The sequence below is a fragment of the Streptosporangium minutum genome, assembly GCF_002149035.1.
Lineage (GTDB): Bacteria > Actinomycetota > Actinomycetes > Streptosporangiales > Streptosporangiaceae > Streptosporangium > Streptosporangium minutum.
This window is the reverse complement of sequence record NZ_NGFP01000047.1, coordinates 1-42,557: the sequence shown is the minus strand read 5'-3', so window position 1 is coordinate 42,557 and position 42,557 is coordinate 1. Positions and strand designations below refer to the sequence as shown.

The window sequence follows — 42,557 nt, the reverse complement described above, 5'->3', positions numbered from 1 at the left end:
GGCTGGCCGTGGTGGGCGTGACCGCGACCGTGGGCGCGCTGCTGCTCACCGCCTGACCGCCTCCAGCAGGTCCTCCTGGAGCCCCACCCGGCTCGCGACGAAGTCGTGCCCGTCCCCGGAGAGCGGGGCGCAGTCGAAGGGGGTGCCGTCGAAGGCGCTGACCACCGCTCCGGCCTCCCGCGCGATCAGCAGGCCGCCGGGCAGGTCGACGATCCCGGTCCGATAGCCGATGATCCCGTCGATGTCCCCCCGGGCGAGCATCACCCAGGCCAGCAGCGGCGCCCAGAGCCTCAGCACCCGCCGGGCACGCCTGTCCAGCCCCGCCTTCAGCGCGCAGGCCACGGCGTCGCCGCGCCGCACGCCGTACCCCTGGATCCAGGCCAGCACGGGACCGCTGCCGGTCGGCCGGTACGGCGGGGCGGTCAGCGGGCCGCCCGGACCGAGCGCGCCCCGGCCCCGGACGGCCGACCAGGTCCTGCCGGTCACCGGTTCGTGCACGACCCCCAGCTCGGGCCGCCCGTTCCGGCACAGGGCCAGGCCCACGGCGTACAGGGGCAGGCCGATCGCGACGTTGTTGGTGCCGTCGAGGGGGTCGATGAGCCAGGTCCACTCCGAGTCCGCCCCGCCCAGCTCGCCCGACTCCTCGGCGATCACCGAGTGGTCCGGGAAGGCGGTCAGCACCCGCCGCAGCAGCAGCCGCTCCGAGGCCAGGTCGAGGTCGGTGACCACGTCGCCGTCGTCGCCCTTGGGGCTGACCTCGACGACCCCCCGGGTGCCCGCGGCGATCAGCCGTCCGGCCGCCCGCGCGGCGTCGACGGCGATCCGGCGGGCGTGCTCGAGATCCGTCTCCTGAACCATGCGGTCCTCCTCGGTCGTGTCGTAGAGCGGCCACCCGGCCGGGCCGGACGGTCCGGACGTGCGGTCAGGGCAGCCGCCCCGCGAGGCGCCCGGCGGCGTGCAGCGCGGCCCGCGCGGTCTCCCGCGCGTCGCAGCGGTGGCGGGGGACGAGGTGGACGCCGAGGCCGGGCGGGCCGAGCGACAGGTCGCTGCGGCCGGGACGCCCCCGGCCCAGGGCGATCGTCGCGGCCTCCCCGCCGGGGATCACGCTGGCGTGGAACACCCCGGCGGGCAGCGTGTAGGTCTGGCCGGGGCCGTACACCTCGCTCACTCCCGGCGCGCACCGGACGGTGCGCGGGGTCGGCAGGATACGGTCGCCCTCGGCGTCGCTGAGAACCTCGAAGACCCGGTGGGTGACGCCGCCGGTGGCGTCGCCGACGTCGGCGCGCACGTTCTCCACCCGGCCGTACAGCACGTGGCTGACCAGGTCCCAGCTGTGGCAGTGGATCTGGGAGGTGGTGGTGGCGGCGCGGGGGAGCGTGCCGGACCAGATGTGCACGCACACGCCGTGCTCCTCGGTCCGCTCCAGCGGCAGGCAGAGGAAGCCGAGCGGATGACGGACACCGACGACGGGCGAGGCGCCCGAACCGATGGCCTCCAGGACCTCCCCCGCCCAGCCGGGCAGGGAGCCGCGCGGCGTGCCGCAGGTCATCTCGTCGTACAGATCCTGGTATCGCATCACAGGTACGGGTTCTTGGCCCGGAGCGCCTTTCGCGTGAGGTCGGCGACGTCCCTGTCGGTGTAGGAACGGGGGAGCGGCAGGCCGAGGGTCTCGAACAGCCTGCGCACCTCCTCGATGGTGGGCTCCTCGCTGAGCGGTACGGACCTGGCCAGCTCCACCGGGACCCGCCTGGCCTGCTCCAGGCTGGCCAGCAGTTCGGTGGTGCAGCTGTCGTAGTAGAACGAACCCCTGCGGGCGATGAGCGCCCGCCTGGGGTCCTCCCCGGTGATGATCAGCGACGACGCCGAAAGGTCCCAGCGGAACGTCGTCATCGTGGCCGACAGCCCGATGTGGATCTCCAGCAGGCCGAACCGCTGGTGGTACCAGCAGCCGGCGAGGATGGTCCCGAAGGCCTCCTTGCGGGTGCGCTCGGGCGTCCAGACCTCCCCGGTGCCGTCCGGCTCCTGCGACATCGACCGGCGGAAGCGGGCGTAGGCCTCGCAGACCCGTTCGTCGCCGGGGTCGATGATCTCCAGGCGCATCACCAGCGCGCGCCGCTCCCTGCGGGCGGCCGCCACGCACTCGGGCAGCGTCACCGCGCGCAGGTAGGTGCCGGTGCCGCCCTTGAAGATCCAGCGGTCGGTGCCGCCGCGCGCCTCGGTGTGCGCCTTGGCGATCTCCTCGGCGCCGTTGAGCACGTTCACGACCGACAGGTCCTGCAAGGCCCGCCCGGCCCCGGAGACCACGCCCTCCAGCCGCTCCAGCCGCTCCGGCAGCGCCGAGGTCATGGCGAAGCTCTCCCGCGTCGCCGTCTCGACCGGCTCCTGGCGCCAGCGGTCACGCAGGATGGCGGTGGTCAGCAGGGCCAGCACCAGCAGGGTCCCGGACTCGATGACCTGGTCCCGCAGAGCCTTGTCGATCGAGTCGTCCAGCAGGCCGACCACGCCGACGCCCGCCGCGAGCAGCAGGGCGATGAAACCGTCGGCGTTCTTACCCAGCCATGTCCCGAACCGTGCCATCCGCCCCATGCGCGCTCCGCCCGCCAGTCAGCCCCGCCGTCATGGTAGGGCCATACCCGGGTCGCACTCCAGACTCCGGCCCCGGCCCCGGCCCCGGCCGATGGCGGCGACCGGGGCGTCGGCCGTACGGGGGACGGGTCAGAACCAGCCGCGCTTCTGCGCCATCGCGTGAAGACCGGCGCGGAGCGACTGCTCGACCTGGCCCGGGTGGTCGTTGTAGCGGACCGTGAAGCGGTTGTAGGTGTCATGGCTGGAGCTCATGAAGCCGCCGCGCTTGTCGGCCTCCAGGATGACGTCCATCGCCTGCGGGCCGGCGATGAAGGTCAGTTCGAGCTCGTTGAAGTGCCGGGCGTACTCGTGGCCCGCGTAGTACTCGATCTCCTGGAAGAACGGCATCTGCGAGCCGTGCAGGGTGCCGCGCTCCAGGTCGGCCTTCTTGAAGCGGAACCCCAGGTTGTCCAGCGCGCCGAGCACGTGGTCCTGGGCGGGCAGCGGGTTGACGAACAGCGGGTCGAGGTCGCCCTTGTCCAGCGCGCCGGCCAGGGCGAGCTCGGTGGAGACGCCGAGCTGCATGCCGCGCAGCGGGTGGCCGCCGATGGCGCTGATCGGGGTCTCSCACGGGACGGGGATCTCGAAGGGGGCCGACTGGGGGGCGCCCGCYGCGAGGTGGAACGGGCCGGTGATCTGCTTGCGCAGGAAACTGTAGGTCGACTTGTACTCGTTGTCGCCGCTCTCGACCTCCACCACCGCGGTGAAGTCGATGAAGATGCCCTCGACCTTGTAGTCGGAGCCGCCGCCGCGGAAGTTGACCTGCCCGCGCAGGACCTCGCCGGGGCGGACGTTGGAGTTTTGCAGGATCGTGTCGACCTCGACGCCCGCGCCGAACGCGGCCATCAGCTTGCGGAACACCATTGGGGGACTCCTGGGGTAGAAGGTTTCAGTTGGGTTCAACGACTCGCTTGACCTGGCCGTTCCCGCTGCCGAGCTGCGGCAGGATCTGGGCCAGGAGCATGGTGGACAGCACGGAGGACTCGCCGCCCGCGCCGTCGGTGCGCACGACGACCGGGCGCGGGGCGTTCTCGGCCAGCTTGGCCCCCACGTCCAGGCGGCGGCGGGCCAGTTCGTACTGGAGCACCGCCCGGTTGTCGCGGTAGGCGTCGGCCAGCCGGCGCAGCCCCTTGGCCTCGTTCTCCGCGGAGGTGAGCTGGGCCCGGCCCTTGGCCTCGATCTCCCAGCGCACCCGCTGGGCCTCGGTCTCGTGCTCCTCCAGCATGCGGGCGACGTCCTTGCGCGCGGTGTTGGCGGCGGCCCGGACCTCGACGATGCGGGCGTCCCGCGTCTTCTTGGAGCGCTCGATCTCCATCAGCAGGGTGTCGATGCGCCGCTTGCGGGTGAGCTCCCACTCCCGCTCGAAGGCCGACAGCTCCTTGGCGACCTTCTCGCGGGTGGCCAGGTGCTGCTGGTACTGGTCGGGCAGCTGCACGTCGGGGATGTTGGCGCCGGTGATCCGCACGCCGTAGCGGCCGAGCTGGCGGGTCAGGAGCTCCTGCATGTCGCCGACGTCGGATCCGCGCAGGTCGTAGGCCCGCTCGGTGTGCACGAGGCGGCTGCGCTGGCGGATGGCGTCCTGTACGGCGCTGCTGAGCACGAGGTCGAAGTTGCCGGCGCCGATCGTCCGGACGAAGGCCACCGGGTCGATGATGCGGAACTTCAGGAAGAACTCGATCGACTTCAGCGGCACGTTCTCCGCGGTCGGGCAGGCCACGATCGGCGCGGAGTAGGGGATCTCGGTGGAGGTGTCCACGACCGCGTCCACCCGGTCCCACGGCAGCCACAGGTAGTGACGGCCCGGGGGCAGGGTGCCCACGATCGCGCCCCACCGGCTGCGCACGCCGGTGGTGCCCTCCTCGATCTCGATGATCGCCCGGCGCCACAGCCAGACCAGTGCCACGGCCAGGGACAGCACCGCGCCGAGCGCGGCCAGCCCGGAGAACACCCCGCTGGACAGCAGGGCCGTACCGGCGAGGTAGAGGGCCAGGAAGACCAGCGTCAGCCAGGCGAAGCCCCGGCGGTCCTTGGGGATGACCACCGGGACGAGCTGACCGGACTCGCCGCCGCGCAGCAGCTGGCGGATCTCCGACCAGGAGGCCAGGGATTCCTTGATCTTGGAGAACTCACTGCTCATCTCTGGCCTCTTCCTGTGCGATGGGCGCCGCGGTCTCCCGTACGGCGGGCGCCGCGGTCTCCGCGACCGGGTTGAGCAGGGCGGTGATCTCCGCCTCGCGGCCCTCGACCCGCCTGCCGATCTCGGTGATCCGTTCCCTGATCGCCGTCATGTCCGCCGCGGAGAACAGCTGCGCCTCCCGGCTGCCGACCAGCTGCCCGGCCAGGGCGAGCAGGTCGATGTCGGTCGCCTCGCCGACCTGCACCACGCGGGGCAGGTGGGAGGCCACGGACTCCAGCTTGTCGAGCAGGTCCTGCTGGAACCGGTACTCCAGGATCTCCGGCGCCTCGGCCGCGCTCAGCGCGCGGATGTCCAGCGCCTGCGCCTCCAGCAGCGCGGCGTTGGCCTTGGCGGTGGACTCCGCCTCCACCAGCCGCTGGCCCGCCTGCGCCTTCGCCTGGTGGGACGCGCGCTCCAGCGCGGTGTCCATCCGGGCCTGGTATCCGGCGATCTCGGCGTGGATGGCCGAGAGCTGCTCCTGCAGCCCGGCGAGCTCCTTGATCAGGTCGCCCTCGTTCTGCTCCTTGCGCAGCTGGAGCTCGTACTCGTAGGTGTAGGCCTCCTTGGCGACCCTGATCATCTCCGGGGCGGCCAGGTCCATCCGGTACTCCTGGCTGGACGGCTCGGCGTGGGTGATGTTGACGTCGGTGAGCCGTACGGCGGGCAGGAACTGCTGGTTGAGGTTGTCCAGCATGCCCATGGTGCTCTCCCCGACCAGGTCGTAGATGTCCTCGGCGCGCTGGGCGTAGATGAGGGAGCGGGTGACCTCGCTGATGGCGTTCTGCAGCTTGGCCTGGAAGCCGCTGACCGAGCCGAGGACGAAGATGAACTCGGCCGGGTCCTCGATCCGGAACTGCAGGAACAGGTCCACACTGGCCTTGACGCCCTGCTGGGTCGGCGCCTCGCGGATGGGGGCGTTGAAGGGGTATTCGCGGGTGGTGTTGACGATGTAGCTGACCCGCTTCCACGGGTTGAGCAGTGTCACCCTGCCCGGCTCGGCGATCTGCACGAGCTTGCCGAACTTGGTGATCAGAGCCTTGCAGCCCTCGGGCACCATCACCACGCTCCGCCGCCACCACAGGAACGCGGCGGCCAGCACCAGCACGGCCCAGTAGTGCGGGCCGAACAGCACCCGCGCGCCCTCGGGGAGGCCGGTGGCGATCAGACCGGCCAGGCCGAGCACCGCCAGCACGATCAGGGGGACGACCACCCGGGCCGTGGTGCTCTTGGGGATCACCACCGGCGAGATCACGTGGACCGCCTGGCCGTCCGGGCCGTTGCCGGTGAAGCTGCGGTTGACGATCTCGCCGGCCTCGTTCAGCGACGCGCCGCGGGCCTCGATGACCGTGCCCAGGGACGCGCCCTGGTCGCGGGCGGCCAGGAAGTCGGAGGGGTTGAGCGCGAAACCCTTCTCACCGCCCGCCTGCCCCAGCGCCTGGTTGGCCAGCTGGCCCACCACCTGCCGCGGGTCGCCTCCCTGCCCTATCGCCTGCGCGGCGGCCATCGCCGACTGCATGGCCTCTCTTGGCCGGGCCATCAAACCTCCGAGGTAGATATGTGTGGAAAGCCCGATATATCACGCTTGGTAGGCGGGCGCACGCGGAAAAGTAAAGAGCATCCGGGTTGCGATCCGCTTGCCGCCCGATTGAAACCGCCTGGCGTGACGCGGCCGGCGGAGGAATGTCGGTGGCTCCGCCTACAGTGGGTGGAGTGAGGCCGGTAACTGATTTGCAGCGCAAGGTGGCGCCCTTCGAGGTCGTCACCGACATGACCCCTTCGGGCGACCAGCCCACCGCGATCGCCGAGCTCGAACGGCGCGTCAAGGCGGGTGACAAGGACAACGTCCTGCTGGGTGCCACGGGCACCGGCAAGACCGCCACGGTCGCCTGGCTGATCGAGCGGCTGCAGCGGCCGACCCTGGTCATCCAGCCCAACAAGACGCTCGCCGCGCAGTTCGCCAACGAGCTGCGCGAGATGATGCCCAACAACGCGATCGAATACTTCGTCTCCTACTACGACTACTACCAGCCCGAGGCCTACGTCCCGCAGAGCGACACCTACATCGAGAAGGACTCCTCGATCAACGACGAGGTCGAGCGGCTGCGCCACTCGGCGACCAACTCGCTGCTGACCCGCCGCGACACGATCGTGGTGGCGTCGGTGTCGTGCATCTACGGCCTGGGCACCCCGCAGGAGTACGTCGACCGCATGACCTCGCTCAAGGTCGGGCAGGAGATCGAGCGCGACCGCCTGCTGCGCCGCCTGGTCGACATGCAGTACACCCGTAACGACCTGGCCTTCACCCGGGGCACCTTCCGGGTGCGCGGCGACACGATCGAGATCATCCCGAAGTACGAGGAGCTCGCGGTCCGCATCGAGATGTTCGGCGACGAGATCGAGAAGCTCTCCACCATGCATCCGCTGACCGGCGAGGTGATCACGGAGGACCAGGAGCTCTACATCTTCCCCGCCTCCCACTACGTCGCGGGCACCGAGCGGATGGAGAAGGCCGTCCAGGGCATCGAGGCCGAGCTGGCCCAGACCCTGGAGACGATGGAGCGGCAGGGCAAGCTCCTGGAGGCCCAGCGGCTGCGCATGCGCACCACCTACGACCTGGAGATGATGCGCCAGATCGGCACCTGCTCCGGCATCGAGAACTACTCCCGTCACATGGACGGCCGTGCGCCGGGCAGCGCCCCCAACACGCTGCTCGACTACTTCCCCGAGGACTTCCTGCTCGTCCTGGACGAGTCGCACCAGACCGTGCCGCAGATCGGCGCGATGTACGAAGGCGACGCCTCCCGCAAGCGCACGCTCGTCGAGCACGGCTTCCGCCTGCCGTCGGCGATGGACAACCGCCCGCTCAAGTGGGAGGAGTTCCTGGAGCGGATCGACCAGACCGTCTACCTGTCGGCCACCCCGGGCACCTACGAGCTGGGCCGCTCCAAGGGCGACGTGGTGGAGCAGGTCATCCGGCCGACCGGCCTGGTCGACCCGGAGGTGATCGTCAAGCCCACGAAGTCCCAGATCGACGACCTGGTCCACGAGATCAGGACCCGGACCGAGAAGGACGAGCGGGTCCTGGTCACCACGCTGACCAAGAAGATGTCCGAGGACCTCACCGACTACCTCCTGGAGCTCGGCATCCGGGTCCGCTACCTGCACAGCGAGGTCGACACCCTGCGCCGCATCGAGCTCCTGCGGGAGCTGCGGATGGGCGAGTTCGACGTCCTGGTCGGCATCAACCTGCTCCGTGAGGGCCTGGACCTGCCCGAGGTGTCGCTGGTGGCCATCCTCGACGCCGACAAGGAGGGCTTCCTCCGTTCGGAGACCTCACTGATCCAGACCATCGGCCGCGCGGCCCGTAACGTCTCCGGCCAGGTGCACATGTACGCCGACCGGATCACCCCCTCCATGGAGCGGGCGATCGAGGAGACCAACCGGCGCCGGGCCAAGCAGACGGCCTACAACGAGGCGAACGGCATCGACCCGCAGCCGCTCCGCAAGAAGATCGCCGACATCCTCGACTCGCTCAACCGCGAGGACGCCGACACCGCCCAGCTCCTCGGCGGCAGCGGCCGCCAGCAGTCGCGCGGCAAGGCCCCGGTCCCCGGCTTCGCGGTCAAGCAGGTCGGCCAGCACGCCAAGGCGATCGCGGGGGAGATGCCCCGCGCCCAGCTGGAGGCGCTGGTCGAATCGCTCACCGACCAGATGCACCAGGCCGCCACGGACCTCCAGTTCGAGGTCGCGGCCCGGCTCCGCGACGAGATCAAGGAGCTCAAGCGGGAGGTCCGAGACATGCGGGAGGCCGGAGTCTCCTGAGCACCGGAGTCCCCTGAGCAGAGCTCTCCTAAGCGCCGAAGTCTCCTGGGCAGGGGTCTCCTGGGCAGAGGTCTTCTGAGCGGGGGTCTCTTGAGCACCCGGGTCTTCTGAGCAGGGGGCTCCTGGACAGGGGTCTCTTGAGCGCCGGGATCTTCTGAGCACCCGGGATCTTCTGAGCACCGGAGTCCCCTGAACAAGGGGTCTTCTGAAGCGGAGGTCTTCTTCCCGGGCAGCCGGGCCGGAGTCTCGACCGGTTGCCCGGTTGCCCGGGGATCGGTCCCCGGGCGACCGCCCCCGCTCCTTCGTCAGCTGACGCCTGTCGGCACACGACGGAGCGCGGACCAGGCCGGCGTGCGCCGAGACGGACTCCGGGCCCGGAGGCCGGGACGCGGGATCCGGCGGTTCAGCGCTGGTCGTCGGGGCGGGCGCGGTCGACCATCGTGCGGTTGTAGAGCTCGTCGATCTGGTCCAGAGGGTCGGGGGCGCGGCGGCGCGCCTCGATCTCCAGGTCGGTGCGGCTCCGGATCTCCTCGATGCCGCCGGCCGCGTGCGCCATCTGGTCGTTGAGCAGGTCGGCGCGGATCCGGGCACAGGCCGTGGTCAGCTTGGCATGGTGCTCACGCAGCCTGCCGAGCGCGGTGTGGTCGACGTAGGCGGACACGCGGCGCTCCTGGGCGTAGACGCCGAGCTGGGCGTCGAGCTGGTCGGCGTGCGCGCCGATCTCGGCCACGAGCTGCGGCAGGTCGCCGAGCCCCCATCCGTCGCGGAGCGCGTGCTCCACCGTCTGGCGGGTCAGGGAGACCTCGCGGCGCAGGTCCAGCCGCATCCGCTCGGTCTCGGCCGCGTCGCCGGTGCCCATCGCCGCCACGTGGGAGGCGACACGGGTGCTCACCTTGCGGGCCTTCTTGGTGGCCTTCTTGCCGACCTTGACCAGCAGGTAGATCCCGGCCGCTCCCATGAGAAGGAAGAACAGGAAGATCACCAGCATGATGGTGATGAAAGTGCCGATCGAAGCCACCTCCCGGCAGGAGAGGAACGGGGTGTTTCGAGCATAGCCCGCGTACCCAGGTGGGCGCGGCCGTCGTTCAGACCGGACTCCGTCGCAGCGCGCGCCGCCGCCGTACCTTGCGGATCGCCCACCAGGCGAACAGCGCCAGTACGGCCACCGCCACGATGACCAGGACCGGCAGGAAGATCGCGATCAGGCTCATGCCGAGCGCTCCGGCGTCCTCCACCGTGCTGACCACGGGCGCGCCCACCCCGGCGGTCGAGGCGTTGACCACGGGCCGGGCGGTCGTCTTCATCACGTGTACCGCCAGCGCGATCCCGATGCCCAGCACCCAGCTCAGCCAGGGGTTGTGGCTCATCCAGGTCGAGCCGTCGAGCCGGGCCGCCGCCTCGGTGGCGCTGAACACCACGCCGCCGGAGGCCGGGCGGACCACGGTCTGGATCATGTCATTGACGCTGTCCACCACCGGGACCTTGTCAAGCACGAACTCGGCGAGCAGCAGCACGCCGATGATCCCGAGCACCCACCCGTTGGACAGCCACGCGAACTCCTGTGGCAGCCGCAGCTGATCGGTGAAGTTGGCGATCAGGCCGACCACGAGCAGGGGGATGTAGGCGTTCAGCCCCGCCGCGGTCGAGAGCCCCAGGCCTGTCAGTGCCGCGAGCATCGTGCCTCCGTTGTGTCTCGTCCCCTTCTTCAACGATTCCCGGTCACCGATGGATCCCACCGGACCGCGGCGATTGCCGAGCGCGAGAGGGCCGGGCACCGGACCCGAGGAGACGGACACAAGGGGGCCGGACCCGAGGAGACGGACACAGGGCGACGGACACGGGGAGACGGACACAGGGCGACGGACACAGGGCGACGGACACAGGGGGCCGGACACAGGGCGACGGAAGCAGGACGATGGGAAACGAGGCGACGGGTACGGGGCGACCGGCAGGCGACGACGAGGGGCGCACCCCGTACGGGACGCGCCCCTCGTGTTCCCCCTGAGAGCTACTCCGGGACGGGGACCCGGAGCACCTCGCCCTTGCCGGGCACCATGGCCTTGTTGGCCACGTAAACGGCACCGTCGGGGCCGACGGCCACGCTGAGCGGGGTGACCAGCGTGCCGGGTTTGAGAAGTTCGGTGCGGGTGCCGTCGGCCTCGATCCGGTAGACGGCGCTCTTGGTCATGCCGTCGGCGGGGATCGGCCCGACCGAGCCGAGGACGACCAGCCGGCCGGCGGCGTCGAAGGTCACGTCGGCCACCGTGGTGAAGCCCTTCGCGGCGGTGGTGACCTTGCCCCGCTCCAGGCGGAGCACCCGGGCGGCGCCTTCCGGGTTCGGGAATCCGCCGTGCTCGGCGATGTAGTGGGCCCCGTCGGGGCCCAGGGCGATGCCCATCGGCACCGACTGCATCGGGATCTTGCTGCCCTTCGGCATCTTGAGCGCCGGCGGGGCGGCCACGGACCGGGCGTGGAAGACCGCCTCGGTGCTGACACCGCCCTTCTTGCTCACCCGCAGCACGGAGTTGCCCCCGGTGTCGGCGACCAGCGCGCCGCCGCCGGGCAGCGGGGCCACCCCGAACGGGTAGGAGTCGACCGCGCTGCCCTTGTCCTTGCCGTCGGGGTTGTGCCGGGTCTCGTGGGCGACCAGGTCGGCGATGGAGATCGTCCTGCCCTTCGCGGAGAGCGTCAGCAGCGTGCCCAGGGTCTTGCCCCCGGGGCCGAGCTTGGCGCGCAGGGCCGTGTCGCCGGAGAAGCCGACCGTCACCATCAGGTCGCCCTTGTCGTTGAGCGTCACGTCGTGCGGGCCGAGCGCGAACCCGCCGCTGGCCGCCGAGGGAAGGCCTCCGATGAGCACCGAGGTCTTGCCGTCCTTGAGCGTGCTCACCCGGCCGGTCAGGCCGAGGCACATCTTCTCCGCCTTCTCGCCCTTCGGGGCGGGAGGCGTGGTGCACTTGACCTTGCCGCCGTGGCCGGACTCGGCGATGTAAAGCGTGCCGTCGGGGCCGAAGAACAGCCCGCGCGGGCTGTCGAGGCCCTTGGCGACGACCTTGGCCGTATCCTCGGCCGCGTGCGCCGTCGCGACCGGCGCGACCGCCACGGCCAGCGCCGCGATTCCCCCCGAAGCCGCCGCCAGCAGCCGGCGACCAACACGAACTCCGCTCAACACGACCCCCTCCACAACCGCTCCGCCCATCCGTCGGCGGGAGCGAACAGGGAAGAAGTTATGAGCGGCGCTTACCTGCTCACAAGGGAAATCCACCCCGATCCACCGGCCGGCGAGACGATTTCCGTCCAGCGGGTGAGGGGGCGTCCCTCCTCAGGATGACGGGGGACGGCCCGGCTGGATCCCGCCGCCGGTGACGGCCTCCAGGCGCTCCACGGCGGCGGCGAACTCCTCGATCATGTCGTAGACGACCTGACGGGCCGGTCTGACCCGGTTCATCTGGCCGACGACCTGCCCGACGAAGTAGGTGACGAGCTCCCCGGCGCCGGGGTCGCCGCTGTCGGCCGCCCGGCCGATCCTGGCCATCGCCCCCTCGGCCAGCAGCATCTGCAGCGGCATCGGCAGCGGCCCCGGGCTCTCCTGCGCGCCTTCCCACTCCTCGGTCCAGGCGGACCTCAGCTGCCGGGCGGGCTTGCCGGTCCGCGACCGGGACCGGACGGTGTCGGAGGAGGTGGCGGCCAGCATCTTGCGTTTGACCGAGGGGAGGGTCTCGGCCTCCTCCGTGGTCAGCCAGACCGAGCCGCACCACACCCCCTCGGCGCCCAGCGCGAGCGCGGCGGCGGCCTGGCGGCCGCAGGCGATGCCGCCCGCCGCCAGCACCGGGACGTCCACGGCGTCCACGACCTGGGGAACCAGCACCATCGTGGAGATCTCGCCGGTGTGCCCGCCCGCCTCCGACCCCTGCGCCACGATCACATCGGCCCCCGCGGCCACCTGGCGCCGGGCGTGCTCGACCGTTCCGACCAGCGCGGCGACCGCGACCCCGGCCTCTCGCGCCTTGGCCGCCATCTCCGGCGGAGGCGGGCCGAGCGCGCTGGCGATGAGGCCGATCGGGTGCTTGAGCGCCACGTCGACGAGGCCGGTCGCGCCCTCGGCGGTCACCCGGCGCCCCACCTCGTCGGCGTAGGTCGACATGGCCCCGGTGAACGGCTCCGGCAGGTTCACCCCGTACTTGCCGAACAGGTACGTCACGAAGTCGCGGTGCCGTTCGGGGATGAGGTCGAGGAGCCGGGCGCTCCGGTCGGCCGCCGACGCGTCGACCCCGCCGGGGACGAGGACGTCCACGCCGTACGGCCGGCCGCCGACCCGCTCGTCGATCCAGTTCAGTTCCGCGTCGAGCTGCCGGGGGGAGTAGGCGATGGCGCCGAGCACGCCCATCCCGCCCGCGTTGGTCACCGCGGCGACCACGTCGCGGCAGTGGCTGAAGGCGAAGAGGGGGAACTCGACGCCGAATCTCTCACAGATCGCGGTGCGCATGCCGTGACCGTAAATCCCAGAACCTTGTTCGGTCCAGGGGGAGACGTCAGGCGCCGCCGACCGGCCCGGTTCCGGCGGCCCCGGCGGGGGCGACGCGCTGAACGGATCCGGCGGTCCCGGGAGGCGCGGGGCGCTCGGCGGGGCTCGGGGATCCGGCGTGCTCCACGTCTCCCGTGGTCCCGGTGTGCTCGGCGGCCCTCACGGTCTCGGCGGGTTCCGCGATCCCGGCGGTCCCCGCGGCCCTCACGGTCTCGACGGGTTCCGCGATCCCGGCGGCGCAGGGCGCGGCCTGTTCGGCGCGGGTGCCGTTGAGGTGGGGCGGCAGCCACCCGTCTCCGGGCACGTAACGGCGGACGACCTTGGCCGGCACGCCGGCGATCACGCTGTGGTCGGGGAACTCGCCGCGCACCACGGCTCCGCCCGCGACCACGCACTGCCTGCCGATCCGGGTGCCCGGCAGGATGATCGATCCGGTGCCCAGCCAGGAACCCGAACCGATGACCACGGGGGTGTTGCGCGGCCACTGGCGGCCGATCGGCGTCTCCGGGTCGTCGTAGACGTGGTTCTGGTCGGTGATGTAGACGTACGGGCCGGTGAACACGTGGTCGCCGATGTCGATCGACTGGTGGCCGACGATGTGGCTGCCCCGGCCGATCGAGCAGCTCCCGCCGATCCGCACGATCGAGTCCGGACCCAGGTCCACCCCCGGGCCCATGCCCGCGGAGATGGAGACGCGCTCGCCGACCAGGGTGTGCTCGCCTATCTCGATCCAGGCCTCGCCGAAGATCGCGCCGACGGGGAACGACAGGCAGGCGCCGTCGCCGAGGCGGCGGAAGCGGTACCCGGCGGGATTGGCCGGGCTCACCGCGCCGGCCGCCCGGATCGCGGCCCAGCCGCGGTGAATGAGGCCGCCGGCGGCACGCCGTACCACGCCACGAATCGACATAACCGCTTAAGTTACCGCTTGGTCAGTTTCCAATGGAATGCGGGGCGGGAGTCACCCGGACAGTTCGCAGGAACGGTTTGATATCCTGAGAGTCCGTGGACAGGTGGGCCGCTATCAGGGTGTGCCGACTGATCTATGACGACCACGGGAGACTTCTTGCGCAGCGCCGCACACACCAAGCATCTGTTCGTCACCGGCGGCGTCGCCTCCAGTCTCGGTAAGGGACTGACGGCGTCGAGCCTCGGACGCCTCCTCAAACTGCGTGGTCTGCGGGTCACCATGCAGAAACTCGACCCCTACCTCAACGTCGACCCCGGGACGATGAACCCGTTCCAGCACGGTGAGGTGTTCGTCACCGACGACGGAGCGGAGACCGACCTCGACGTCGGCCACTACGAGCGTTTCCTCGACACCGAGCTGCACGGCTCGGCGAACGTGACCACCGGCCAGGTCTACTCCAACGTCATCGCCAAGGAGCGCCGCGGCGAGTATCTCGGTGACACCGTGCAGGTCATCCCGCACATCACCAACGAGATCAAGGACCGCATCCGGTCCATGGCCGGTCCTGACGTGGACGTGGTCATCACCGAGGTCGGCGGCACCGTCGGCGACATCGAGTCGCTGCCCTTCCTGGAGGCCGTCCGCCAGGTCCGGCACGAGGTCGGCCGCGACAACGTGTTCTTCCTGCACGTCTCGCTGCTGCCGTACATCGGGCCGAGCGGCGAGCTGAAGACCAAGCCGACCCAGCACTCGGTCGCCGCGCTGCGCAGCATCGGCATCCAGCCCGACGCGATCGTCCTGCGCTCCGACCGCCCGGTCAGCACCTCGATCAAGCGCAAGATCAGCCTCATGTGCGACGTCGACGAGGACGCCGTGGTGTCCGCCGTCGACGCGGCGAGCATCTACGACATCCCCAAGGTGCTGCACTCCGAGGGGCTGGACGCCTACGTCGTCCGCCGCCTCGGCCTGCCCTTCCGCGACGTCGTCTGGCAGGAGTGGGAGCAGCTCCTGCGCCGGGTGCACCACCCGGCCAAGGAGGTCACGATCGCGCTGGTCGGCAAATACATCGACCTTCCCGACGCCTACCTGTCGGTCACCGAGGCGCTGCGCGCGGGCGGCTTCGCCAACGACGCCCGCGTCAACATCCGCTGGGTGAAGAGCGACGACTGCGAGACCCCCGAGGGCGCCGCCCGCGAGCTGGACGGGGTGGACGGCGTGCTCGTCCCCGGCGGCTTCGGCGTGCGCGGCATCGAGGGCAAGCTCGGCGCGATCCGGCACGTCCGGGAGAACAAGATCCCGCTGCTCGGCATCTGCCTGGGCATGCAGTGCATGGTCATCGAGGCCGCCCGCAACCTCGCGAACATCGAGGACGCCGGCAGCACCGAGTTCGACCCCGAGACCACCCACCCGGTCATCTCCACCATGGCCGACCAGGAGGACGTCGTCTCCGGCGAGCGCGACATGGGCGGCACCATGCGGCTGGGCCTCTACCCCGCCAAGCTCGCCGAGGGCTCCCTCGCGCGCCAGCTGTACGGCATGGCGAAGGTGGACGAGCGCCACCGCCACCGCTACGAGGTCAACAACTCCTACCGCGACGAGCTGGAGAAGGTCGGCATGGTCTTCTCCGGCCTGTCGCCCGACGGCCGCCTGGTGGAGTACGCCGAGCTGCCCGTCGACGTCCACCCCTTCTTCGTCGGCACCCAGGCGCACCCGGAGTTCCGCTCCCGGCCGACCCGCTCGCACCCCCTGTTCAAGGGGCTGGTCGGCGCCGCCCTGACCTACGCCGACGTCCGCGGCAGCTCGGCCAGGGCCGGGCGGGGAAAGTGAACGCCTCCGGGCTCGACGTCCAGGACGCCCCGGAGGAGTGGAAGGTCGTCTCCTCCGCCGAGCACTTCAGTGGGCGCGTCATCACCGCGGTGACCGACGCGGTCCTCATGCAGGGCGAGGAGGTCGTCAACCGCGACTACGTGATCCATCCCGGATCGGTGGCCGTGGTCGCGCTCGACGGCCAGGACCGGGTGCTGATGATCCGCCAGTACCGCCACCCGGTCCGCCGCCTGCTCTGGGAGCTGCCGGCGGGCCTGCGCGACGTGGAGGGCGAGCCGCTGCACGTCGGAGCCGCCCGCGAGCTCGCCGAGGAGGCGGGTTACCGGGCACGGACCTGGCACACCCTGGTCGACGCCTTCACCTCTCCGGGGATGACCGACGAGCGGACCCGGATCTTCCTCGCCAGGGACCTCAGCCCCATCCCCGAAGGGGAGCTCGACTTCGTTCACCGGCACGAAGAGGTCGACATGCCGGTGGTCTGGATTCCCCTGTCCGACGCGGTTCGGCGTGCCCTGGCGGGAATGATCCACAATTCCCAAGCCGTGGCCGGTATTCTCGCCGCATACGCCGCTTCGGCGGATGCTTTCGCCTCACTGCGGCCCGCCGACGCACCGGAGGCATGACAGGAGGACACCCTGAGCGAGACGGAGGCCGTCCTCTCCAGCTACCTCGCCCATCTGGCGTTGGAGCGTGGCCTGGCTGCCAACACACTGGCCTCCTACCGCCGTGACCTCCTGCGGTATGTGGAGCATCTGAAGAGCCGTGGACGCGTCACCTTCGGCGAGGTCGCCGAAGGTGACGTCACGGCCTTCCTGACCGCGCTCAGGGAGGGCGACGAGGAGCACCAGGCCCTCGTCGCCAGCTCGGCGGCGCGCGCCGTCTCCGCGGTGCGCGGCCTGCACCGCTTCGCGCTGCGCGAGGGCGTCTCCGGCCACGACCCGGCCCACGGGGTGCGGCCGCCGAGGCAGCTCAGGCGGCTGCCCAAGGCGATCAGCGTGGACGACGTCGAGCGGCTCATCGCCGCCTCCGGCCCCGAGGGCGCACCGCTGACGATGCGCAACCGGGCGCTGCTGGAGTTGCTGTACGGCACCGGCGCACGCATCTCCGAGGCCGTGGGGCTCGCGGTGGACGACGTCGACCTGGGCTCCGACACCCAGCAGGTGCGGCTGCGCGGCAAGGGCGGGCGCACCCGCCTGGTGCCCCTGGGCCGCTTCGCCAGGGAGGCGCTGGGCGCCTACCTCGCCCGGGCGCGTCCGAGGATCGCCGCCCACGGAAGGGGCACCTCGGGACTGTTCCTCAACGCCAGGGGCGGCCGGCTCACCCGACAGGGCGCCTGGGAGGTCCTCCAGGCGGCCGCCGAGCGTGGCGGGCTGGCAGGAATCTCCCCCCATATCTTGCGACATTCGTTCGCAACGCACCTCCTAGACGGGGGTGTGGACGTTAGGGTGGTTCAGGAATTGCTCGGCCACGCCTCGGTGACCACCACGCAGGTGTACACCCTGGTCACGGTCGACAAGCTCCGCGAGGCCTATGCCGCGGCGCACCCGCGCGCACGGCATTGACCTTGGTTATGTCCGGGCGTGCCGCCTTGCCGCATACGTGTTGACGCCATAGTGTCCGTCCGGACGGTCCGGTTCGAGGCCGTCAGGGAGGTTCGACTGGTGACTGTGACCGCCGACGGTTCTGTCCGGGGAACGACCCCCGGAAACCCCGAGAATCCCTGGGGGGACACGAAGACCGCCGGGACCCCTCACACTGGGGGAGTCCTCGGCCCGACCGGGCGACCCCGCCCGGTCTTTCCCGACCCGCCCCCTCGCACGGTGCACGGGCCGGCGCGGGTCGTGGCCATGGTCAACCAGAAGGGCGGCGTCGGCAAGACGACCACCACCATCAACCTGGGCGCGGCGCTGGCCGAGGCCGGGCTCAAGGTGCTGCTGGTCGACTTCGACCCGCAGGGCGCCCTCTCCGTCGGCCTCGGGATCAACCCCCACCAGCTCGACCTGACGGTCTACAACCTCCTGATGGAGCGGCAGATCACCGCCAGGGACGTGCTGATGGAGACCGGTGTCGAGGGCATGGACCTGTTGCCCAGCAACATCGACCTGTCCGCGGCCGAAGTCCAGCTCGTCACGGAGGTCGCCCGCGAGCAGGTGCTCGGCCGGGTGATCAAACCCCTCCTGCCCGAGTACGACGTGTGCCTGATCGACTGCCAGCCCTCCCTGGGCCTGCTCACGATCAACGCGCTGGCCTGCGCGCACGGCGTCATGGTGCCGCTGGAGTGTGAGTTCTTCGCGCTGCGCGGGGTCGCGCTGCTCATGGACACCATCATCAAGGTCCAGCAGCGCATCAACGAGGACCTGGTCATCGAGGGCCTGCTCGCCACCATGTACGACGCGCGGACCCTGCACGGCCGCGAGGTGCTGGCCCGGGTGGTCGAGGCGTTCGACGACAAGGTCTACCACACGGTGATCAACCGGACGGTCCGCTTCCCCGACGCCACCGTGGCCGGTGAGCCCATCACCAGCTTCGACTCCTCCTCGCTCGGCGCCAGCGCCTACCGCGAGCTGGCCCGCGAAGTCCTCACCAGATGGGCCGCGCTGGAGCAGTGACCGCGGTCCCGGGTGCGGGACAATGGTGGGATGACCGAGCAGCCGAAGACGGCCGACGGCACCCTAGGGGTGCAGGCGCCCGACGACACCTTCAGGGTGCACCTGGAGGTCTTCGAGGGCCCCTTCGACCTGCTGCTCGGTCTGATCTCCAAGCACAAGCTCGACATCACCGAGGTCTCGCTCAGCCAGGTCACCGACGAGTTCATCTCCTACATCCGGGCCCGCGGCCCGGAGTGGGACCTGGAGCAGACGAGCCACTTCCTGCTCGTCGCGGCGACCCTGCTCGACCTCAAGGCGGCCAGGCTGCTGCCCTCGGGCGAGGTCGACGACGAGGAGGACCTCGCCCTCCTGGAGGCGCGCGACCTGCTGTTCGCCCGCCTCCTGCAGTACCGGGCCTACAAGGAGGTCGTGAAGGTCTTCTCCGGCCGGATGGCCGAGGAGGCCCTGCGCTTCCCCCGGACCGTGCCGATGGAGGCCCAGTTCGCCAACCTGCTGCCGGAGCTGATCCTCGGTATCGGCCCCGACCGCCTCGCCCAGCTCGCCCAGCGGGCCTTCGCGCCCAAGTTGCCTCCGTCGGTCTCCGTCGCCCACATCTACCAACCACTCGCCAATGTGCGGGATCAGGCGGTTATCCTTGTCGAGCGGCTGCGGCGGGTGCGCCGGGCGACCTTCCGGGCCCTCACCTCCGACTGCGCCGGCACCTTCGAGGTCGTCGCGCGTTTCCTGGCCGTCCTGGAGCTCTACCGGGAGGCGGCCGTCTCCTTCGACCAGGTGGAGCCCCTCGGGGAACTGCACGTGACCTGGACCGGCAGCGACGACGGAGACGTCGCCGTGGCGGACGACTACGACGAGAGCAGCAAGAAAGAGCCCGCCCATGACTGACGTGGTGCCCGAACCGGACCTGTACGCCGGGTTGGAGGCCATCCTTCTCGTCGTCGACGAGCCGGTCGCCGAGATGACCCTCGCCCAGATCCTGGAACGGCCCACCGACGAGATCGCCGCCGCACTCCGTAAGCTGTCGGCGGAATACACGGAGGCCGGCCGGGGTTTCGACCTTAGAGAGGTCGCGGGCGGCTGGCGGTTCTACACGCGGGCCGAGTGCGCGGCCCTCGTGGAGCGGTTCGTCCGCGACGGCCAGCAGACGCGGCTCACCCAGGCCGCGCTGGAGACCCTGGCCGTGGTCGCCTACCGGCAGCCGGTCAGCCGGGCCCGGGTGGCGGCCATCCGAGGCGTCAACAGCGACGGTGTCATGCGCACGCTGGTGACGCGGGGGCTGGTCGAGGAGGCCGGCACCGAACCGGAGAGCCAGGCCTTGCTCTACCGGACAAGTTCGTATTTTCTCGAGCGGATGGGCCTGCGGGATCTCGACGAGCTCCCCGAGCTGGCACCGTTCCTGCCCGATGACGTGGAAACCCTAGAGGAGCACAAGTAGTGAACAGCAGGCGTAGTACCCCGTCCGGTGATGGACGCGGTCAAGGCCGTGGCGGAGCCCCGCGCGGTGGCAGTCCCCGTGGGGGCGACAACTCCCGGGGCGGCTCCCGGTCCGGTGGATCCCGTGGCGGATCGCAGGGCGGCTTCCGTTCCGACGCCCCGCGCCGTGACGACCGCGGCGGGTTCCGTGCCGAGCGCGACGGTTCCCGTAGCCGGTTCGGCCGGCCCGCCGAGGGCGGTCCCCGCTCCGACGCCCCGCGCCGCGATGACCGTGGGGCGCAGGGCGGCTTCCGCTCGGACGCCCCGCGCCGTGATGACCGTGGGTCGCAGGGTGGTTTCCGTTCTGACGGTCCGCGCCGTGACGACCGTGGCGGCTCGCGTGGCGGTTTCCGTTCCGACGGTCCCCGCCGTGACGACCGTGGGTCGCAGGCCGGCTTCCGCTCGGACGCCCCGCGCCGTGACGACCGCGGTGGCTTCCGCTCCGACGGTCCCCGCCGTGACGACCGCGGTGGATCCCGTGGCGGATCGCAGGGCGGTTTCCGTTCCGACGGTCCGCGCCGTGACGACCGTGGCGGGTTCCGTGCCGAGCGCGACGGTTCCCGTAGCCGGTTCGGCCGGCCCGCCGAGGGCGGTCCCCGCTCCGACGCCCCGCGCCGCGATGACCGTGGGTCGCAGGGCGGCTTCCGCTCGGACGCCCCGCGCCGTGACGACCGCGGTGGCTTCCGTTCCGACGGTCCGCGCCGTGATGACCGTGGGTCGCAGGGTGGTTTCCGGTCTGACGGTCCGCGCCGCGATGACCGTGGGTCGCAGGGTGGTTTCCGGTCGGACGGTCCCCGCCGTGACGACCGTGGCGGCTCGCGTGGCAGGTTCGGTGCGGACCGTGGCCGCGGTGACGCGCCCGGCGCCGGTTCCCGCAGCCGGTTCGGCAGGGCCGGTCGGGGGGACGAGGTCCAGACGATCGGCGGCAAGCGGGCCGGCTCGTACGGCGAGCGCCGTACCGTCGCCGACCGCGGCCCCGCGAAGGCCGAGCGCAGGCCCGGCGCGATCGACAACGACCGGTTCAAGACCGCCCGCCAGCCCAAGCGCGACTCGGACTTCTACGACCGCGACTACGTCGACGAGCGCGACACCACCGAGGTCCCGGACGGCGTCCGGCTGCAGAAGGTCCTCGCCCAGGCGGGCGTGGCCAGCCGCCGGGCCTGCGAGGACATGATCGGCGACGGCCGGGTGACGGTCGACGGTCAGGTGGTCCGCCGCTTCGGCGCCCGGGTCGACCCGGCCAAGCAGGTCATCCACGTGGACGGCAAGCGTCTGCCGACGATGCCCGACCTGGTCTACCTCGCCATCAACAAGCCGATCGGCGTCGTCAGCACCATGTCCGACCCCGACGGCCGCCCCTCGCTGGCCGACTTCGTGGCCGACCGCACCGAGCGGCTGTTCCACGTGGGCCGCCTGGACACCGAGACCGAGGGCCTCATCCTGCTCACCAACGACGGCGAGCTGGCCAACCGGCTCACCCACCCGAGCTACGGCGTGCAGAAGAAGTACTGGGCGAAGGTCCCCGGCAGGATCGAGCGTGACCTGGGCCGTCGCCTGAAGAAGGGCATCGAGCTGGAGGACGGCATCGCCAAGGCCGACTCCTTCACCCTGGTGCAGGAGCACGGGCAGCAGGCCCTGGTGGAGGTCGTCCTGCACGAGGGCCGCAAGCACATCGTCCGCCGCATGCTGGAGGAGGTCGGGCACCCGGTCATCGACCTGGCCCGCATCGAGTTCGGCCCGGTGAAGCTCGGCCGTCTCAAGCCGGGTACGGTGCGCGCGCTGACCGTCAAGGAAGTCGGCGAGCTCTACGCCGCCGTCGGCCTGTAACCTTCCGTAATACGTAGGTTTAGGACACGCCGGACCACCCCGCGGGGTGGTCCGGCGTGAACGGTATGGAGGAGCGACGATGGTGCGGGCGATCCGGGGCGCGATCCAGGTCGACGGCAACGACCGGGAGGCCATCCTGTCCGGGGTGACCGAGCTTGTCACCGAGGTGATGGGGCGCAACAGGCTCACCACCGACGACGTGATCAGCGTGATCTTCACGGCCACGCCCGACCTGACCGCGGAGTTCCCCGCCCTGGCCGCGCGCAAGCTCGGCTTCCACGACGTCCCGCTGATCTGCGCGTCCGAGATCGACGTCCCGGGCGCGCTGCCCCATGTCGTCCGGCTGATGGCCCACGTGGAGACCGACCGGCCCCGCCAGGACATCCAGCACGTCTACCTGCGCGGCGCGGTGGCCCTGCGCGTCGACATCGCCCAGTGATCCCCTCATGCGGCACCACGTCCGAGAAGTCCAGGGAGCACGCGTGAGCAGTCCCGAGAGCGTCCTCGTCGTCGGCACCGGCCTGATCGGCACCTCGGTCGCCCTGGCCCTGCGGGAGCAGGGCGTCACCGTCTACCTGGCCGACCGCGACGCGGGAGCCGTACGGCTGGCGCGGGAGCTGGGCGCCGGCACCGAGTGGACCGCCGGGCGGACCGTGGACCTCGCGGTCATCGCGGTCCCCCCGCAGGTGGTCGCCGCTCAGCTCGCCGACCTCCAGCGGGCCGGGGCCGCCCGGTTCTACACCGACGTGGCCAGCGTCAAGGCGCTGCCGCTCCGGCAGGCCGCGGACCTCGGCTGTGATCTGACCACCTACGTCGCCGGGCACCCGCTGGCGGGCCGGGAGCGCTCGGGGCCCGCCGCGGCCCGGGCCGACCTGTTCCTGGGCCGCCCGTGGGCGCTGTGCCCGACGGAGGAGACCTCGCCCGACGCGGTGGAGGTCCTGCTCGGGCTGATCAAGCTCTGCGGCGGCGAGGCCGTCCGGGTCGACGCCGCCGAGCACGACAGGGCCGTCGCGATCGTCTCGCACGCCCCGCATGTGACCGCCTCCGCGGTGGCGGCCCGGCTCGCCGACGCGCCGGCGACCGCGCTCGGCCTGGCCGGGCAGGGCGTCCGTGACGTCACGCGCATCGCGGCCGGCGACCCGGGCCTGTGGACCGGGATCCTGTCGGGCAACGCGCTGCCGGTGGCCGACGTGCTGGAGGCGGTGGCCGCGGACCTGGCGGCCGCGGCCGCCTCGCTGCGGGCCTCCGCGGATCCGGCGGCCATGGGCCAGGTCACCGAGCTGCTGAACCGAGGCGTCGCGGGCACGGGCCGGATCCCCGGCAAGCACGGAGGTCCGGCGCGCACCTATGCGACAGTCCAGGTCATCATCGGTGACCGTCCGGGCGAGCTGGCCAAGCTGTTCCTGGTGGCCGAGGCGGCGGGCGTCAACATCGAGGACGTCCGGCTGGAGCACGCCCCCGGGCTGCCGCTGGGCGCCGCCGACCTGTCGGTGCAGCCGGAGGCGGTGGCGGTGCTCTCCGAGGCCCTGCGCGCGCACGGCTGGCATCTGCCGTAACGGGTCCGTTCCGCGGCCCGCTCCGGCGGGCCGCGGAGCGCTCGGGGCGATCGATGCGTGCTTCCGCCTCCGCTCCCGGTAGCCTCGTACGGACAACTGAAGCGGGCTGTAAGGGAGAGGCGTCGTGACCGGACTGGTCGTCGCCATGGACGGTCCTTCGGGGTCGGGCAAGTCGAGCGCGTCGCGCGGTGTCGCGCGGGCACTGGGGCTGCGTTATCTCGACACCGGAGCGATGTACCGGGCGATCACCTGGTGGATGCTGGAGCGAGGGGTCGACCTCGCCGATCCGGAGGCGATCGCGGCCAGGGCCCTGGACCCGGTCCTCTCGATGGGCACCGATCCGGACGCCCCGTCGGTGGCCGTGGACGGCGCCGACGCCGCCGTGGCCATCCGGACCTCCGAGGTCACCGCCGCCGTCTCCGCGGTCAGCGCCGTGCCCGAGGTACGGCGCCGGCTGGTGGCCGAGCAGCGTGAGATCATCGGCCTGGGCGGCATCGTCGTCGAGGGCCGCGACATCGGCACGGTGGTGACGCCCGGCGCTCCGGTCAAGGTCTACCTGACCGCGAGCGCGGACGCCCGTGCGCTCCGCCGTACGGCAGAGCTCACCGGGACCACGGTGGAGGCGCAGAGGGCCGCGATGGCCCGGCGTGACACCCTGGACTCGACGCGGAAGACAGATCCGCTCGCAATGGCGGCCGACGCCGTCGAACTGGACACCACGGCGCTGAACCTGGAAGAGGTCATCGCCGAGGTGCTACGTGTGATTAAGGAAAAGGCGTGACCGGGGAAGAAGACAGCGGCTGGATCGAGGCTGAGCTGGCCGATCTGGGTACCGAAGACAGCTCTGAGGAAGCGGGCCACGACTCCGGCCCGCAGCCGGTCGTGGCTGTGGTGGGCCGCCCCAACGTGGGCAAGTCCACCCTGGTCAACCGGATCATCGGCCGCCGGGAGGCGGTCGTGGAGGACGTGCCGGGCGTGACCCGTGACCGGGTCACCTACGACGCCACCTGGCGTGGACGCCGGTTCACGGTGGTCGACACCGGTGGCTGGGATCCCGACGCGACCGGCATGGCACTGAAGATCGCCGAGCAGGCGCAGGTCGCGGCCGAGCTGGCCGACGTGATCCTGTTCGTGACGGACGCCGTGGTGGGCGTGACCGACGCCGACGAGATCGTCGGCCACGTGCTGCGCGGCTCCGGCAAGCCGGTCATCCTGGCCGCCAACAAGGTCGACAACCAGCAGATGGAGCTGGAGGCCGCCGGTCTCTGGTCCCTCGGCCTGGGGGAGCCGCAGCCGGTCTCGGCCCTGCACGGCCGTTCCAGCGGCGACCTGCTGGACGTGATCCTGGACAAGCTGCCGGAGACGCCGCAGCAGCGTTTCGGCGTCGAGCGCGGCCCGCGCCGGGTGGCCCTGGTGGGCAAGCCCAACGTGGGCAAGTCATCGCTGCTGAACAAGCTGGCGGGCGAGGAGCGCGTGCTGGTCGACCCGATGGCGGGGACCACCCGTGACCCGGTCGACGAGCTGATCCAGCTCGGTGGCAAGACCTGGCGCTTCGTGGACACCGCCGGCATCCGCCGGCGCGACCGGGAGCTGAAGGGCGCCGACTTCTACGCGAGCATGCGCACCCGGGGCGCCCTGGAGCGCTCGGAGATCGCGGTCGTGCTCATCGACGCCAGCGACGTGCTGACCGAGCAGGATCTGCGGATCATCTCCCTGGTGATCGAGTCGGGCCGTGCCATGGTCGTGGCGTTCAACAAGTGGGACCTCCTCGACGAGGACCGCCGCTACTACCTGGAGAAGGAGATCGACCGCCAGCTCGTCCGCGTGCCGTGGGCGCTGCGCGTCAACATCTCCGCCAAGACCGGCTGGCACGTGGAGAAGCTCGTCCCGGCCATCGAGAAGGCGCTGGACTCCTGGTCCACCCGGGTCCCCACGGCCCGCCTCAACGCCTTCCTCACCGACCTGGTCGCGGCCACCCCGCCCCCGGTCCGCGGCGGCAAGCAGCCCAAGATCCTCTTCGCCACCCAGGCGTCGACGGAGCCGCCCAAGTTCGTGCTGTTCACCTCGGGCTTCCTCGAGGAGACCTACCGCCGCTTCATCGAGCGCCGGATCCGCGAGGAGTTCGGCTTCGCGGGCTCTCCGCTGGAGGTCACGATGAAGATCCGTGACAAGCGAGGGGCACAGAAGAAGAAATGACCGCCTGATCGGACGGCCCGGCCCGCGCCGGGCCGTCCGTCGTCTCCGGACTCCCGCGCCGATTGGCCGGCGGTGTGGTCCGCCGCGCCGGGCTGTCCGTCGTCCCCGGGCTCCCGCGCCGATTGGCCGGCGGAGTGGTCCGCCGCGCCGGGCTGTCCGTCGTCTCCGGGCTCCCGCGCCGGGAGGCCGGGCGGCGTGGTCCGCCGCACCGGGCCGGACGACCTCCGCCTTCCGCGGAGGGGCATCCGGGACACCTGCCTACGTCCTACCGGCCTAGGCTTTACGTGCTCGTGTATCACGGGATAGGTACCTATATAGGTATTTATCCCGTTCCGCTGCCGTCTTTCCGGAGGAGATGCTGGTCACGTCGGCAAGCACTCCGGCGCGACCAGCAAAGGATCGAAGGTACGAGCCATGTGTCAGCACCAACCCCTGTGCCCTCCCGCAAGCGCTCCGGATCGTGAGGCCGCCTCGCTCGTGGCCTTCCACCCCGCGCAGGGATGGGGGTTGCTCTGCAACGGCGTGGTGGTCTTCGAGGACACCGGTGAGCTCCTGCCCGACGGAAGCAGCGTCTCCGCCCGCCGCGATCTCTGCGAGCAGGTGGCATGAACCCGGTCTCCGCTCCCGCTGACCGCCGAGCGGGTACGTCGTGCCTGCTGGCTCCGGCCGAGGTCCTTTCCGTGAACCGCTACGCGCGCTTCCGGCACCGGCCCAGGACCACCGCTATCCAGCTCGGTGAACGTGTGGCCCGCCCTCCAGAGGAGCCCCCTGCCCCGGAGGTCTCCTGGCCGCTCCCGCCCGAGCCGCGCTCCGTGCCCCGGGCGCGGCGACTGGTCCGCGCCCAGCTGGCGGAGTGGGGGCTGGAGGAGCAGAGCGAGGTCGCCGAACTGCTCGTCAGCGAGCTGGTCACCAACGCGCTGGACCATGCGAGGGGGACGATCCGGCTCACCCTCTGCCGCCAGGACGGCCTGCTGCGCTGCGAGGTCGAGGACGCCCATCCCGCGGCGCCTCGCATGCGCCGGGCCCGCGATGACGACGAGAACGGGCGCGGGCTGTACATGCTCGACCTGCTGGCCTGCTGCTGGGGCAGTGCCCGCACGCCGGCGGGCAAGGCGGTCTGGTTCGAGCTGCCCGTCGACGCCCTCTCCGAGAACCGGGTCGCCTGACCCGCCCCGCCCCCTCCCCGGGTGGGACGCCGGAGCCGGTGAGGTCACCACACGGATCGGCTCCGGTGTCCCTTCGCCGTCACACCGCGTCCGCTCAGCCGCCGGGAGCGTGCCGGCCGTCCACGCTCCGGTTCCACTCGCCTACCCAGACGGCGACCTGGGCGCGTGAGGTGAAGCCGAGCTTGCTCAAAATGTGCTCGACGTGCCCCTCGGCGGTGCGCTGGGCGATCACCAGCGCGGCCGCGATCTCCTTGTTGCTCATCCCCTGGGCGACGAGCTGGGCGATCTCCATCTCCCTGCGGGTCAACGGCGCCGGCCGTCCCTCTTCCGCCTGGGACCCGTCCCCGGGCGCGTTCTCTTCGAGCGCGTAGGCGAGCGCCTCGTCGTAGGAGAGCCTGGCGCCCCGCCTGACGGCCGTGTCGAAGGCCGTCCCCCCGAGCGCCCGGCGGACACGGGACACGCATTCGTCGTGGTAGCCGGCCAGGTGCCCGAATCCGGACAGCGGCGCGCCGATCGCCTGCCAGACGGTCTCCAGGACTCCGAGCAGCCGGGCCGCCTTCTGGTACTGCTTCTCCGAGGCGGCGATCCAGGCCAGCACCTCCAGGTTCACCCCGGCTCCCAGCGGGTCGCTGAGCGAGCAGTTGAACCGCAGGCTCTCCTTCTCGAGCTCAGCCGCGCGCGGAGCGTCGCCCTGACGCCAGATCTCGATGCCGAGGGCCATCATCGCGTACGCCCTGTGCCAGCCCTCTCCATGGGTGTCGCACACCGCCAGGCACTCCTCCGCCGCGGAGACGGCGCCCGGCGAGTCGCCCAGGAAGGATCGGGCGAGGCAGAGCCGGATGAGCGCCAGCGCCAGGCCCACCGGGTCGCCGGTGGCCCGGTGGCGGGTCACCGCCTCCTCGTAGAGCGCGACCGCGGACCCGGCGTCCCCCCGGTACATGGCGACCATTCCGGAGTAGAGGGCGACGTAGGCGAGGACCGGCTCCTGGTCGAGCCGCTCCCCGAGGGTCCGGGCCTCCTCCAGCATCGCGGTGGCGGAGGCGACGTCGGCCTGGATGACGGCCAGCCAGCTGTCGGTCCACAGGGCCCGGGCCCGGGTCTCGTCCGGTGCGGTGCGGGCGGCGAGCCCCCGGCCCAGCCAGCGGCGCCCCTCGTGCAGGTAGCAGTTGGTGATCCAGTGGTAGAGCAGGTCGGCGGCCATGCCCAGGCCCGTCGCGATCCCCTCCGGCCTGGCGAAGCAATGCTCCAGGGCCGCCCGCAGGTTGGCGTGCTCGATCTTCAGGGTGGTGAACCAGGCCACCTGGGACGGGCCGAACTGCCACGTTCGCGCCTCCGCCGCCAGCTTCCGGTAGTAGTCGCGGTGCCGCCGCTGAAACGCGGCCGCCTGGCCCGTCGCGGCGAGCCGCTCCCGGCCGTACTGCCGGACCGTCTCCAGCAGCCGATACCGGATCGCCGAAGGGGAAGACGAATGGTCGTCTCTGATCAGAACGGACTTGTCCACCAGTCCGATCACCAGATCGACGACCTCCTCGCGGAGGATGCCGTCGCCGGAGCAGACCTCCTCGGCCGCATCCAGGTCCAGGCCGTCGGCGAACACCGAGGCGCGCGCCCACAGCAGCCGCTCCTGCTCGGTGCAGAGGGCGTAGCTCCAGTCGATCAGCGCACGGAGGGTCTGCTGGCGGGGCAGCGCCGCCCGTGATCCCGAGGTGAGCAGCTGGAAGCGGTCGTCCAGGCGGGCGAGCAGCTGCTCGACGGAGAGGGCCCGCAGCCGCACGGCCGCCAGTTCGATCCCGAGCGGGATGCCGTCCAGCTGTCGGCAGATCCGCTCCACGGCGTCCCTGTTGGCCTCGGTGACGGCGAAACCCGGCAGTACGGCCCCGGCCCGCTCGACGAACAGCTGTATCGCGTCATACTGCGCGAGCGATTCGAGGGAGGGCCGCGAGACGCCGGAGTCCGGCAGCGGCAACGACAGCGCCGGGACGGACAGCGTCTGCTCACCGGCGATGCCCAGCACCTGCCGGCTGGTGGCGAGGATCCGCACCTCAGGCGTGGCGCGCACCAGCGTCTCGGCCAGCACGGCGCAGTCGTGCAGAAGGTGCTCGCAGTTGTCCAGGATCACCAGGGCCTGCTTGTCCCGCAGGTGCTCGATGAGCACCCGCATGGGAGGACGGGAGGAGCGGTCCCGGATCTCCAGCGCCTCGCTCACCGCCTGGACGAGCAGCTCCGGGCTCTCCAGCGCGGCGAGGTCGATCAGCCACACGCCGTCCCGGAAGGCCCGCAGCACGTCGGCCGCGACCCGCAGGGCCAGCCGGGTCTTGCCGACCCCGCCGGTGCCGGTGAGGGTCACCACGCGGGCTCCGGACAGCAGCCGTTTGACATCGGCCACCTCGTGCCGACGTCCCACGAAACTGGTCACCTCGGCCGGCAGCCCCTGTGCCTGCAGCCGCTTCGAGGTGGTTGATGCCACCATGTTCATCAGCGCCTCGCGCCGTCCCGGCCAGCGGATCACCATGCGCTGGAACCAAGCCGACAGACCCCAGGTTATGTCCTGGCCGCCGCGTGGGTGGATGGGACCCCGAGGAACGTGATGGGGCCTCCGCGCCTTGGAGGCCCCATCACGTCATCCGCCGTGGGTCACGGTTCCTTGAGGAATCCGGCGTCCACGGAGAATTCGGCGCCGGTCGTGCTGGCCGAGCGCGGCGAGACCAGCAGGGCCACCACGTCCGCGATCTCCTGCGGTTCGACGAGACGTCCGGTGGTGAGGTTCATCATCTCCGGCGCGATCTTGTCCAGGACGGTGTCCCGGTCCGCTCCGGTCCGAGCGGCGATGACGTCGGCCGCGCCGCCCTCCTCGGTCCACCAGGCGGTCCGGACCGGACCGGGAGAGACGGTGTTGACGCGGATACCCTGCGGGCCGTACTCCTCCGACAGAGCCTTGGTGAGGTTGGTCAGTCCGGCCTTGGCCGCGTTGTAGTCGACGTTCATCGGGGCCGGTTTCCGCACGTTGACCGAGGAGATGTTGACGATCGCGCCGCCACCCCGCGCAAGCATGAGCGGGATCGCGGCTCGGATCGCGCGGACGGCCGAGAACAGGTTGAACTCGAACATCGCCCGCCAGTCCTCATCGGTCGCGGACAGGAACCCGAAGCGGGGAAGCTGCGCCCCGGGTGGCGGGCCGCCCGCGTTGTTGACCAGGATGTCCAGCCCGCCGAACGCCTCGGCGGTGTAGGCGACCGCTACGCCGGGACCCTCGGGGTGGGCGAGGTCGACCGGCGCATGGACGAGATCCGGGCCGGCCAGCTCATCGAGTCCGGGACTGGTGCGGCGCGAGACGGCCACCACTCGGGCCCCCTCCTGCAGCAACGTACGGGTGGTGGCCAGGCCCACCCCCTTGGAGGCGCCGGTGACGAGTGCGATACGGCCGGACAACTGCAGATCCATGATCATTCTCCAACGGATCGAATGTCTAACGGGTTAGAAATCCCGTTAAGTGAAGGCGGCGTAATTCCTTTGCCGATGAAACTCTTGACCCCTTTGCTGGGCGGGGACGGTTGTCGCGTGTGACGGTCAGGTGCTGTCGCCGGCAGGTCTCCGCCGCCCCTGCCTCTGGCGACGCCTGCCTGACTGCGCGTTACGGCGGGTCGACGGCCTCGGCCGTGATGAGCAGCCGAGCTGAGACCCGGGTGCGGCGGTGGTGGCGGTCCGGCCGGCGAAAGTGCCGGTGCCGAAGCTCGGCGCGGGGACCTTGAGCCCGGACGCGCCCGGTCGTCTGTGTTCCATGAGGTGGCTCTCTCTGTGCTTCATGGCTGTGGTCGCCAGGTGGCGCCGTCGGCGTCCTGGTGTACGCGGCCGAACACCACGTCGGCGAAGTGCACGCCGAAGCCGATAGTGTCGGGACGCTGGAGCTCGGCCAGCAGCCAGTGGCGCAGGCGGGCCGAGACGGCGGGGTCGTGATCGGCGGCGGCGGACCACGCCGGGTGACGTACCTGGATGGGAGAGTGCAGCGCGTCGCCGAAGGCGATCAGCCGCTGCCCGCCCGCGGTGATCGTGAAGGCGGTGTGCCCCGCCGTGTGGCCGGGCATCGCCAGCGCGCGCACGCCCGGGAAGATCTCCTCGCCTTCGCGTACGAGCCGCAGCCGCAATGTGATGGCGGCCAGCATCCCCGCGGTGACGCCGTGCGCGGCGGCCAGGTGGCGGCCGGTCCATTCCCGTTCGCTCACCAGGAAGTCGGCTCCGGTGAAGACCGCGGGGGCGACGCAGGCCCAGCCGAGGTGGTCGGGGTGCAGGTGGGTGAACGCCACCGCCTCGATCTCGCCGGGTGCGCGGCCGATCCTCTCCAGGTTGTCCAGGAGGGCGCCGCCGTGGACGGCGCCGATCAGCGGATGATCGGGATCCTCCGGTACGGCCCGCGGCCCGAACCCGGCGTCGATGAGCAGGGCCCGACTGCCGTACTCCACCAGTAGCCCGCCGACGCCCGCCACCAGATGGCCGGTGTCGTTGAGATACTCGGCGTGCTCCGCCCAATCCCCTCCGGTGGTGGCCGGCAGCCAGCCGCGTGGCCTGAGCTGCGCCACCCCGTCAGGCACGTAGGTGATCTTCAGCTCGCCGAGCTGGAGCGACCGGATCCCCGACGGCCTGCGTAGCCGCCTGTCGCCCATGAGGGCGGCGCCTTGCCGGACGGCGGCTGCCCGCTCGGATGCGGTGGGGCGTGTCGCTGAGATGTCGATCGCTTCTGTCACGGTGATGTTCCTCGAACTGGGGTCACCAGTCCACCATCAGGGAATCGGACATACGGTAACAAGGGTGATATATAGAACAACTCATTAGTGAGGTTCATCGTTCGAGGTGGATGGCATGGAACGGCACGAGATCGAGATCTTCCTGACGCTGGCCGAGGAACTGCATTTCGGGCGGACGGCAGAGCGTGCCGGAGTGTCGCAGAGCAGGGTCAGCCAGACGCTTGCCAAGTTGGAGCGCCGCATCGGGGTGAAGCTGTTCGAACGCAACAGCCGCAACGTGGCGCTGACCGCGATCGGTGAACAGTTGCGTGCGGGAATCGAACCCGCTCACCGGCGCATCCAGGAGGAGGTCGCCAAGGCGACGGCGGCTGGACGCGGCGTCACCGGAATGCTGCGGGTCGGCTTCTCCGGAGCTTTCACCGGCGACCTCATCCTTCAGGTCGCCGACGTCTTCTCGGCCCGCCACCCGGGCACCGAACTGCAGATCCAGCAGGTGCAGATATCCGATCCCTACGGCCCCCTGCGAGCCGGCGACGTCGATCTTCAGGTCACCGAACTCCCGATCGACGAACCCGACCTCACCGTCGGGCCCGTCCTGGTCTCCCAGACTCGTGCGTTGCTCATGCCGTCCGCGCACTCCTTCGCCCGGCACGCGTCGGTGAGCCTGGAAGACCTGGCCGAGATGACCCTGCTGACCGTCGTCAGCGAAAACGTCCCCGCCCACTGGGTGGAGTATCACGCCCCACGCCAGACCCCCACCGGCAGGCCCATCCCGCAGGGCCAGGCCATCGTCTACTGGGAGGACGTGCTGTCGCTCGTGCTGGCGGGCAAGGGCGTCTGCCCGGTCTCCGCCGCCGGAGCGCGCTACTACGTCCGCCCGGGACTCACCGTCGTCCCCTTCCGCGACGCCCCGCCCATCGAGTACGCGCTTGTGTGGCCGAGCGCCCGCGAAACCGCCCGGGTGCGCGCCTTCGTCCAGATCTCCCGCGAGTTCGTCGAAAGCCGCGGCGGTTCTTCCGCGGTCATCGACACGATCTGAACCCCGGTCCCGCGCTGATGGGATTCGGGATCCGTTGAGCCGGCCGGAGGGTCGAACGCGTCAGCAGCGTCACTGTGGATGTGTCACCCGGGACCCTCCGGCCCGGCGGCCGTATCGCGGGGTCCGCTCGCCGTACGGGCCGCCGCCGTGGCGCTCGCCGCGGCCCGAGCCGGTGTCTTCGTCGGCAGCCGTACCGGCGGGAGTCTGCCGGGGCGTCCCGCCGGCGGCGTGGGGCGGGACGGATACCGGTGTGAGCTGCAATCATGTGTTAATCGATATCGGTCGTGTCTCGATATCGGTATTGGACATCCGCTGGCCCGATCTGCTTTGCTCCTCCCGTCTGACGGACGAGAGCAAGGACATGGCATGCGGCATGGGCTTATGCCCGGACGGGGTGAGGGTCGGCCGGGGGCCGCGACGAAGATCGCGCGTCTTGCCGGCATGGGGGCGGCGGCGGGCGTGCTGGTCGCGGGGATCGCGCTGCCAGCCGTGGGAGGTGTGGGCTTCGGCTTCATGTCGGCGGCCAACGAGGTGAACTTCAAGCCCGAGGACCTCACCGAGCCTCCGCCGGCGGAGGTCACGATCGTGCAGGACGCCGGTGGCAACGAGATCGCGCGGTTCTACGAGGAATATCGCGAGGTCGTCAAGCTCGACGAGGTGGCTGAGATCATGAAGACGGCGATCGTCTCGATCGAGGACTACCGGTTCTACAGGCACGGTGCGATCGACATCGAGGGCACGATCCGCGCGTTCGCCAGGAACGTGCAGGCGGGCGGGGTGAGCCAGGGCGGGTCGAGCATCACCCAGCAGTATGTCAAGCAGGTGCTGCTCAACTCCGCCGACACCGACAGCGACAAGAACAAGGCACTGGAGGCCAGCTACGCGCGCAAGCTCAACGAGCTGCGTTACGCGATGGCGGTCGAGCAGAAGTACTCCAAGGACGAGATCCTGGAGAAATACCTCAACATCGCCTACTTCGGCGCGGGCGCCTACGGCGTCGAGGCGGCGGCCAGGCGGTTCTTCGGCGTCGAGGCGGACGCGCTCACCCTGCCGCAGGCGGCGACGCTGGCGGGAGCCGTGCAGGATCCCAACGCCACCGACCCCAACCTGGGCAGGAAACAGCGCGAGCGGATGTTGGACCGCCGCAACGTCGTGCTGGACCGGATGGCCGAGCTGGGCGAGATCACCCCCGCCGAGGCGGCGGAGGCGAAGGCCACCAAGCTCGGCTACAAGGGCACGGACCTGCCCGGCGGCTGCGAGGCCAGCGACCATCCGTACTTCTGCATCTACGTCCGTAACGAGATCCTGAACAACTCCGACTTCGGCGAGACGACCGAGGCCCGCGAGGCGTTCCTCAACCGCGGCGGCCTGACGATCAGGACGACGATCGACCCGGAGGCCCAGGCGGCGGCGGACAGGGCGATCAGGAAGTGGGTCCGCCCCTCCGACAGCCCGGCGGCGGCCGAGGCCCTGGTCCAGCCGGGCACCGGGGCGATCAAGGCCATGGCGGCCAGCCGGACGTACGGCCGGAGCAAGGCCAAGAACGAGATCTCCTACAACCTCGTCGCGGACGCCGCGCACGGCGGCGCCACCGGTTTCCAGGCCGGCTCCACCTTCAAGACCTTCACGCTGCTCAACGCGTTGCAGAAGGGCATGAAGGTCGACGACGGCTTCACCGTCGGTGCCGGCTACCGCGCCTCGGGCTACGCGGCGTTCAAGAACTGCAAGGACGAGAACATCGGCGACCCGACCCACACCGTCACCAACGACGAGGGCAGTCCCGGCTGGAAGACCCTGCGGACCGGCACCTGGGGCTCGGTGAACACGTTCTTCATGACGCTGGAGCAGCGGGTCGGGCTCTGCGACACGGTCAAGACCGCCAAGTCGCTGGGCATCCACCGCTCCGACGGGGCGAAGCTCCAGGAGTACGAGACGTTCACGCTCGGCATCAACGAGATGGACCCGGTGACCGTGGCCAACGCGTACGCCGCGATCGCGGCGCGCGGCAGATACTGCGCGCCGATGGCGATCACCCGGATCACGGACAGGTACGGCGAGGTCACCGACTTCACGCCCAAGTGCCGCCAGGCGCTCGACCCGGAGGTCGCCGACGCGGCGGCCGACGTGCTGTCCGGCGTGTTCACCGAGGGCACGATGCGGGGCGTCGGCGGCATCGGCCGTGACGCGGCGGGCAAGACCGGCACCACCGACGGCTACGCCTCCGCGTGGTTCGCCGGGTTCACCCCGGACCTGGCCGGAGCGGTCAGTCTCGGCGACCCGCGTGGTTCGCAGGACCACAAGCTGAGCGGCGTCACGATCGGCGGCCGGTACTACGGTGCGGTGCTCGGCGCCAGCATCCCGGGGCCGATCTGGAGGGACACGATGCTGGCGGCGCTGAGGAACGTCGAGCCGGCGTCGTTCACCCCGATCGACTCGGCGCGGTTCGGCGGCTGCGGCCAGGACTGCCGGCCCGCGCCGCCCCCGCCGGATGACGGCGGCGCCACCGAGGACGACGGTCCCGACGGCGGCGGCCCGGACGCCTCCTTCGGCCCGGATGTCTCCTTCGGTCAGGACAGCGGCGGCCCGGACGCCTCCTCCGGCCCGGATGTCTCCTTCGGCCAGGACGGCGGCGGCCCGGACGTCTCCTCCGGCCAGGACGGCGGCTGACGCGCCGCCGCCGGTCAGGCGTCCGGGTGCGTCCGGGTCACTTCACCGCCGTGCCCCCGGGCCGGTGCGGGAGCAGCAGGGCGACCAGCGCCCCCACCGCGCACAGGACGGCGGTGAGCAGGAAGATCTCGCTGTACTCGGTGTGCAGGGCGGCCCGCACCCTGCCCTCGTACTCGGCCAGCCGCCCGGCGTAGACGGCGGGGTCCACGCCGAACGGCAGTGGCGTGTCCAGGTCGGCGGTGAGCGACTGGAACCGGTGGAAACCCCATGCCGACAGCCCGGCGACGCCGAGCAGCATGCCCATCATCCGGGCCACGACCACCGCCGCCGAGGCCACGCCGTGCTGGGCGGTCGGCGTGGCCCGCAGCACCGCCGAGGAGAGGGGGGCGATCACCACCCCCAGGCCGAGCCCGGCGACGATCAGGTCGACGTCCATGCGGTATCCCGCGGCGGCCAGATCGGCGGGCCACTGGCCGATCCGGACGTAGCCGGCCGTCGCGAGCGCCAGCCCGGCCACCGCCACCACCCGCTCGCCGTACCGGCGGGCCAGCAGCCCGCCCAGCAGCGCGGACACCGAGAGCGCGACGAGGAAGCGCGACAGCACCAGCGCGCCGTCCAATGTCCCCAGCCCCAGCAGCGTCTGCGCCGACAGCTGCACGTCCACGAGCGTGACCAGCAGCGCCGCGCCGGTCAGGAAGCTCACCCCCAGGGTGGCGGAGAACGGGCCGCGCAGCGCCCCGGTCAGATCGATCAGCCGGGTCCGGGAGCGCCTCTCCCACCAGGCGAACGCGACGGCGGACACCACTCCCGCCACGATCATCGGCAGGCCCCACGACGGCAGGACCGACACACTCGGGTCGGGGTTGTAGAGCCCGGCCACGAGCAGGCCCAGGGCCAGGGCCAGCAGCAGGCCGCCGACCACGTCGACGCGCTGCCTCCCCGCCGGACCGTCCGTCGGACCGCGCGCCGGCGGGGGCACGGATCGCTGTACGGCCACCGCGGCCAGGGCGACCAGGGGGAGGTTCAGCCAGAAGATCGAGCGCCAGCCGCCGAGCTGGACGTCGCCCAGACGCAGCGTGGCCGGGACCAGGGCCGCCAGGCCCGCGCCGTACAGGGGGCCGAGCACGCTGCCGAGCTCCTGGGCCGCGCCCACCGCGCCGAGGGCGACCGGCCGGTCGTGTTCGTCCCACAGGTCGCCGACCAGGGCCATGGTGATGGGCAGCAGCGCGCCGCCCGCGACGCCCTGCAGGCCGCGCCCGGCGACCAGCCAGGGGACCGTGTCGCCCAGCGCGGTGACGACCGAGCCGGCCGCGAAGCCCGCCAGGCAGAGATGGATCAGCGGGCGCCTGCCGTACCGGTCGGAGAGCCGGCCGAGCAGCGGCATGGCCGCGATGTAGCCCAGCAGGAAGCCGGTGACGATCGGGGTGGCCCGCTCCAGGTGGTTCAGCGGGACGTCGACGTCCTTGGCGATGTCGACCAGGACGGTGACCACGACATAGGCGTCCAGGGCCGCCAGCAGCACCGCGGTGCCGCCGACGCCGAGGGCGATCCGCCGCCGGGCCGCCGGGCCGGCGCCGGCCCGGCGTCCGCTGGCCGCGGGGGGCGCGGCGGTGCCGGTCAGGTCCTGAGAGGCGGAGCCGGTCGGGCTCCCGGCCGCCGGGGCGCCGGTGGTGTCGGCCGCAGGCGCGGCGGGGCGGCGGTGTGCGGGGTCGGTCATGGGTCACTCCGCCGGCGCGGTGACCTGGACCGGCACGTCGTAGTCGCGGAAGGTGACGATCACCTTGCCGCCGTTCATCGGCAGGTCGGCCTTGAGCAGGCGGCTGGTGGACCTGTCGATCCAGAGCCGTCCGTTGACCCCTTGCGACAGTCCCGGCACCATCGTGGCGAGGACCTGCTGGGAGAGCGTGGCGGCGACCCGGTAGGCGTCGGCGCCGTCCACCTTCTCCACGGCCTCGGTCTTCGGGTCCAGCGCGGTGCTCAGAAGCTGGACGACGCCCTTGTCGGGGTCGAGGATGGCCGACGGGTCGTAGATCGCGGCGAGCTGGCTCCGCGATATCTTCTGGAAGCCGCCGGTCACGCCCTTGAAGTGGACGGTCTCACCGATCAGGACGAACTGGATCTCCTGGAGACTGCCCGCCAGATCGATGTTGATGGTGCCGTCGGCGTCGCCGGTTCCGCTGAGACGGCCGGTGGCCTTCTTGACCGGCACCGGCGGAGTGCCCTCGGTCTCCATGGTGAAGGCGGCCGACTTCGCGCCGCGCATCGCCTCCGCGGACTTCTTGACGAGCTCGCTCCCGCCGGGCAGCGCCGCCTGGTCGTCGGAGGAGCCGCCGCTGCACGCGGTGACAAGGGAGAGCGCGGCGACCAGCGCGGCGATGAGGATCCGGCGAGCAGACATGGCCGGATCGTAGCGACCGCCCGGTCACCTAAGGGAGAACCCGCCGGTATCGGTTTCGCTTCAGCGCAGGCTCTTGAGGTGGCTCACCACGGGGGCGTAGGCCGTCTCCAGCTCACGGAGCTGGTCGTCGGTGAGCAGGTCGATGAAGTGCTGCCGCACGCTGGCCACGTGGTGCGGCGCGACCTTCTGGATGGTGGCCCAGCCGTGCTCGGTGAGCACGGCGAAGGTGCCGCGCCGGTCGTCCGCGCAGGTCTCCCTGGCGACCAGCCCGGCCGCCTCCATCCGGGAGATCTGATGGGACAGGCGGCTGCGGGACTGGATCGTGGCGTCGGCCAGGTCGCTCATGCGCATGCGATGGCCGGGGCTCTCCGAGAGGTTGACCAGGATCTCGTAGTCGTTCACGGAGAGGCCGAAGGTCTGCAGGTCGCGATCGAGACGGTGTTCGAGGAGCTTGTGCGCGGCGAGGTGGGCGCGCCAGGCCCGCTGCTCGATGGAGCTCAGCCAGCGGGGCTCCTCCTCGTCCACCGGTCGCTCACCATTCCTCATCAGCTGCGCGGGCGGCTCCGTCCAGCCCGCCACTGCGCTCCCCGCGTCGGCTCGCTCCCTGCTCATAGGTGAGAACCTACCTCAGACAGTCGTTACCACCTCGTCGTAGGCCAGGCGGGGAAGGCGGTCGAACCAGGCGTTCTCACCGGGCTTGCCGATGTTGACGACGGCCAGCACGGTGTGGTCGCCGTCGAAGAACTCCTTGTCGATGCCGGCGGCGTCGTAGCCGGCCATGGGACCGGCGGCCAGACCGGCGGCCCGGACGCCCAGGATGAAGTAGCCGACCTGCAGCGTCGCGTTGAACATGGCCGACTGGGTGCGCCTCGCCTCGTCGGCGAACAGGTCCTTGGCGCCGGTGAAGTGCGGGAAGACCTTGGGAAGCTCCTCGTGGAAGTCCAGGTCGGCGGCGAGGATGGCGACCAGCGGAGCGGCGGCGGTCTTGGCCTGGTTGCCCGGGGACATCAGGCCGACCAGGCGCTCGCGGGCTTCGGGGCCGCGTACCAGGAGGACCCGGAGCGGCTGCTGGTTCATCGCGGTCGGGGCGTACTTGACCAGGTCGTAGATCGCCCGCATCTGCTCGTCGCTGACCGGTTCGTCGGTGAAGGTGTTGGCCGTGCGGGCGTCACGGAAGAGCAGGTCCTGGGCTTCGGTGGAGAGAGCGAGAGCCATCGGTGATCCTTAACAAGTTTTATGGGCTATTTGTCCGTTTAAACATGAGTGAAGATTCAACTATTCCTGGCCTGCCGGAGGCGTGGGTCACAGGCGCGTACAGTGATCGGGTGGTGGACAAGGCGGCGGAGAAGTCCGGATCGGAGAGCCTCGGCACGGTGATCGTGGCGGGCCTGGCCAACCTCGCGATCGCGGTGGCCAAACTGGTCGCGGGGCTGGTCAGCGGCTCGTCGGCGATGCTGTCGGAGGCCATGCACTCGGCCGCGGACACGGTCACCGAGGTCCTGCTGTACGTCGCGGTGCGCCGGGCCGGCCATCCCGCCGACGCCAGGCACCCCTTCGGGCACGGCATGGCCGGGTTCTTCTGGGCGCTGATGGCCGCCTTCGCCACCCTCATCGGCGGAGCCGGATTCTCGATCACCCACGGCCTGCACGAGATCAGCCACGGCGAGGAGCTCGCCGACCTGACGATCTCCTACGCGGTCCTCGCGGTCTCGTTCGTGATCGAGGGGATCTCGTTCCTCAAGGCTCTGTCACAGGTGCGTGCGGAGGCCGGGCGGCTGAAGGTGAGCCCGCAGCGTTACGTCGCCAGGACCTCCGACACCGCGCTCAAGGCCGTGCTCTTCGAGGACGGGGCCGCCCTGGTCGGCCTGCTGATCGCCGCGTCCGGCCTGCTGGCCTACCAGCTGACCGGCTCGCCCGTGTGGGACGGCGTCGCCTCGGTGGCGATCGGCCTGCTGCTGCTCGGGGTCGCGCTCCACCTCATCCGCGCCAACGTGTCCCTGCTGCTCGGCCAGGCGGCGCCCCTGAGGATGGAGCAGGAGATCAGGGCCGAGCTGCTCGCCCTGCCCGAGGTGGAGAACGTGGTGGAGCTGCTCACCATGATGCTCGGGCCGAGCGAGGTGATGGTCGCCGCCCGCGTCGACTTCGTGGACGACGCCACCGGGGCCGGCCTGGAACGGGCCGCCGACCGGGTGGAGCGCAGGCTCACCGAGCGTTTCCCCTCGATCTCGCAGGTCTTCCTCGACCCGACCCCCGGCAGGTCAGCCCAGGGTGGCCGGATGGTCGGTGACGACGCAGACCGCGACGCCTGAACCGGTCCGCCACTCCAGCAGGTGCCTGCCCGCCCACTCCAGGCGACGGATCCCTTCCCCGCCGGGACCCGCCCCCTCTCCGTCCGGGGGCGTGGTGTCCCCGCCGAGGGGGAGCGCGGACAGGTCGATCGTGCCCAGGGCGTCCAGGGTGAGCTCACCGCGCTTGATGAGTGCCTCCTTGCGGACCCACAGGCGGATCAGCGCCTCGTTGTCGCGGGCCAGGGGTCTTTCCGCGGGGGCCAGGGCGTGCGAGACCAGAGCCCTGTCCGGCGGGCCCGCGGGGACGCGCTCGGCGTCCACGCCGACCCGGCCCGGGCCCACCGCCACGCACACGTACCCATGGCTGTGCGACAGGCTGACGCCGAGCTCGGGGACCTCCGCCAGGTACGGCCTGCCGTGCCCCGGCCCGCAGCGGTCGCAGTGCTGGAGCAGCGTCAGCCGGTCCTCGGGGACGCCGAGGACCTTCGCCGCGCATCGCCGTACCAGGAGATGGGCCGCCACGAAGTCACGCCGGTCGCCCTCCTGGACGAACGCCGCCGCGCGCTCGCGCTCGACCTCGGTGAGCAGGTCCGTTCCGGCGGCGGAGTAGATCTCGTCGGTGGGACCGGCCAGCACCAGGCAATCGCGCATTTGCTCAGATTAGGGGTTTTAAGGCTATAAGAGGTGACCTATCGATGGATAGCCGGTGATGCGGCTACCGTCCCGGCCGCCACCCCGCTCGGGACGGTGGCCGGGACCCCGAGCCCCCCAGTAGGGCCATGGGCTCAACGCCGTCCCCGAGCTCCACTCGCTTCAGGCGGACGGAGCAGAGAACCGGTGCTCGCCGCCTGAAGACTCGCCTGCTCGGGCACGAAAGCACGGATGGAAGGCCGGGCCTGATGGCATGCTCGGCCGCCGCGGGCCTCGCTGCCGTGAACCCGGGTGATGGGTTGTGGCGATACATCCCTGACCGACTTCCCTACAGAAGGGCGGAGATGATCACACAACCCGCCACCCGGGGCGGCGACGCCGACCTCGTCAGCGCCTCCTGGACCCAGCCGGAGGCGTTCGCCGAGCTGTTCGACCGCTACTCCGGCATGCTCTACCGGTATGTCTCCAAACGGCTCGGCCCGGAGCCGGCCGAGGACCTCGTCGGCGAGACGTTCCTGATCGCCTTCTCCCGCCGCAGAAGCTATGACCTGGCCTACCCGGACGCCCGGCCCTGGCTCTTCGGCATCCTCACCAAGCTCATATCCCGTCAGCGCCGCACCGAGGCGGTCCGCTACCGGGCGCTGTCACGGGCGCCCGTGGACGACCACGAGGACTCGCCCGCCGACCGGGTGGCCGCCGGGGTGAGCGCACAGGCCGCCCGGCCCGCTCTGATCAGCGCGCTCGCGGCGCTGCCCGCCAAGGACCGCGACGTGCTGCTGCTGATCGCCTGGGGTGATCTGACATACGAGGAGGTCGCGCAGGCACTCGGAATCCCGGTCGGCACCGTACGCTCCCGCCTCAACAGGGGCAGGCGGAAGGTACGGGCGGCGCTGGGCGACACCAACCCGATGGTCGAGGAGGCGTGACGATGGACGACCTGAAGATGCTGCGCGACCTTGGCGCCGAACTGGAGCACCAGCCGCCGGCGACCCTGGCCCGCCGGCGCAACCGTCTGCTTGCCCTTCAGAACAACCGCCCGCCGGGCGCCCGGTCCCGCCGCCTGCGGGTGGGCCGGCCGGTCATGGGCCTGGCAGCCGCCGCCACCGTGGCCGCCGTGACCGTGCCCACGCTGGTGCTGAACGCCGGTGAGAGCGTCGCCCCTACCGGAGCCAGGCCGGTCAAGGTGACCGGCACGCTGAACATCCTCGTTGTCGGCACCGACAGCCAGGTCGGCACCCCCCGCTTTCGGAGTGGCGCGCGCAGCGACAGCATCCTGCTGGCGCATCTGCCGGCGGACCGGGAGCGGATCACGTTCGTCAGCCTGCCGCGCGACTCGATCGTCCAGATCCCCGCCTGCGGAGCGACGCCGGCCCGGAAGGACATGATCAACTCGGCGTTCGACAAGGGCGGGCTCGCCTGCACCGTCAAGACGGTCGAGACGCTGACCGACGTGCGGATCGACCACGCGATGGAGTTCAACTTCCAGGCGTTCAAGGAGGTGGTCGACGCCCTCGGCGGCGTCGAGGTCAGGTTGCCCGAACCCGTGAACGACCACAAGGCCAAGCTGACGCTCCCCGCCGGCAAGAGCATGCTCAACGGAGAGAAGGCGCTCGCCTACGCGCGGCTGCGCAGCTACGGCGACGGGTCGGACATCCAGCGGATCAAACGCCAGGTCGGACTCATGCGGACGATGCTGAGAAAGGCCAGGCAGGGACTTGCCGATCCCGTCCGGCTCCGATCGTTCCTCTCCGCGGCGACCAGGAGCGTGAAGAGCGACATGGACCTGGAGACGATGGTCACCGTCGCCGGAAGCGCCCGCGAGAGCCGGCCGACGTTCCTCGCGGTGCCCTGGCGGCCGGCTCCCGAGGACCCCCACAGGATCGTCTGGAAGCAGCCCGAGGCGAGCAAGCTGTTCGGCAGCCTGCGCTAGCCCGGTCTTCACCCGGAGGGTCTCCGAGTGACCTTCGCGTGATCGACGGGGCGGCCCTTGGCCGGCGGGATCCCCGGAAGGAACCGCGCGGGTCCCTCCGGTCCGCCACGGCCCGCGCGGGTCCCTCCGGTCCGCCACGGCC

The 42,557-nt window shown here is 71.1% G+C and carries 38 protein-coding genes; 19 read left to right on the top strand and 19 right to left on the bottom strand.

What is annotated here, in order from left to right; all coding sequences use genetic code 11:
- Positions 1–45: 45 nt before the first annotated feature.
- The 6 genes from CA984_RS13125 to CA984_RS13100 all read right to left on the bottom strand — a co-directional run bounded on the left by CA984_RS13125 (position 46) and on the right by CA984_RS13100 (position 6,338).
- Positions 46–858, bottom strand: coding sequence for an inositol monophosphatase family protein (locus tag CA984_RS13125; RefSeq protein ID WP_086571687.1), 813 nt, complete (start codon positions 856–858; stop codon positions 46–48).
- 64 nt (positions 859–922) lie between these two features.
- Positions 923–1,576 (bottom strand): hypothetical protein, encoded by a 654-nt coding sequence (locus CA984_RS13120; protein ID WP_086571685.1) that lies wholly within the window; start codon positions 1,574–1,576, stop codon positions 923–925.
- On the bottom strand, positions 1,576–2,586 hold the full coding sequence (locus tag CA984_RS13115) for a hypothetical protein (protein WP_086571684.1): 1,011 nt from the start codon (positions 2,584–2,586) through the stop codon (positions 1,576–1,578). The genes CA984_RS13120 and CA984_RS13115 overlap by 1 nt, the downstream gene beginning before the upstream one ends.
- Before the next feature lie 129 nt (positions 2,587–2,715).
- On the bottom strand, positions 2,716–3,489 hold the full coding sequence (locus tag CA984_RS13110; RefSeq protein WP_086571682.1) for a sporulation protein: 774 nt from the start codon (positions 3,487–3,489) through the stop codon (positions 2,716–2,718).
- Between the two features lie 25 nt (positions 3,490–3,514).
- Positions 3,515–4,762, bottom strand: a complete 1,248-nt coding sequence (locus tag CA984_RS13105; protein WP_086571680.1) for an SPFH domain-containing protein — start codon at positions 4,760–4,762, stop codon at positions 3,515–3,517.
- Positions 4,752–6,338, bottom strand: a complete 1,587-nt coding sequence (locus CA984_RS13100) for an SPFH domain-containing protein (RefSeq protein WP_086571678.1) — start codon at positions 6,336–6,338, stop codon at positions 4,752–4,754. The genes CA984_RS13105 and CA984_RS13100 overlap by 11 nt, the downstream gene beginning before the upstream one ends.
- Positions 6,339–6,511: 173 nt before the next feature.
- Here CA984_RS13100 and uvrB point away from each other — a divergent pair, with 173 nt between their 5' ends.
- Positions 6,512–8,623, top strand: coding sequence for an excinuclease ABC subunit UvrB (uvrB, locus tag CA984_RS13095; protein ID WP_086571676.1), 2,112 nt, complete (start codon positions 6,512–6,514; stop codon positions 8,621–8,623).
- 403 nt (positions 8,624–9,026) lie between these two features.
- Here the strand turns inward: uvrB and CA984_RS13090 are convergent, their stop codons facing one another.
- The 5 genes from CA984_RS13090 to CA984_RS13070 all read right to left on the bottom strand — a co-directional run bounded on the left by CA984_RS13090 (position 9,027) and on the right by CA984_RS13070 (position 14,052).
- A complete protein-coding gene (locus tag CA984_RS13090) occupies positions 9,027–9,611 on the bottom strand; it encodes a hypothetical protein (protein ID WP_242675919.1) in 585 nt (194 codons plus the stop codon).
- Positions 9,612–9,708: 97 nt separating this feature from the next.
- A complete protein-coding gene (locus tag CA984_RS13085) occupies positions 9,709–10,299 on the bottom strand; it encodes a DUF4126 domain-containing protein (RefSeq protein ID WP_031159905.1) in 591 nt (196 codons plus the stop codon).
- Between the two features lie 332 nt (positions 10,300–10,631).
- Positions 10,632–11,792, bottom strand: a complete 1,161-nt coding sequence (locus CA984_RS13080) for a ScyD/ScyE family protein (RefSeq protein WP_165781222.1) — start codon at positions 11,790–11,792, stop codon at positions 10,632–10,634.
- A gap of 150 nt (positions 11,793–11,942) precedes the next feature.
- A complete protein-coding gene (locus CA984_RS13075) occupies positions 11,943–13,106 on the bottom strand; it encodes an NAD(P)H-dependent flavin oxidoreductase (RefSeq protein ID WP_086571670.1) in 1,164 nt (387 codons plus the stop codon).
- Between the two features lie 46 nt (positions 13,107–13,152).
- On the bottom strand, positions 13,153–14,052 hold the full coding sequence (locus CA984_RS13070; protein WP_086571668.1) for an acyltransferase: 900 nt from the start codon (positions 14,050–14,052) through the stop codon (positions 13,153–13,155).
- 156 nt (positions 14,053–14,208) lie between these two features.
- On the opposite strand from CA984_RS13070, the gene CA984_RS13065 reads away from it, so the two are divergent.
- The 13 genes from CA984_RS13065 (at position 14,209) to CA984_RS13005 (ending at position 26,703) form a co-directional block, all read left to right on the top strand.
- Positions 14,209–15,879, top strand: coding sequence for a CTP synthase (locus tag CA984_RS13065; RefSeq protein WP_086571697.1), 1,671 nt, complete (start codon positions 14,209–14,211; stop codon positions 15,877–15,879).
- Positions 15,876–16,502 carry an NUDIX domain-containing protein gene (locus tag CA984_RS13060; RefSeq protein WP_086571666.1) on the top strand — a complete coding sequence of 209 codons (627 nt, stop codon included), beginning with the start codon at positions 15,876–15,878 and terminating at the stop codon, positions 16,500–16,502. Before CA984_RS13065 ends, CA984_RS13060 begins: the two co-directional genes overlap by 4 nt.
- A gap of 12 nt (positions 16,503–16,514) precedes the next feature.
- Complete coding sequence (locus CA984_RS13055) at positions 16,515–17,441, top strand: site-specific tyrosine recombinase XerD (RefSeq protein WP_086571663.1); 927 nt, start codon at positions 16,515–16,517, stop codon at positions 17,439–17,441.
- A 99-nt stretch (positions 17,442–17,540) separates the two neighbouring features.
- A complete protein-coding gene (locus CA984_RS13050) occupies positions 17,541–18,488 on the top strand; it encodes a ParA family protein (protein ID WP_086571695.1) in 948 nt (315 codons plus the stop codon).
- A gap of 30 nt (positions 18,489–18,518) precedes the next feature.
- The gene (locus tag CA984_RS13045) at positions 18,519–19,370 is read left to right on the top strand and encodes a segregation and condensation protein A (RefSeq protein ID WP_086571661.1); all 852 of its coding nucleotides are present in this window, start codon (positions 18,519–18,521) and stop codon (positions 19,368–19,370) included.
- Positions 19,363–19,920 carry an SMC-Scp complex subunit ScpB gene (gene scpB / locus CA984_RS13040; RefSeq protein WP_086571659.1) on the top strand — a complete coding sequence of 186 codons (558 nt, stop codon included), beginning with the start codon at positions 19,363–19,365 and terminating at the stop codon, positions 19,918–19,920. The genes CA984_RS13045 and scpB overlap by 8 nt, the downstream gene beginning before the upstream one ends.
- Entirely contained in the window at positions 19,920–21,785 is a 1,866-nt protein-coding gene (locus CA984_RS13035; RefSeq protein WP_086571657.1) for a pseudouridine synthase, read from the top strand. The genes scpB and CA984_RS13035 overlap by 1 nt, the downstream gene beginning before the upstream one ends.
- 79 nt (positions 21,786–21,864) lie before the next feature.
- On the top strand, positions 21,865–22,224 hold the full coding sequence (gene aroH / locus CA984_RS13030) for a chorismate mutase (RefSeq protein ID WP_012889696.1): 360 nt from the start codon (positions 21,865–21,867) through the stop codon (positions 22,222–22,224).
- A gap of 7 nt (positions 22,225–22,231) precedes the next feature.
- Positions 22,232–23,341 (top strand): prephenate dehydrogenase, encoded by a 1,110-nt coding sequence (locus tag CA984_RS13025; RefSeq protein ID WP_086571655.1) that lies wholly within the window; start codon positions 22,232–22,234, stop codon positions 23,339–23,341.
- Between the two features lie 124 nt (positions 23,342–23,465).
- The gene (gene cmk, locus CA984_RS13020; RefSeq protein WP_242675917.1) at positions 23,466–24,122 is read left to right on the top strand and encodes a (d)CMP kinase; all 657 of its coding nucleotides are present in this window, start codon (positions 23,466–23,468) and stop codon (positions 24,120–24,122) included.
- On the top strand, positions 24,119–25,537 hold the full coding sequence (gene der / locus CA984_RS13015) for a ribosome biogenesis GTPase Der (protein WP_086571653.1): 1,419 nt from the start codon (positions 24,119–24,121) through the stop codon (positions 25,535–25,537). Before cmk ends, der begins: the two co-directional genes overlap by 4 nt.
- Before the next feature lie 414 nt (positions 25,538–25,951).
- A complete protein-coding gene (locus CA984_RS13010) occupies positions 25,952–26,146 on the top strand; it encodes a DUF5999 family protein (RefSeq protein ID WP_086571651.1) in 195 nt (64 codons plus the stop codon).
- Between the two features lie 71 nt (positions 26,147–26,217).
- Entirely contained in the window at positions 26,218–26,703 is a 486-nt protein-coding gene (locus tag CA984_RS13005; RefSeq protein ID WP_207620846.1) for an ATP-binding protein, read from the top strand.
- A 94-nt stretch (positions 26,704–26,797) separates the two neighbouring features.
- On the opposite strand, the gene CA984_RS13000 is transcribed toward CA984_RS13005, so the two are convergent.
- The 3 genes from CA984_RS13000 to CA984_RS12990 form a co-directional block, all read right to left on the bottom strand.
- Entirely contained in the window at positions 26,798–29,215 is a 2,418-nt protein-coding gene (locus CA984_RS13000; protein ID WP_242675916.1) for an ATP-binding protein, read from the bottom strand.
- 122 nt (positions 29,216–29,337) lie between these two features.
- The gene (locus tag CA984_RS12995; RefSeq protein ID WP_086571689.1) at positions 29,338–30,144 is read right to left on the bottom strand and encodes an SDR family NAD(P)-dependent oxidoreductase; all 807 of its coding nucleotides are present in this window, start codon (positions 30,142–30,144) and stop codon (positions 29,338–29,340) included.
- Between the two features lie 359 nt (positions 30,145–30,503).
- The gene (locus tag CA984_RS12990) at positions 30,504–31,442 is read right to left on the bottom strand and encodes an MBL fold metallo-hydrolase (RefSeq protein WP_086571647.1); all 939 of its coding nucleotides are present in this window, start codon (positions 31,440–31,442) and stop codon (positions 30,504–30,506) included.
- Positions 31,443–31,557: 115 nt separating this feature from the next.
- Here CA984_RS12990 and CA984_RS12985 point away from each other — a divergent pair, with 115 nt between their 5' ends.
- Together CA984_RS12985 and CA984_RS12980 are read left to right on the top strand one after the other, a co-directional pair.
- Positions 31,558–32,481: a LysR family transcriptional regulator gene (locus tag CA984_RS12985; protein ID WP_086571645.1), complete on the top strand. Its 924-nt coding sequence runs from the start codon at positions 31,558–31,560 to the stop codon at positions 32,479–32,481.
- Between the two features lie 366 nt (positions 32,482–32,847).
- Complete coding sequence (locus CA984_RS12980; RefSeq protein ID WP_242675915.1) at positions 32,848–35,148, top strand: transglycosylase domain-containing protein; 2,301 nt, start codon at positions 32,848–32,850, stop codon at positions 35,146–35,148.
- 37 nt (positions 35,149–35,185) lie between these two features.
- Here CA984_RS12980 and CA984_RS12975 read toward each other — a convergent pair whose 3' ends face one another.
- Genes CA984_RS12975 through CA984_RS12960 form a run of 4 tightly spaced genes read right to left on the bottom strand, consistent with a single transcriptional unit; the run spans position 35,186 to position 38,761 of the window.
- Positions 35,186–36,865, bottom strand: coding sequence for an MFS transporter (locus CA984_RS12975; protein WP_086571642.1), 1,680 nt, complete (start codon positions 36,863–36,865; stop codon positions 35,186–35,188).
- Positions 36,866–36,868: 3 nt separating this feature from the next.
- Positions 36,869–37,546 (bottom strand): LppX_LprAFG lipoprotein, encoded by a 678-nt coding sequence (locus CA984_RS12970; RefSeq protein ID WP_086571640.1) that lies wholly within the window; start codon positions 37,544–37,546, stop codon positions 36,869–36,871.
- Positions 37,547–37,606: 60 nt separating this feature from the next.
- Entirely contained in the window at positions 37,607–38,158 is a 552-nt protein-coding gene (locus CA984_RS12965) for a MarR family winged helix-turn-helix transcriptional regulator (RefSeq protein WP_231509466.1), read from the bottom strand.
- A 15-nt stretch (positions 38,159–38,173) separates the two neighbouring features.
- A complete protein-coding gene (locus CA984_RS12960) occupies positions 38,174–38,761 on the bottom strand; it encodes a malonic semialdehyde reductase (RefSeq protein ID WP_086571637.1) in 588 nt (195 codons plus the stop codon).
- A 110-nt stretch (positions 38,762–38,871) separates the two neighbouring features.
- On the opposite strand from CA984_RS12960, the gene CA984_RS12955 reads away from it, so the two are divergent.
- Entirely contained in the window at positions 38,872–39,855 is a 984-nt protein-coding gene (locus tag CA984_RS12955; protein WP_086571635.1) for a cation diffusion facilitator family transporter, read from the top strand.
- Here the strand turns inward: CA984_RS12955 and CA984_RS12950 are convergent.
- A complete protein-coding gene (locus CA984_RS12950; RefSeq protein ID WP_086571633.1) occupies positions 39,805–40,485 on the bottom strand; it encodes a 4'-phosphopantetheinyl transferase family protein in 681 nt (226 codons plus the stop codon). The genes CA984_RS12955 and CA984_RS12950 overlap by 51 nt on opposite strands.
- 344 nt (positions 40,486–40,829) lie before the next feature.
- Here CA984_RS12950 and CA984_RS12945 point away from each other — a divergent pair, with 344 nt between their 5' ends.
- Positions 40,830–41,411 (top strand): RNA polymerase sigma factor, encoded by a 582-nt coding sequence (locus CA984_RS12945; RefSeq protein ID WP_086571631.1) that lies wholly within the window; start codon positions 40,830–40,832, stop codon positions 41,409–41,411.
- A gap of 2 nt (positions 41,412–41,413) precedes the next feature.
- Positions 41,414–42,415 carry an LCP family protein gene (locus tag CA984_RS12940; RefSeq protein WP_086571629.1) on the top strand — a complete coding sequence of 334 codons (1,002 nt, stop codon included), beginning with the start codon at positions 41,414–41,416 and terminating at the stop codon, positions 42,413–42,415.
- Positions 42,416–42,557: the final 142 nt, after the last annotated feature.

Excerpts from the sequence above, each read along its gene's own strand:
- CA984_RS13125 (WP_086571687.1), bottom strand. The coding sequence starts at position 858 with ATGGTTCAGGAGACGGATCTCGAGCACGCCCGCCGGATCGCCGTCGAC.
- CA984_RS13120 (WP_086571685.1), bottom strand. The coding sequence starts at position 1,576 with ATGCGATACCAGGATCTGTACGACGAGATGACCTGCGGCACGCCGCGC.
- CA984_RS13115 (WP_086571684.1), bottom strand. The coding sequence starts at position 2,586 with ATGGGGCGGATGGCACGGTTCGGGACATGGCTGGGTAAGAACGCCGAC.
- CA984_RS13105 (WP_086571680.1), bottom strand. The coding sequence starts at position 4,762 with ATGAGCAGTGAGTTCTCCAAGATCAAGGAATCCCTGGCCTCCTGGTCG.
- CA984_RS13100 (WP_086571678.1), bottom strand. The coding sequence starts at position 6,338 with ATGGCCCGGCCAAGAGAGGCCATGCAGTCGGCGATGGCCGCCGCGCAG.
- CA984_RS13090 (WP_242675919.1), bottom strand. The coding sequence starts at position 9,611 with ATGCTGGTGATCTTCCTGTTCTTCCTTCTCATGGGAGCGGCCGGGATC.
- CA984_RS13085 (WP_031159905.1), bottom strand. The coding sequence starts at position 10,299 with ATGCTCGCGGCACTGACAGGCCTGGGGCTCTCGACCGCGGCGGGGCTG.
- CA984_RS13075 (WP_086571670.1), bottom strand. The coding sequence starts at position 13,106 with ATGCGCACCGCGATCTGTGAGAGATTCGGCGTCGAGTTCCCCCTCTTC.
- CA984_RS13070 (WP_086571668.1), bottom strand. The coding sequence starts at position 14,052 with ATGTCGATTCGTGGCGTGGTACGGCGTGCCGCCGGCGGCCTCATTCAC.
- CA984_RS13045 (WP_086571661.1), top strand. The coding sequence starts at position 18,519 with ATGACCGAGCAGCCGAAGACGGCCGACGGCACCCTAGGGGTGCAGGCG.
- scpB (WP_086571659.1), top strand. The coding sequence starts at position 19,363 with ATGACTGACGTGGTGCCCGAACCGGACCTGTACGCCGGGTTGGAGGCC.
- aroH (WP_012889696.1), top strand. The coding sequence starts at position 21,865 with ATGGTGCGGGCGATCCGGGGCGCGATCCAGGTCGACGGCAACGACCGG.
- CA984_RS13025 (WP_086571655.1), top strand. The coding sequence starts at position 22,232 with ATGCGGCACCACGTCCGAGAAGTCCAGGGAGCACGCGTGAGCAGTCCC.
- CA984_RS13010 (WP_086571651.1), top strand. The coding sequence starts at position 25,952 with ATGTGTCAGCACCAACCCCTGTGCCCTCCCGCAAGCGCTCCGGATCGT.
- CA984_RS13000 (WP_242675916.1), bottom strand. The coding sequence starts at position 29,215 with ATGGTGATCCGCTGGCCGGGACGGCGCGAGGCGCTGATGAACATGGTG.
- CA984_RS12995 (WP_086571689.1), bottom strand. The coding sequence starts at position 30,144 with ATGGATCTGCAGTTGTCCGGCCGTATCGCACTCGTCACCGGCGCCTCC.
- CA984_RS12985 (WP_086571645.1), top strand. The coding sequence starts at position 31,558 with ATGGAACGGCACGAGATCGAGATCTTCCTGACGCTGGCCGAGGAACTG.
- CA984_RS12980 (WP_242675915.1), top strand. The coding sequence starts at position 32,848 with ATGCGGCATGGGCTTATGCCCGGACGGGGTGAGGGTCGGCCGGGGGCC.
- CA984_RS12975 (WP_086571642.1), bottom strand. The coding sequence starts at position 36,865 with ATGACCGACCCCGCACACCGCCGCCCCGCCGCGCCTGCGGCCGACACC.
- CA984_RS12970 (WP_086571640.1), bottom strand. The coding sequence starts at position 37,546 with ATGTCTGCTCGCCGGATCCTCATCGCCGCGCTGGTCGCCGCGCTCTCC.
- CA984_RS12965 (WP_231509466.1), bottom strand. The coding sequence starts at position 38,158 with ATGAGCAGGGAGCGAGCCGACGCGGGGAGCGCAGTGGCGGGCTGGACG.
- CA984_RS12960 (WP_086571637.1), bottom strand. The coding sequence starts at position 38,761 with ATGGCTCTCGCTCTCTCCACCGAAGCCCAGGACCTGCTCTTCCGTGAC.
- CA984_RS12950 (WP_086571633.1), bottom strand. The coding sequence starts at position 40,485 with ATGCGCGATTGCCTGGTGCTGGCCGGTCCCACCGACGAGATCTACTCC.
- CA984_RS12945 (WP_086571631.1), top strand. The coding sequence starts at position 40,830 with ATGATCACACAACCCGCCACCCGGGGCGGCGACGCCGACCTCGTCAGC.
- CA984_RS12940 (WP_086571629.1), top strand. The coding sequence starts at position 41,414 with ATGGACGACCTGAAGATGCTGCGCGACCTTGGCGCCGAACTGGAGCAC.